Raw genomic sequence first — 55,806 nt, forward strand, 5'->3', positions numbered from 1 at the left:
CGAATCTTTGCAAATCCGATGGAATCACACCCCACTGAGATCACTCACCCCATTTTTCAGTCAGGCTCTCAGGATGAGGTCTTGTTTTGCGGCACAATAGGAGACCCTCATGGTGAGGAGCGCCGCTTGCGGCGCGTCTCGAACCACGAGGCCCAGCACTTGCTCGGTTGCCAAGGGCATATGCGATAACCCTGCGCTTGCGGGGGAGGGTTGGGGTGGGGGTATCACCACGAGTCATATCGTGGATAGAGCCCCCACCCGCCGCGCTACGCGCGTCGACCTAAGAGCGAGCTTCGCTCGTCTCGACCCCGCAAGCGGGAGAGGTGAAACAAGAAAGCGGCCTCAACCCATCTTCGCCGCCCGTCCATTCTTCGGCGCCTGGGCCAGCGCGCGGGCCAGCACTTGGGCTTCCTTCTTCAGCATGTCGGCGAGCTCGCCTTCGCGGCGGCGGATGCGGTCGGACGCGGCGCCGATCGAGAGTGCGGCCACCACCTCGCCGGCATCGTCGCGGACCGGCACGCCGACGCCGCCCATGCCGGGGAACGCGGCGTCGATCAGCACGGTGTGGCCGGCCTTGCGCGCCATCGCGATCCGCTCGCGCAGGAACTTCGGTGTGATGCGCGGCGATTTCGCCAGCCGCGGCACGATCACCTCGATCACAGCCTCGATCTCGGCATCCGGCAGCCAGACCAGCAGCGCCAGCGCGCCGGCGCCGACGCCGAGCGGACGGCGGCTGCCGATCTGCAGATAGTTCGGTTGCAGCGGATGGTTGCCGACCGAGCGCGCCAGATAAAGCGCCTCGACGCCGGAGCGCACCGACAGCAGCGCCGTATCGGCCGAGCGCTCCGACAGCCGCAGCAGGCTCGGCTGCGCCAGCTCGGCGATGTCGACCGAACGGCGCGCGCCGACCGCCATCACCCGCGCCTCCTGGCCGAGCTCATAGGTCTTGGCGCCGGCGACGCGGCTGACGAAGCCTTCCTCGATCAGCGAGTTGAGGATGCGCAGGGCAGTCGCCTTGTTCAGCGAGGTAGTGTCGGCGATGTCGGTGAGCCGCAGCGGCGAGCGCTGCGCCAGCACGCGCAGGATCGCACAGACCTTCTGGATCGCGTTGAACTTGTCGGGTTGGCCCGGCTCCGGCGGTGGCCTCTTGCGGCTGGTCCGTGCGGTCGCAGTCGTTGAGGCGTTCATGCCCTGGCCTTCCTTGCCGTCAATTCCAAATCCTGAACCGGGCACGACGAAGATGCGCGCCCGGCAGACATCATCCTAGGACGGATGACGCGCGCCGGACACCGTATACTTTCGTCAGATGAAACTTTGATTTCGACTATCTACGCTGCTGTGCAACAATAAGGATATTTGAATTTCGCATCACGAAATCTGATGCGGTTAGCATGATCTTTTCGAAAAAACCGCTTCGCACTTTTTCGGATCATGCGCTACGCCAGCCGCAGCCTGCGGATCGTGAACAGTGCGCAGAGGCTGAGGATGCAGACCGCGGTGAGATAGTAACCCGGCGCGAGCTCGCCGATCGCCGCGAAGCCGCCCAACCAGGTCATGATCGCCGGCCCCATGCCGCCGAACAAGGTGACACCGATATTGTAGCTGAGACCGAGCCCGGTCGCACGCGTCGCCGCCGGAAACAGTTCCGACATCAGCGCGGCGAGCGGCCCGTAATACAGCGACTTGAGCACGCCGAGCCAGAGCACGCCGATCAGGATGATCACGGGCGTCGGCTTGCCGGTGAGCAAGAGGAAGGCCGGGAAGATCGACACCAGCAGCAGCAGCGCGAACAGGATCATGTGGGTGGTGCGTCCGATCTTGTCGGAGACCATGCCTGCGATCGGCGCCAGCAGCGCAACCGCGGTCTGCGCGGCGAACGAGGCGACGAAGCCGACCGATGGCGCGAGGTTGAGCGTCTTCACCACATAGGTCGGCATGTAGACGATCAAATAGTTGACCGCGGTCGATACCGCGAGCGCGCCGATCGCAAGCGTCGTGGCGAACTTTTGCCGCGCGAACACTTCCCTGACCGGCGATTCCCGCTTCGCCGCCGGCGGCGGGGTCGCATCGTCGACATGGTTGCGGATGTAGATGCCGACCGGGCCGATCAAGACGCCGAACAGGAACGGCAGCCGCCAGCCCCAGGATTGCAAATCCTCCGGGCTCATCAGCGAGGTCAGGAGCGCACCGAAGCCCGCGCCGAGCAGGCCGCTGACGCCTTGGCTCGCGAACTGCCAGCTCGCCACGAAGCCGCGCCGCTCCGGCATGTGCTCGACCAGGAACGCGGTCGAGGAGCCGAACTCGCCGCCGGCTGAAAAGCCCTGCACCAGCCGCGCCAGCAGCACCGCGATCGGCGCCAGGATGCCGATGGTCTGATAGGTCGGCATCAGCGCCAGCACCAGCGTGCCGAATGTCATCAGCACGATCGACAGCATCAGCGAAGCCTTGCGGCCGTGACGGTCGGCATAGGCACCGAGCACGACGCCGCCGATCGGGCGGATCAGAAACGACAGGCCGAAGCTGCCGAAGGTCAGGAGCAGCGAGGTGGTCGGATCATTGGCCGGGAAGAACGCCTTGGAGAGATACACCGCGAAATAGGCGTAGACCGAGATGTCGTACCATTCGAGCGCATTGCCGACCGAAGTCGCGACGATCAGGCGGGTGATGTTTTTCTTGGTTGTGGCGTCGGCTTCGGAGGTAAGCGGCGTCGATGTCGATAGTGTCATCAAATTTCCTTGGCCGTGTCGGCACTATTTCAACGCGTTGCACCCGGGCTTATACGTTCGAAGAACGGCGTTGCGTCCGCTCGCCTAAGCGCGGCCATTCACATCCTCCCCGTCATCCTGAGGAGCGGCGTCAGCCGCGTCTCGAAGGATCGACGGCCACCGGCGGGGCCGTGCATCCTTCGAGGCTCGCTCCGCTCGCACCTCCAGCGACAAAGGCGAAGCCTTTGCGCGGGGATGACGGGGAAAAAGCGCGCCCGTCCTTCGACCTTAACGCTTCGCCTCGCCGAGATCCCAGAACAGGCCGGCCATGATGGTCAGCGCCTCCTCGGTCACCGGCAGCAGGATGTGCTCGTCGGGGGCGTGCTGCGAGCAGCCCGGATAGGAATGCGGCACCCAGATCGTCGGCAGGCCGAGGCCTTCGGAGAACACGTCGTTCGGCAGCGAGCCGCCGAAATTCGGCAGCACCGCCGGCGCCTTGCCGGTGGTGGCGCGGATCGAGTTCGCCGCCCAGTCGATCCACGGACTGTCCATGTCGGTGCGCGAGGCGGCAAAGCGCTGCGTGCCCGAGACCTCGACCATCGGGAAACCGTTGTTGTGCAGATAATCCCGCACCGCGTCGATCACCTCGAGATGCCGGGTGCCGACGACGAAGCGAAGCTGCAGCACGGCATTCGCCTTGCCGGGAATCGCGTTCGCGGGCTTTTCGATATTGCCCGACGACATCGCGAGCACTTCCAGCGTGTTCCAGGCATAGAGCCGCTCCGCCGCGGTCAGACCCTCCTCGCCCCAGTCTTCCGCCAGCGCCGGTTCGTCCGCGGTCGGCTTGACCTCGACGTCGGCGAGCGCGGCGCGGACGCGGTTGGAGATCGGCGGGGGTTTGAGGATCTCGAGCTTCATGCGGCCCTTGCCGTCGACCAGACTCGCGATCGCGCTCGCCAGGATCGTGGCGGGGTTGGCGAGCACGCCGCCCCAATTGCCGGAATGATTGCCGCCCTCGCGCAGATTGACGTCAAGATGGATGCGGTTGCCGCCGCGACAGCCGAGGAAGATGGTCGGCCGCTCCGCCGACAACCGCGGCCCGTCGGAGGCGATGAACAGATCGGCCTTCAGCTCTTCGCGATGCGCCTCGCAGACCTCGCGCAGATCGGGCGAGCCGATCTCCTCGCCGGTCTCGATGATGAATTTGGCGTTGAAGCCGAGCTTGCCGCCGCGCGCCTGCTTCACCGCGCGCAGCGCGGCCATGTTGATCGAATGCTGGCCCTTGTTGTCGGCGGTGCCGCGGCCATAGACGCGCTCGCCCTTGACCGTGGTCTGCCAGGGATCGAGGCCGTCGCGCCATTCGCCGACCATGCCGTCGACGACGTCGCCGTGGCCATAAGTCAGCACGGTCGGCCGCGAGGCGTCTTCCTGATAGTCGGCGATCAGATAGGGCCCGCGGCCGGTCGGCGACTCGATCAGGTGGGTCTTGAAATCGAGCTCGGCGAAGGCCGGCTGCAGATTCTCCACCAGATAGGCGCGCAGCGCATCGGCCTTGTCGGCATTCAGGCTCTCGGTCTGGTAGCCGACCCTTTGGTCCAGTTCTTTCAAAAACTGTCCCGATTGAAAATGCTCTCGCACCTTTGCGATTGCGTCGGCCCGTGTCGCCATGATTGTTCCTTCGTCCGGTCGCGTCTTGGCATGATCCCACCGGAACGCCACGCTTTGCGTCCCGATCATGCTTCTGGAGAGGCGCAACCTATCGGGATCGGCTCGCGACCGGAAGGGCGTGAAATGCGAATGGGCCTTGCCAAAACGTGGGAAGTCGCAACAAGTTGATGCGGGACGCCCGGCATCGACCGGGCAGCAATCGAAGCGGCGCGCAAGGTTTCGACCAAGGTTTTCGACAATGACAAAACAAATCCGGCTCAACGCCTTTGCCATGAACTGCGTGGCGCATCAGTCGCCGGGGCTGTGGACCCATCCGCGCGATCGCACCAAGGACTACAACAAGCTGTCCTACTGGACCGATCTGGCGAAGACGCTGGAGCGCGGCCGGTTCGACGGGCTGTTCCTCGCCGACGTGCTCGGCGTCTACGACGTCTATGCCAATAGTCCGGATGCGGCGCTGCGCAACGCGGCGCAGACCCCGGCCAACGAACCGTTGATGCTGATCCCGGCGATGGCCGCGGTGACGGAAAATCTCGGCTTCGGCGTCACCAGCAATCTCTCCTTCGAGCCGCCCTACCCGTTCGCGCGGCGGATGTCGACACTCGATCACCTCACCGGCGGCCGCGTCGGCTGGAACGTGGTGACCGGCTATCTCGATTCCGCCGCGCGCGGTGCCGGCAAGGACAAGCAGACCGCGCATGACGACCGCTACGAGCTCGCCGACGAATATATGGAGCTGGTCTACAAGCTCTGGGAAGGCAGCTGGGAGGACGACGCCGCGATCCGCGACGTCACGCGCGGCATCTTCACCGATCCGAGCAAGGTGCATCCGGTACACCATGACGGCAACAACTACCGGCTCAACGCGATCCATCTCTCCGAGCCGTCGCCGCAGCGCACGCCGGTGCTCTATCAGGCCGGCACCTCGCCGCGCGGGCGGCAATTCGCCGCCGAGCACGCCGAATGCGTGTTCATGTCGGGGCCGTCAGCCAAGGTGATCGGCCCGCGGGTGTCGGCGATCCGCGAGCTCGCCGCCGAGAAAGGCCGCAACGCCGCCGAGATCCTGATGTTCTCGATGATGTGCATTGTGGTGGCGCCGACCGAAGCCGAGGCGAAAGCGAAATACGCCGAGTATCGCAGCCACATCAGCCATGAGGGCGCGCTGGCGCTGATGTCGGGCTGGACCGGCGTCGACTTCTCGACCTACTCGCTCGACCAGGAGGTGCGGCACGTGCAGAACGATGCCGGCCGCTCCGCGATGGACAACGTCACCCGCGCCGATCCCGACCGGGTTTGGACCGTGCGCGAGGTCGCCGAGCATGTCGGCATCGGCGGCGCCGGCCCCGTGGTGGTCGGCTCGCCGGAGCAGGTCGCCGACAAGATCGAGCAATGGTTCGAGGACACCGACGTCGACGGCCTCAACGTCGCGTTTGCGATCTCGCCCGGCGATTTCGAGGACATCGCCGACATGCTGGTGCCGGAGCTCGTCAAGCGCGGCCGCTACAAGCGCGAGTATGCGAAGGGCACCTTGCGCGAGAAGCTGTTCGGCGGAGGGCGTGCGAGGCTGGACGCGACGCATCCGGCGACCCGGTATCGGGTGAAGAAGACGACGACGTAGCCACCCCCCGTCATTGCGAGCCACCCGGTCGGCGCGAAGCGCCGCCGGATGACAGGCTCCGCGAAGCAATCCATAGCTCCGCGTGTGAGGAACGATGGATTGCTTCGTCGCTCCGCTCCTCGCAATGACGGGGTACCCACATCTGCCGTCCCGTCATCCTGAGGAGCGCGAAGCGCGTCTCGAAGGATCGACGGCCACCGGCCGGGCCGTGCATCCTTCGAGGCTCGCTCCGCTCGCACCTCAGGATGACGGTGAGAGGTGAGCGCATCGTGAAAAGTCAATTCACCGCATTGCTCACCACCACCTCGATCAGCTTAGCGCCCGGGCGGCTGAACGCCGACTTCATCGCGCCCTTCAGCTCCTGCGGGTCGGTGACCTTGATCGCCTCGAGCCCGAGCGAGCGTGCGAGGGCGGTGAAGTCGACCGGCGGGTCGATGAAATCCATGCCGACATAATTGTCATCGCCGTGGAAGGCGAGCAGGCGCTGCTTGATGATGCGGTAGCCGCCATTGTTGACGATGACGAAGTTGAGCGGCAGCTTGTGATTGGCTGCGGTCCACAGCGACTGGATCGAATACATCGACGAGCCGTCGCCGGAATAGCACACCACCGGGCGCTGCGGATTGGCGAGGCTGACGCCGACCGCGGCCGGCAGGCCCCAGCCGATGCCGCCGGAGGCCAGCGCGTGATAGCCGTAGCGGTCGCGATGCGGCCGCAAGCCAATGATCTGACGCGACGAAGTCAGACCCTCGTCGACCAGGATCGCGTCGTCGGGCATCGCCTCCACGACCTGCAACGCGAGCCAGTCCGGATCGATCGGCGAGGTCTGGCTCGCCTTCGAGATCTGTTCGACCAGCGCCTTGCGCTTCGCCACCCAGTTCTTGGTCGACAGCGCCGCGAGTCCCTGCCTGGCACGCGTCTCCAGCGCGCCGCCGCCGGCCTCCTTCAACGCAGGAACCAGCGCGCGCAGCGTTTCCTTGACGTCCGCCTTCACCGCGATCTCGGCGCCGTAGTTCCTGGCGAGGTCGCTGTCGACCAGCCCGACCTGCACGATCGAGAGCCCGTCCGGCAGCGGATCGACCTCGCTGTAAACAGACATCCGCAGCGGATCGCCGCCGAGTGCGATCAACAGATCATGCGGCGCCAGCACGTCGCGCGCGACCTTCTGCAGCCGCGCGATCGCGCCCATGAAGCTCGGGCTTTCGGACAGGAAGTGCGAACCATAGGGCGTCGGCGACTGCCAGGCCGGGCAGCCCAGCGTCTCGGCAAGATCGGCCGCCTCGCGCAGCGCATCGCTTTTCACGATCTCGTCGCCGACGACGATCACCGGTCGCTCGGCTTTCAGGATGCGCGCGGCCAGCGCCTTAAGCGACTCCTCCGACGGCCTCACCCGTGTGTCGATCCGGGTGGAGCGGCCGAGCTCGATGCCGGCTTCGGAATTGAGGATGTCGCCGGGCAGCGAGATGAACACCGGCCCGGTCGGCGGCGTGGTCGCGATCTTGGCGGCGCGGCGCACGATGCGCGGCAGGTCTTCGAGGCGCGTCACCTCGACCGCCCATTTCACCAGCGGCGTCGCCATCTGCACCAGCGGGCCATAGAGCACCGGTTCAGTCAAACCATGGCCCTGTTCCTGCTGCCCGGCGGTGAGGATCAGCGGCGTGCCGGTGAAGCTGGCATTGTAGAGCGAGCCCATCGCGTTGCCGAGGCCAGGCGCGACATGGACGTTGCAGGCGACCAGCTTGCCGGAGGCGCGGCTGAAGCCGTCGGCCATCGCGACCACCAGGCTCTCCTGCATCGCCATCACATAGGTGAGATCGGGATGGTCCTTCAGCGCGTGCATGATCGGCAGTTCGGTGGTGCCAGGGTTGCCGAACAGATGGGTGACGCCCTCATCCTTCAGCAGCGCCAAAAATGCCGAGCGGCCGGTAATGCGATTTTTCATGTTCCCTCCAGGCCCGTCGGCGCGTTGGCCGACGGGGATCAAGGGAGATGACCAAACTTGCGCAGCTGGGGCAATCGAGCCGCCGGTCATGGCCGCATTCCGCAGGCGCGCGCCTGAGGTGAAACGCTCGTTAGAACATCCCCTCGCGCGCGCTGCGCTTCTTCTTTTTCGAGCGCTGCCACACCACGCCGGGATAGCCCTTCAGCGGCACCAGCGGCTCGCCGGTGTAGGCCCATTCCTGCAGTTCCTCGATCGCGATGTGATAGAGCGGCTGCCGGCCGGTGCGCCCCGAGAACAGCGCACGCGGGATGTTGACCATGTGCGGCGACCGCGCGCGCTCGTAAGAAATCGGCGTGCCGCAATTGGCGCAGAAGCTGCGCGCGGTCTTGCTTTTCACATCCTCGTAACGCGACAGCTCGCTTTCGCCTTGCGTGATGCGGAAGCGCTTCTTCCAGCTGCCGACATAGGTCGCATAAACCGCACCATGGGCGCGGCGGCTGGCGGCGGTGTGATCATGCCAGGCCCAGCGCGCCGGCACGTCGATCTCGAACCGGATCTTGCCGCACAGGCACTGGCCGGCCGCCGGCTTCGCCAGCGCCACGGGCTTTGGTTTCTTGGTCGGCTCGAACTCGTCGTCCGGAAACATCGCGGTCTCCCGGTTTTGCTGGCCGAGCTATCGTAGCCCGGATGCAGCGAAGCGTAATCCGGGGATGCTTGATCCGCTGATGCAAGGCCCCGGATTTCGCTGCGCTGCATCCGGGCTACGAAGACCTACGCCTGCGCCAATTCGTCGTGCACCGGATAATCCGTGTAGCCCTTCTCCTCGCCTGCATAGAAGGTGGCGCGGTTGTACTTCGTCAGCGGATAGCCGCGCTGCAGGCGGCGCGGCAGGTCCGGGTTGGAGATGAAGTAGCGGCCGAATGCGATCGCATCGGCATGACCCTCGGCGACCGCGCTCTGTGCGGTTTCGCCGACGAAATTGCCGGCGGTGATCAGCACGCCGCTCCACATCGGACGGTACAACACCATCGCGGACGGCACGTTCTGCCAGTCGACCTCGGCGCGGCCAGTGCCCGAGGCGCGCGGCTCGATGAAATGCAGATAGGCGAGCCCGAGCTTGTCGAGCGCCGTGATGGCGTGGCTGTAGAGCGGCATCGGGTCCGCTTCGCCGCTGCCATTGGCGATGCCGTAGGGCGAGAGCCGCACGCCGACGCGGCTCGCGCCCCAGACCTCGGTCACCGCCTGCGTCACCTCCATCAGGAAGCGGGCGCGGTTCTCGATCGAGCCGCCATACCGGTCGGTGCGCAGGTTGCTGCGCGATTGCAGGAACTGCTCGATCAGATAGCCATTGGCGCCGTGGATCTCGACGCCGTCGAAGCCGGCGGCGAGCGCGTTCTTCGCGCCCTGCCGGTAGGCCTCGACCATCAGGGCGACCTCGTCGGTCTCGAGCGCGCGCGGCGTCTCGTAGTCCACCACCTTGCCGTCCGCCGTCATGCACTTGAATTCGGACGGGATCGCGACCGCCGACGGCGCCACCGGCAGCGCGCCACCCGGCTGGAACGAGGAATGCGAGACGCGGCCGACGTGCCAGAGCTGCAGGAAGATCAAGCCGCCCCTGGCGTGCACGGCATCCACCACCTCGCGCCAGCCCGCGATCTGGGCCTCGCTGTAGATGCCGGGAACACCAGGATTGCCGAAGCCGGTCGCAACCACCGGCGAGGCCTCGGCGATCAGCAAGCCGCCGGGCGTGGCGCGCTGCGCATAATATTCCGCGTTCATCGGCCGCGGCGCGAGGCTCGGCCGCGCCGCCCGCATCCGCGTCAGCGGCGCCATCACGACGCGATGTTCGAGCTGGTAAGGACCGATCTTGAGCGGAGAGAACAGCGACGGAGGATTCATGCCTGCCCCAAATATTCTTATGTGGTTTCCGTTATAGTGTGGGCATGATCCGCCCAGAAAACCGGTTACCACTTTTCCGGATCATGCCCGTTATCTAACGGGTTCATCTTGTTCATGAAAGCGGGTAGTGGCAATCTGTTGCCACGAGAACAGGTCTCCCATGTCGAAATCGAGCGCCTCATCGCTCCCCTCCCTCAGCGTCCGCATCGACCTCGATGCCGAGGACCGGATCGGGCCGGGCAAGATCCTGCTGCTTGAGCGAATCAAGGAGTGCGGCTCGATCTCCGCCGCCGGCCGCGCCATGGACATGAGCTACAAGCGGGCCTGGGACCTGGTCGACGAGATCAACCGCATCTGCCGGCAGGCGGCGGTGGAACGGCAGACCGGCGGCAAGAATGGCGGCGGCGCGGTGCTGACCCCGTTCGGCCTCTCCTTGGTGGCGCGCTACCGCAAGATCGAGCGCGACGCGGCAAGCGCCGTGCGCAAGGACCTCGAGGCGCTGCGCAGCGACATCGGCAGGCCGAAGAAGGCCGCCGGGCGGTAAACGCAGGAACCGGCGGACGCAGCAAGGGGCGCTTACGAAAATATCGAAAACAACCCCATGCAAAGGAGCCGGCGGCGGCCGGCGCTCGACGAGGCAACTTGACGCGTCGGGCAAATCAGGGCTATTCTTCTAATATTCCGAAATCATGCGGGCGTTGGGGTGAAGGGCTTCCCTTCTGCGAGCACGCCGAAAATTGAGACCTGTACCCCCTCACCCGGATTGCATCTGACGATGCAACATAGCCGAAGCTTAGCTTCGGCGTCGATTTCATGGACGGCCGCCGAAGGCGGCCTATGCCTCTCCCCGCAGGCGGCAGGGCTATCGCATTTCGTGGCGGTGCCCTCGTGGCCATCCTTCGAGACGCCCGCCTTCGGCGGGCTCCTCAGGATGAGGTCTTGTTTTGCGGCACAATAGTAGACCCTCATGGTGAGGAGCGCCGCTTGCGGCGCGTCTCGAACCACGAGGCCAAGCACTTGCGCGGTCGCCAGGGGGCAGATGCGATACCTCTCCCCGCAAGCGGAGAGAGGTAAGAAGCAAGCGCTAGCCCGTTTTGATCCAGACCGCCTTGACGTTGAGATATTCCTCGACATGCTGCTTGCCGGACTCGCGGCCGTAGCCGCTCATCTTGTAGCCGCCGAACGGCACCGCCGGATCCATCGCCTGGTAGCAATTGACCCAGACCGAGCCGGCGCGCAGCGCCTTGGCGACCTGGTGCGCCTTGCTGACATTGGTGGTCCAGACGCCCGAGCCGAGGCCGAAGGTGGTGGCATTGGCGCGCTTGATCAGTTCTTCCGGATCCTTGAACGAGATCGCCGAGATCACCGGACCAAAAATCTCCTCCTGTGCGATGCGCATGTTGTCCTGCACATCGGCGAACACGGTCGGCTGCACGAAATAGCCCTTTGACAGCGCGCCCTCGGTGAGGCGGCCACCGCCGGCAAGCGCCTTGGCGCCCTCCTTCTGGCCGATGTCGAGATAACCGGAGACGCGGTCCATCTGCTGCTGCGACACCAAGGGACCAATCTGGGTGTTGGGATCGAGGCCGTTGCCGACCTGCAGCTTCTTGCCGAACTCGGCGACGCGGCCGACGAATTCGTCATAGACCTTCTGCTCGACGAACAGCCGCGTGCCGGCGCTGCAGATCTGGCCGGAATTGGCGAACACCGCCATAGCCGCACCCGGCACCGCGGCGTCGAGATCGGCGTCGGCGAACACGATGTCCGGCGACTTGCCGCCGAGCTCGAGCGAGACGCGCTTGAGGTTGCCGGCCGAGGCGCGGATGATCGACTGTCCCGTGACGTGCGAGCCGGTGAAGGCGACCTTGTCGACATCCGGATGCGAGGCGAGCGCGGCGCCCGCGGTCTCGCCATAGCCCGGCACGACGTTGACGACGCCGGGCGGAATGCCCGCCTCCATGCAGAGCTCGCCGATGCGCAGCGAGGTCAGCGGCGATTCCTCGGCCGGCTTCAGCACAACGGTGCAGCCGGTCGCGATCGCCGGGCCGATCTTCCAGATCGAGGCGGTCAACGGCCCGTTCCAGGGGATGATGGCGCCGACCACGCCGATCGGCTCCTTCAGCGTGTAGGAGAAGATCTCGCCGGGCAGCGAGTTCTCGATGGTCTCGCCGTGGATCGCGGTCGCTTGTCCCGCATAGTAGCGCAGCATGCCGAGCGCGCGCAGCTTGTTGCCGCGGGTGCGGCTGATCGGTGCGCCCATATCCAGCGTGTCGAGCTGGGACAGTTCCTCGAAATTGGCTTCGACGAGTTCGGCGAGCTTGAGCAGCATGTTCTGCCGCTCGAACGGCTTCACCTTGCTCCAGGGCCCTTCGAAGGCGCGGCGCGCCGCCGCGACCGCACGGTTGATGTCCTCGGCATCGCCCTCGGCGACCGACGCGAGCAATTCACCGGTGGCGGGATTATGCGTCTCGAACTTCTTGCCGGAGGCGGCGTCGACCCATTTGCCGTCGATCAGCATCTTCTTGGCGGAGCCATCGGCATAAGGATGGCGCGTGATCGGAATAGCCTGCGAAACAGCCATGTTTGCACTCCCTGTCAAATTGTCGGCTGAGGTCTTTTGGAAGCGTTATATCCCGAATTCTACAGCGCAGACGCGAAACCGTAAAGCCGAGCCGGCGTTGATCGGGACGGCACGTACGAAAACCTCCCATGCGCGCGCGTGCATGGTGCGCGCGGTATGCTCGATCACGGCCTCGTGGTTCGAGACGCGCGACGTTGCCGCGCTCCTCACCATGAGGGTCTGATATAACACCTCATCCCGGCGCAAAGGCTTTGCCTTTGTCGCTGGAGCAGCCGCGAAGCGGCGTCTCGAAGGATGAAGCCACCGAACTGCACTATACCCTCAGCCACATATGTGTCCGGAGACCACCCCATGCCCCACCCCGTGATATCAGCCAATCATGTTGCCGTGATCACCGGCGGCGCCTCCGGCATCGGACTTGCCGCCGCATTGCGGTTCGCGCAGGCCGGGATGAAGGTCTGCATCGCAGATCTCGGCGATGACCGGCTGAAGGCGGTTGCGACAAAACTGTCATCTGCGGCGCCGGGTGGCGCGGCTGATATCATGACATCAGCGGTCGACGTCAGCCGCGCCGACGAGGTGGCAAAGCTCGAAGCCGCAGTCGCGAAAAAGTTCGGCGGCACCGACATCCTGATGAACAATGCCGGCATCCAGCCCGGCAGCGCGATGTTCGGGCCCGCGGACAATTGGCAGCGCATCCTCGGCGTCAATTTGTGGGGCGTGATCAACGGCACCCAAACGTTCGCGCCCAGCATGATCAAGCGCGGCCGGCCGGGGCTGATCATCAACACCGGCTCCAAGCAGGGCATCACCACACCGCCGGGCGATCCTGCCTACAACGTTTCCAAGGCCGGGGTGAAAGCATTCACTGAAGCGCTGCAGCACGAGCTGCGCAACATCGACGGCTGCAAGATATCGGCGCATCTCTTGATCCCGGGCTTTGTCTTCACCGGGCTGACCGCCCGCGGCCGCACCGAGAAGCCGGCCGGCGCCTGGACCGCGGAGCAGACCGTCGACTTCATGATCGAACATATCGATGCCGGCGATTTCTATATCCTCTGCCCCGACAACGACGTGCCGCGCGTGCTCGACGAACGCCGCATCCTGTGGGCCGCCGGCGACATCGTCGAGAACCGCCCGCCGCTGTCGCGCTGGCATCCGGATTACGGCGATGCGTTCGCTGCGTTCGTGAAGGGGGAATGAGACCTCTCACTGTCATTGCGAGGAGCAAAGCGACGAAGCAATCCATCGTTCCGCATACGCGGAGAAATGGATTGCTTCGCTTCGCTCGCAATGACGTGGAGGACTCGTAGGGTGGGTGGAGCGCAGCGATACCCATCATGTCACCGCGCACGCGATAGGTATCGCTGCGCTCCACCCATCCTACGCGGCTATTTATCCCGTCACCCTGAGGAGCGCGAAGCGCGTCTCGAAGGGTCGACGGCCCGACTGGGGCCGATTCATCCTTCGAGACGCCGCTTCGCGGCTCCTCAGGATGACGGTGATAGATCGTAGGATGGGTAGAGCGAAGCAAAACCCATCAACTCTCACGTGGCCCGCTATTGATGCTCTCGTCATTCCGGGGCGGCCCGAAGGGCTGAGCCCGGAATGACAAAGGATCAAGTCTGCGCTGATGTCGCACCAAACCGTTAATTCGCCCGCACCCGCACCGGCGTCACCGGCCGGGCCACCAGCGCCTCGCCGAGCTCGCTCTGCTGGGCGCGCGGGATCGAGAAGCAGACGCTGAAGCCGTCTGACGTCTTGAGCGTCATCATGCCCTGGGCCGGATCGGTCGACTGTTCGATCACCCAGGAATCCAGCGGATAGGCGTAGCGCAAGGTCTGGTCGCCGAAGCGGGTCTGCAGCGCCTTGCTGATCAGCCCGGGCAAGGTCATGACCAGCGCGCCGACCTGGTTGATCGACAGGCGAATGGTTGCGGGCTCGCCCTTGCCGTCCACGAAGCCAAGCGAAATCGCGCAGCCGTCGGACGCGACTTCGCAGGTGGTGAGCTCCTGGGTTTCGATCTGCATGCCGGCACTCCGGATCATCGTTATATTCCACTCAATATATCGCGAAGACGACCAGCGTCCAGCCCTTAAAAGTATAGCCGCGGCGGCTACCGGCAGAGGCGCGCGCGGCATTAGAATCCATTGAAGCCCGCGGCGCCCCGATTGACGCCGGGCGGGCAACCGCGAATAAATCAGCGCAAAGCTCAGGCTGATTTTTCTTCACGATTTTCCAGAGAATTCATTCGGTTCGGCAGTGCCGCGCGCGTGCCCTGAATGGCCGTGGCGTCCACGCCGCAGCCGTGATATACACATGAATATAGCGAGGTCCGCGAAGGACCCGTTTGACCAGGGAGAGCAAGGCCAATGAGCGATTACAAGCTTCTCATCGACGGCAAGATGGTACCCGGCGACCAGACCATGCCGGTGCTCAATCCGGCGACCGAAGAGGTGGTGGCGCAATGCCCGCGCGCCTCGAGGGAACAGCTCGACAAGGCTGTCGCCGCCGCGAAGGCCGCCTACCCGGCCTGGGCCGCCACGCCGATCGAGGAGCGTCGCAAGCTGATCATCAAGATGGCCGAGGTGATCGAGGCCAACGCCAACGAGCTCGCGCATATCCTGACCAGCGAACAGGGCAAGCCGCTCGCCGACGCCACCGGCGAAGTGATGGGCATGGCCGGCTTCTTCCGCTATCTCGGCTCGCTGGAACTGCCGATGCGCGTGATCGAGAATTCCGGCGACCGCAAGGTCGAGGCCTATCGCCGCCCGCTCGGCGTGGTCGGCGCGATCATTCCCTGGAACTATCCGCTGCTGATCCTGGCGTTCAAGCTGCCGTCGGCGCTGCTCGCCGGCAACACACTGGTGGTGAAGCCCGCGCCCACCACGCCGCTGGCCTCGCTGCGATTTGCCGAACTGGTCAAGGACATCCTGCCGAAGGGCGTGCTCAACTTCATCGCCGACGCCAACGATCTCGGCGACCACATGACCAAGCACCCCGACATCCGCAAGATCTCCTTCACCGGCTCGTCGGCCACCGGCCAGAAGGTGATGGCGAGCGCATCGCAGACCTTGAAGCGGATCACGCTCGAGCTCGGCGGCAATGACGCCGGCATCGTGCTCGACGACGTCGATCCGAAGAAGGTCGCGCCCGGCATCTTCGAGGGCGCGTTCCAGAACTCGGGCCAGGTCTGCCTCGCCATCAAGCGGCTCTACGTGCATGAATCCGTCTATGACGAGATCTGCAACGAGCTGGTCGCGATCGCAAAGAACACCGTGGTCGATGACGGCTCCAAGCAGGGCACAAAGCTCGGGCCGCTGCAGAACAAGATGCAGTACGAGAAGGTCAAGGCGTTCCTCGACGACGCCCGCAAGAACGGCAACGTGATCGCCGGCGGTGCCGCGATGGACCGCCCCGGCTATTTCATCGAGCCGACCATCGTGCGCGACATCAAGGAAGGCTCCAAGCTGGTCGACGAGGAGCAGTTCGGTCCGGTGCTGCCTGTGATCAAATATTCCGACAAGGATGACGTGATCCGCCGCGCCAATGCGACCGCCTACGGCCTCGGCGCGTCGGTGTGGTCGTCCGACATCAAGCGGGCGCATGAGATCGCGACCCGGATCGAGGCCGGCACGGTGTGGATCAACAAGCATCTCGACATGGCCCCGAACATTCCGTTCGGCGGCGCCAAGCAGTCGGGCATCGGCACCGAGTTCGCCGAGGAAGGCCTCGCCGAATTCACCCAGCGGCAGATCATCAACGGCCCGCCGGCCGCCTGACCCGCAAAACCTGCGGCCGCGACGCCTTGGCTCCGCTTGGCGCCGCGGTTGCCTCCCTCCTCCACAACGAACAGAGCCCGTCATGTTCGACGCCCAATGCGACCTCGCCGCCCTGGTCTATGACGCCAATGACGATCCCGACGCCATCCTGCGCGACTTCGCCGGCGATCTGAGAGCACACGGCGCGCGCGTCGTCGGCATGGTGCAGTCAGGCCAATGCGCCGATTCCAGCCTGTCGGCGGTGCTGCTGCATAGCGGCGAGACGCTGCTGCTGGCGCAGCCGCCGAGCCAAAGTCCTACGAGTCCTGGCGCCACCGGCTGCAAGCTCGATCTGTCGCGGCTGCAGGCCGCCGGCATCCGCGTCGCCGACGCACTGGCTGAAGGCGCCGATCTCGTCATCATCAACCGCTTCGGCAAGCGGGAGCGCGACGGCAAGGGGCTTGGCTTCCTGATCGAGCGCGCGCTCGGCGCCGACATTCCGGTCGTGATCGCGGTGTCACGCGCGAGCTTTGCGGACTGGATCAAGTTCGCCGGCGGGATGAGCGTGAGGCTCGCCTGCGACCGCCACGCGCTCGATGCCTGGTGGCGCAGCGTCTCGCTACGCGCCGCGGCCCGGACCGCGCCGGATCACACCACGGTCTGCGAGGCGTTCAAGTAGAGCGCTTCGTAGAGTGGGTTACGCTCGGCTGCCCCACCTGCGGACTATCACCGTCTTCCTGAGGAGCGCGCTCTTGCGCGCGTCTCGAAGGATCGACGGCCCGGCTGGTGGCCGTGCATCCTTCGAGGCTCGCTCCGCTCGCACCTCCAGCGACAAAGGCGAAGCCTTCGCGCGGGGATGACGGTGTGAGAATTGTAGCGAGCGGCCTCCCCACGCTGTCGTCCTGGCGAAAGCCAGGACCCATAACCACCGAATTCGATTGAGAGTGCAATAGTGGCCCCAGCGTCACACAACGACAAGCGGTTGGGGTAATGGGTCCTGGCTTTCGCCAGGACGACGCTGAATACATTCACATTCGCTCAGGATGACGGGAGGGCGGCCCCGCTTACAGCGTCTCCTGCTTGTGGTCGCAATTCTTGCAGGTGAACTTGACGCGGGACTGGCCCTTTTCCGCCTGCACCCGGTTCGGCGCACCGCATTTGCCGCAAACGGCCTCGATCCGGGTCGTGCCCTGCTTGATGACCAAGTTCCGCTTTTCCATGGTCTCGCGGATGAGGCGTTCGGCCTCCTCGCGCAGCGATTGCTTCGACATCATCTCCACCGGTCATTGGTTAGCGGCCGGCGTCATAGCACGACCGCGTGAAGTTTTGACAGCGGGGATTGCAGCTTAATTTTCAGACAATGAGCCGGTCAACCGGCAACCGGAAATGCCGCGGTTTGATCGGTTTTGATGGCCGGCCGATGCGGAACACGTTGACGAGGCGCAGATCGGCGCCAATTTTGCCGAGCTTTCGCAGCCGGTCGTTGAAATCAGGATGATCTGATAGCGCCGAGATCGGGCACGCCGCGAAACCGGCGCGATCGATCTCCAGCCATGCGCGGTAGAAATGCCGACCGGTCGTGAGTGGATCCTCACCGACGGGACGGCAAAACAGCACGATCGCCGATGCCGACGCGGTCTTGGCGCCGTCGGCAAGCAACGACGCGGCGAGGCCGAGACGATCGAGCGGCTTGAACAGGGTGCCGAGCACGTAGCGCGCGGCGGTGGCCTCGACCGCATTCATGGCGAGCACATCACGGTTGAGCCCGTCGAGCGGATAGCGCGGATGGCCGGGCGACAGCCGCATCCATGCAAGCAGCTCAGCCCGGTAGTCGTCGCCGCGGACAAAGGAGAATTCGGCCCGGTCGGCCCAGCCGGCGATATCGGCAATCGCCCGGCGATCGCCAATGCTGATCACATCGTCGCGCGCGGCAGCCAGCTGCGCCAGCGCCGCCGCATCATCAAGCGACGCCGCGAACTTGCCGCGCCACGACGTGCGGTGTGCCACGAGGTCCGCCAGCAGATCGGGCTCGGCTCCTTGCTTGATCGCAAAAGAGCAGAGCACGGCAAATTGCGGCGACAGCGGCTGCTCGATCGTGGTCATGCCCGTGATTGCGAAGCCACGGCGGTTGAGCGCCAGGCTCATGCCCTCCAGCGCCGCGCCGTGCGACACCCGAACGTCATGCCCCGCGGGGTCGGCGACCGGCGCGCGCACGCCGGTCGCGTCGACCAGCGCCAGCCGCCCGTCGTCGATGAGGCGCCAGCGCGTCGGCTGGATGTTGTGGACGCTCGGCGCCAGCCGCGCCTCCGCGACCACCTCGCGCAGCAAATCCGGCGTCAGCGCGCTCATGCCGCGGCCAGCCGCTTGGTGAACAGATGCAGCCGGTGCAGCGGCGTTGCGCCGACCTTCTCGACCTGGCGCAGCGAGGGGCCGTTGATATCGGCGATCCAGGTGCCGCCCAGCGTGCGGTAGCCGGCCTCCTGCAACGCCAACGCGGTGCGGTAGAGCATCGCGCCGTTGAGGCCGCGATTGTGCAGATCGCGGCAGACCGACTGATAGATCAGCACCGCGCGCCTGTTCATGATGCGGTGCTGCACGAATTTGAACGGCGCCGTCAGTCCGACCCGGCCGCCGATCGCCTTGATCAGCGGATTGAGGTCGGGGATCGCGATGATCGCGCCGGCGGGGCGGCCGCGGTGATACACCACGGTCGAAATCCGCTTGTCGATGATCCACATCATGTCGCCGGCCTGGAACAGATATTCGGCGGCGGTCGGCGGCACGAACATCGGGTTGTCGGCAAAGCCGTCATTGAGGATCAGCCGCGCATCCTCCAGCCGCACCTTGAAGGCGGAACGCTTGATCGGCTGCCAGACGAAATCCGGGTCAGTGAGCACCGCGCGCTGCTTGTCGCCGAGCAGTTGCTCCGGCTTGCCGCCGTCGAGCGCGATCTCGAACGTCGTCATCGGGAAGGTCGCGGCGTAGCCGGCGCGTTCGAGATGCTTTGCGATGTGCGGCGGCGACCACATCATGTCGGTGAACGGCGCATGGTCGAACCCGTCGGTCATCACGCCGATCTGCTGCATGGCCGTCAGATTGAAATTGCCGGCGACGCGGCTCATGCCGCGCGCCGACAGCCATTGCTCGGCGGCGCTCAGCAGCGCATCGGCCACCTCGACGTCGTCGATGCAATCGAAGAAGCCGAATGCACCGTGGCGGGTGCCGTGCTTGCGGTTGGACGCGTCGTGGATCGAGGCGGCGATGCGGCCGACCGGCCGCCCATCGCGATGCGCTGAAAACAGCGCATAGCGGCCGTGGCCTTCGGTGACGAACGGGTTCTTCGCCGGATCGAACATCCGGTCGAAATCGCTCCACAGCGGCGGCACGTAGAGGCTGCCGCGCCCATAGGCATTGAGCGCGGCGTCGAATGCCGCCCTGCGGTCGCCCTCGCGGATCTCTGATGTCATTTGGCCTCCGGGGTCAACGCCAAGAGCCGGCGTACCAGCGCCAGCGCGGTTTCAGTGGCGGGATCGGCCGCGGTGACGGGCACCGCGAGCACAATCAGGTCGAGCGGATCATGCGCGAGCACGATGATATGGGAGGCGTTGTTGGCTGAGATCAGCGAGACCATGCGCTCGGCCGCGGGATCGGTCGGCGCCAGTCCCCACGGCGCGTCGGACCGCCGCAGCACGCGCCGCGTCGACAGGAAGTCGTGCAGCAGCGGCGGATCGTAGAGCGCGAGCTCGTTCTCGCGAAAGCGCCGCGCGCTTTCGAAGATCGGATGCCGCGCCAGCTCGGCGATCAACTGCTCGCGGGTCTGCGCCGGCGATGCCGCGACCGAATTGAGCACGCCCGGCTCCTGCGATTCGAACAGCGCGCGCAGCGCGTCCGTCATCAGACCGATGGTCAGGACGCCGGCGATCGCAACCGCGACGAAACGGACCATCTGCGCGGCGTCGACGTCGGGCGCCATGAAGGCAGCGGCGAGGCCCAAGAGGCCCGACGAGATCAGCCGCAGCGCCATCATCGCAAGGCCGTGCCGGCGCGTCTCGGCGCCGCCGCCGGCGATCAGCATCACGGTCACGGTGAGCAGAGCGCCCAGCGCGCCGAGCCGCACAGGGATATCAGGAAACAGCGTGCGGAAATCGGTCAGGATGAACGGGATCACGACCAGCGCGCCGACCGCCATGCGGCCGATGCTGCGGTTCTCCGAGGCCATCAGCGCGGCGCGATCCCGCGTCGCCAGCAGGAACGCGCAAGTGGCGAAGCCCAAGAGCTGGAACAGCGCCAGCGCGATCGCGTAAGGCATCGCCAGCCGTTGCAGCCCGAACAGGCCGCCAAGCCCGAGCAGGATGCCGCCCGCGAGCGCCGCGATCTTGACCGCGCGCGGCGCGTGGCGCCGCAAAATGCCTTCGGTGACGATCAGGGCGCCGAGCGGGACCAGCGAGGCCGGGATCACCGAGAGACGGTCGAGCAGGCGGCTTCCGGTCCACCAGGCAAGACCGCGGTCGAGGAACAGGATCGCGATCACGCCGAGCGCGAGCAGCAGGCGGCGCGTCAGCGGGCTCCTCGGATCGCGCCGGTAGAACGTCATCATTGCCACGGCAAGCCCGATGGCGCCGCACAGATTGACGATGGAATCGGCGATCACCCCGGAGGTCATTTGCTGCCAGTCAGTTCATCGATCGCCCGCCGCACCAGCGGACGCATCAGCGCGGCGACGAGCGCATTGCGCGGCTTCTCGATCGCCGGCCGATGCGGGTTGAGAAACCAGCCGCGGCAATCGGTGCCCGAGGTACGGCCGAGGATCAGCGCGACCGCCTCATAGGCCATCAGCATGCCGGTCGAGATCACCATCGGCGCGAACGACATCCGGCTGCGGCGGCCGGCGGCGACTTCGCCGGCGATGGCGAGGTCGACATAGTTGCGCGACGAGGAATGCAGCATCACGTGCTCGATCTCGGCGCGCATCGCGGCGCGTCGGTCGTCCTCGGTGATATCGGTCCAGTCCTTGCCAAGGGTCGGAAAGCCGAGGCGCTGCTCGGGCCGCGGATCGTGCGGGCGCACCACGATCACCGACGGCAGCGGCGACATGTAGGCGTCGATCACCGTTGCATCGGCGCGCTTCGCGGTCCGGTACAGATGAACGCCGGCCGCGATATCGTCCATGCCGTTGACGATGACCGGGCACTGCGCGGCGATCCCGGCCAGCTCGCCGGTCCAGTTCTCGCCAAGCACCTCGATCTCGATGGTCGGATTGATGCGCCTGGCGGCTTCGGCGGCAACCGCCGCCTTCTCGCGCCCGACCTCGTCGGCGAAGGCGAACACCTGGCGGTTGAGGTTGGAAACCTCGAAGCGGTCGATGTCGGCGATCACGAATTTGCCGACGCCGGCGCGCGCCAGCGCCATGAAGGCCGCGCCGCCCATGCCGCCGACGCCGCAGACGAACACCCGCGCCTGACGCAACAACTGCTGCTCGTGCTCGTCGATGAAGCCGATATTGCGGCCGGTGAAGGAGTAGTAGTCGAAATTCATCGCGCGGCCCCGCTATCCTGCTTGCGCGGACGCAGCGTGCCGAAGGCGCGGCTGTCGTCCATCCAATAGACCACCGGCAGCACCAGCCGCTGCAGCGCCAGCATCGCGGACGCTGCGAGCAGCGACGGCAGCGAGCCCGAGGGCACCTCGCTCATGAGATAGCGGCGCGCGCCGGCAAGATCGACGCGGCCGATCTGCAGCACGTCGTCGCCGCGCGCGTAGTCCAGCTCGCGGGCGCAAAACTCGTTGTAGACGGCATCGCGATGCTTCGGTGCGATCTCGAAGGTCTTCTTCAGCGCGTCCGAGCCGCCGGTATAGGCGTTGGTGATGACCGAGCGCGCCTCGTCGAAGCCGGCCTCCTCGCCGACGCCGAACACCGCGCGATGCCTTGCCATGATGCCGCGCGCCAGCTGCAGATGCGCAAAGCTCTGGCGCGCGCCCGGCAGCGGCGACGGGAATACGTCCGAGAATGTATCGCTGACCATGCCGACCACCGCCGGCACCTGGGTGACGTTGGAGATCCATTTCGGCCGCAGCCCGTCGCGGGCGAACAGCACCAGCGCGGTCAGACCGTACAGCACCCAGGACAGCCCCTGCCCGCGCACATCGGGATCGACCATGACGAGGCCGAGATGGGTGACCTCGGCCGGCTCGCCGTCGAGCGGCACGTCCATCACCGACAGCGCATTGAAGGCGATCGGCCGGCCGGTGTCTTCCTCCGAGATCAAGGTGACGATGGCGCGCGACAGCCGCTCGGGTTCACCGGAGAAGATGCCATAGGTCAGGCTCTCCTCGGGCAGAGTCTTGGTGGCGACGATGCGCAGCTGCTCGACCAGCGCGTCGAGCTCGGCCCTCGGCAGCGACAGGCCAGGCGATTCGACGATGCGGGTGCGCTGGCCGACCTGGGTGCGCAGGCTGAGATCGATGGTCGGCTGCGACAGCGCCTTCAGCCAGAAGCCGCCATGGCTGCGCAGGCCCTCAAGGGCGGCGCGCGCCTTGCCAAGGTTCTTGCTGCCGCGCGAAGCCGGCGTGGGATTGTCCGTGGACGCCATTTCTCTGTCCCTCGGGCGCGATCTCTGCACTCACCCCTGTTAAGGAGCCATGAGCGCAACCTGACGCTGTTAGCCGCAGGGTAAACAAGGCCTTCCGGAAACGGAACAAGTTGGCCGTAAGCGGCCCGCGGCCTATCCACGGTCATTGCGAGAAGTGAAGCTCGTGGCTGCAGAGCGCCAGCTCCTTCACCGTCACCCCCGCGCAACGGCTTTGCCGTTGTCGCTGGAGGAGCGCGGAACGCGCGTCTCGAAGGGTCGACGGCCACCAGCCGGGCCGTGCATCCTTCGAGACGCGCTACGCGCTCCTCAGGATGACGGGACCGCCGAGTCTAGCGCCCGATCGGCGCAAAGCGTTTTAGGCGAAAGCGGCGGGTGCGAAACACCCGCCGTTTCGTCCTCGCTCCAGCTCACCCTGCCTTGGAGACTTCCATCAGCAGGCGCTCGGCCTTGGCGTCCTCGATGCGGTTCACGAACTTGCTGCTCTCGTAATTGTCGCGCACCGTCTTGGTCAGCGTGACGCAGGTCTGGATCAGCATCACGATGCCCATCGTCAGATAGCCCTTCATCCAGAGGTCGATCGGCAGGAAGAACACGCCGATGGCGACGAGGAAGGCGGAAGCCGCGAAGGACGCGTAGGTGAAGGTAACCCAGCTGCCGCTGTGGGGTTGGATGGTCTGGTTCATGGTAATCTCCTTGATGTTGCGAAAATTGACGAAGGATCAATTTCAGGCTTGAGATTTCAGGCTGCGTTCGGGCGCTTGGCTTTCAGCCGCGCCAGCACGTCGTCGGCGGTCGATTTCATGCGCGGGCCAAAGCCCTGCTCGGCGAGCTTCTCGGCGGTGGCTGATGGTCCCGCGGCGGCGTCGATCTCGATCAACGCCTCGTCGGCGGCCTGGATCTCCATCTGCCGCTCGCGCAGCCGCTTCAGCGTCGCCTCCGCTTCCGGCAGCGTCGACTCGTAGGGGCGCGCTGCCTCGATGCCGCTCCGGCGCAGCGAACGCACCGCTTCCGAGGCACGGGCGAGGCGCCGGCCGCGGTCGAGCTCGGCGATGCGCGCCTCGGCGTTGCCGACATGGCGCTTCAGCCGCGTGATCTCGGAGGCGAACAGCGCGCGTGCGGTCATCGCGGCATCGCGCTCGGCTTCGAGATTGGCGATCGCCTGCGCGGCTTCGCGGGCGAGGTCTTCCCGGCCGCCCTCGAGTGCCGCCGACGCGCGCACCTCGAGATCGGCGATCCGGGCGTTGGTGGCGTCGAGCCGCCGGCCCTCCTGCTGGTCGCCGGCGATGGCCAGCGCCAGGGTCCGCTTCGAGCGGTCGACGGCGGCGGCGGCATCGCGCATCTGCTGGTCGAGGATGACCAGCGCGGTCCGGTCTTGCAGTTCCTCCTCCGCTGCTGCCACGCTGCCGCGGAAAAGAGTGAAAACAGTTTTGAACATTTGGTCGCTCCCTGTTATGAGCATCGCTCATGAATCTCTTGTACCACATAATGAGCATCGCTCAAGAATTATTTGAGCGTCGCTCAAGTCGATGGTTAACGAAGGATCAAAGATGTCCAAGGCATTGGAACGACGAGCAAAACTGCGGGAAGCGCTGATCGAGGCGGCGGAACGGGCGATTGCGGCAAAGGGTCTCGGTGGCCTGAAAACCCGCGAACTGGCCCAGGAAATCGGGGTCGCCAATGGCGGCGTCTACAATCTGGTCGAGGATGTCGACGAGCTGATCCTGCGCGTCGGCTCGCGCACGCTGGCGCGGCTCGATGCGTCGTTGTCGCTGGCCGAGATCGGCGGGGCTGCGGCGCCGCGCGAGATGCTGGTGCGGATCGCGGTCGCCTATTGCGACTTCGCCGCTGACAATCTCGAACTGTGGCGCGCGCTGTTCGAGCATCGCATGCAGCCCGGCAAGCCGGTGCCGGAATGGGCGATCACCGAGCAGATGGAATTGTTCCGCCACATCTACAAGCCGCTCGCCGCATTGTTTCCGCAGCGTTCGCCGGCGCAACTCGGCGTCACCGCGCGCAGCCTGTTCTCCGCCGTGCATGGCATGGTCGCGCTCGGGCTGGAGCACAAGCTGATCGCGGTGCCGATCGGCGCATTGCGCAGCGAGATCGCAACGTTGACGCGCGCGATGGTCGACGGGCTGACGGCGAAGAAGGATTAGGACGTGTGCACGTAACCGCACGATGTCCCCCCGCCATGCGGTCAGGCAGGCTTGCCGCGGCGCTCCATGAATTACAAACATTCACAGGGGGACGCAGCGGCCGAGGTCAGAAAGGGAGGAAACCGCTTGCGGAATGACCGAACCGTAGCCATATACCTCGGATGGAGTTTCGGCCGAACGACTTGGCCTCGCCGCTGATAGCGTGCCTGACTGACGACCCTCACCCCCTAAACTTCGAATTCGCCTGCTGCGCTCGTGAGTGCGGCTCCAAACACGCATCTATAGGACGATTTTCCATGAGCATGGGAACTGTGAAGTGGTTCAACAGCCAGAAGGGTTTCGGCTTCATTCAGCCGGACCAGGGAGGCCAGGACGTTTTCGTTCATATCAGCGCAGTCGAACGCGCCGGCATGAGCACCCTCAACGAGGGACAGAAGGTCTCTTTTGAGATCGTTGCAGACCGCCGCACCGGCAAATCTGCTGCGGACAATCTGCGCGCGGTGTAAGCTGCGACAATCGGCCATGCTGCTTTGACCACGGATGAACTGGCAAAGCCTCTGGTTACGCGACCCCGCGACTGGTCACCCGGCCGCGGGGTTCTCTTTGTCAACACCGCGCGCGATGCCCGCCAGGATCAGGACTTGAACCGTCCGCCTGCGAAACGGCCTGCGCATTGAAGCAGCCGAGGTCGCTAGCGTGTCCCCCAATATCGATCCAGCTCCGCAGCACGACGACATCATGTACCCGCAGGTCCTCCCGTTCCTGCTGGTGCACGCAGGATGTCTGGCGGCGGTCTGGACGGGCGTCTCATGGCAGGCGACTGCAATTTGCGTCGCCCTATACTGGCTGCGCATGTTTGCGATCACGGCCGGGTATCATCGCTACTTCTCGCACCGGGCTTACTCAACAAGCCGGACGTTTCAATTCATCCTTGCATTCCTTGCCCAAAGCAGCGCCCAGAAAAGCGTCCTTTGGTGGGCCGCGAAACATCGACATCACCATCTTCATTCGGATACCGAGCAGGATGTGCATTCACCGGGGCATAAGGGCTTCGTGTACAGTCATCTCGGCTGGATCTTTTATCGACAGCACGATGCAACGGATCTGACGAAAGTTTCGGATTTCGCCTCATATCCGGAGTTGATGTGGCTGCACAGATTGGAGGTTTTGCCGGCGATCGTGGTCGCAGGTCTGTGCTTCCTCATTGCCGGATGCCCGGGGCTCGTGGTCGGTTTCTTCTGGAGCACCGTGCTGCTGTATCACGCAACGTTTTGCATCAACTCCCTCGCACATGTTCACGGACGCAAGCGGTATGTTACGGGCGATGACTCCCGCAACAATTGGCTGCTGGCTCTGTTTACGATGGGTGAGGGTTGGCACAACAATCATCACGCCTATCAAAGTAGTGCGCGGCAAGGCTTCCGGTGGTGGGAGATTGACGTGACCTATTATGTCTTGGTGGCCTTGTCCTGGCTCGGTATTGTCTGGGATCTGAAGGCGCCGCCCATGCAGGTCCTCCGCAACGAGCAGCGCTTGGGATCGCGTGTGATCAAGCGAACGGCTGAGCAACTCGCTGGTCGCTTCAATCCCGAATACATCGCGCTGGCTATCAAATCGTCGGTCCACGAAACCGGACTGTCGGTGCGGGAAGCGCTTGCTCTGTTGCAGCATCGTGCCGACTTGCATCTGCCCAGCATACCAACGCGTGACCGGTTGTTGGCTGAAGCCCAGGCCATGTTCGCGAAGACGAGTTCGTTGGACGACATTGTCGACCGTGCACATGAACTCCTGGTGGAATCGGTTTGCCTCCTGCTCGCCGTTCCACCTCCGCTGGCTGGCGCAAACCCGAAACCTCAAGCGAGCCAGCGGTAGTATTTTGCCTCCGGCCTTTTCGCAACCTCACGGCTCCATCGTGTAGGCGCGCCCGGGTTCGAGCGCGTAGATCGTCAGGAAGCGCAGCGGCCGTTCCGGATCGCAATTGCGAAACAGCGTGTGGGGAACGTCGGGTCGATCCTGCAAGGTCTCGCCTGCCCGATACTGGCGCGGCGCCTCGTCGCCATACGCGGACTCGGCAACGCCTTCGACGATGAAGACCACGCCGCCAACGGGGTGGCGGTGCAGCGGAGCTACCCCGCCGGGCGGATAGATCACCTCGGCGACGACAAGTTCGCGATCATCGCCGGGCAAAGCGAGACGCTCAAGGGTCTTGCGGGTGACGCCGGCAAATCCGGCTGGTTGAGCTTTTGCCTGACCGTCGTTGCTTTCAGCCATTGGAACCCTTCCTTGTCACGCGCGCCTTTGCCCCGATCAGATCAAGGCTGCGGTGACTATGGGGGCGCTTCAGCGACGCAACAAGCGCCCAGGCATTTCAACACATGTCGCGCGGGCGAGGCGAAGCCCTTGCCACCCCTGCTTCCACGTTGCAGGATTCTTGCGCCGAGAACCTTCAGCAGTGGGCCTTGCATGAAAACGAGTATCGTCACGACGCGGGCGTCGGGGGTCGTCGCCCTGGCACTCATCTTTGCATCAAATGTCACGCCGGCGTCTTCGGCGCAGCCCGTGCCGGAATGCTCGATGTCGATGACATTGGCGGATTGGGGCGAGAATTCGAGCGGCGATATCGACGTCGCCTCGGGCCAAAGCTGCCAGATCCCGATCGGGATCCGCGGCACGGTGACGGACTCCGCGATCTCGCAAAAGCCGGCCTACGGCAAGCTGAAGAAGATCAACGCATCGACCTTCGAATACAGGGCGAAGGCCAAGTACAAGGGCAGCGATACGTTTGCCATCAAGGCAACGGGCCAGGGGCCGAAGGCATCCGGCACCTCGGTCATCACGGTGCGCGCGACGATCAAGTAGTCATCGATTTCGAGACGTTGCAGTTGGCTTGTCGCGAGGACCGCGACCGTTGCGTGGTCACGATCGCGCCGCCTATCGTATCGACGGAACGTTTTTTGCCTTTGGGGTCGTCCTGACGTTCTGTTAGCCTCGGCACGCTTGGGAAAGAACCTCAATGCTGACGTTGATGTTCGCCGGCGTCTCGCTGCTCTATGCTACGGTTGGTCAAGCTGGCGGGACAGCATTTCTTGCTCTCATGGCGTTCGCCTCGTTCCCTTCGAACGAGATGCGTCCAACGGCGCTGCTGCTCAACATCATCGCAGCCACCTATTCGACCTGGCGCTTTCATCGCGGGGGCTTGGTTGATTGGGCGAAGCTAAGGCTGCTCCTCATTGCGTCGCTCCCGACCGCTCTTGTTGGCGGGTTCATCGTTCTTGACGAAGGTCTGTATAACGTCGCGACCGGAGTGGTTCTTCTCGCTGCTGCGGCTATCCTTCCCTTCCGTCGTCCTAAGGCTGACGAGCCGGATCGACTGACGCCGGTATGGGGCGCGGGCGCAGTAGGCGCGGGTGTCGGCCTTGTCTCCGGGCTAACTGGCGTCGGCGGAGGGGTCTTTCTCGCGCCCATCTTGGTCGCATTACAATGGGCGTCACCCAAGCAGACAGCGGCGCTGTCAGCGCCGTTTATTCTCGCGAATTCGGCGGTCGGATTGATCGGGGCTGTTTATGCGGGCCAAATGCCTACCAGCGACACATGGCTTTACGCATTAGCAGCGCTGGCTGGCGCCATGATCGGGACGACGATAGGTCTGCGGTGGCTATCGCAAACCGCTACCAGATATGTTTTGGCCTTCATCCTGGCCGCGGCGGGTATTCAACTGCTGTTCTTCACCGGTCACGAGTCGTTCGGATAAAAATTCAAAAACTACTGGCCTTGCGGCTGCGACGATCTCGCCCCGGCATCTCAAGATGCAATGGTAAAGGCGGCACGAGTCACGCGAGGCCGTTTGGAATCGAGGCCTAGGACACTTTGCCGCACGCGACCCAACTGATGGGTGTGACACCCATCATAGATGCTGCATTGAAATTCTGCGATCCTGAATTTGATATTAACGATTTCTTTGGAATGCGCTGATCCCAGCCGAACGACACTGGACCAGGAATAGCCCGCCTCACGGTCCAAAATTGATTGCCTTGCACCTTGGAAATTAGCCGGTCTCGACCGGCGCACCCCACGAGGACGCAAACCATGGCCAATACCGCACCGGTCGTCACGATTGGCAACCACAGCCTGTTGTCCAATCACTGGCAAAAAATACAGCCATGGCTCACTTATTCCGACGCCGATGGCAATTCCGCGGTCAGCTATCAGTTCTTCGACAGCGGTACGTCCGCGACCAGCGGCTACTTCTGGACTCCAACCAATTCCCACTGGGACGCCAACACCGTCATCGACGTCGCGGCGTCTGACCTCTCCGAGGTGTGGTTGCGTTCCGGTTCGGTCAGCGGCTCGGAAACGCTGTGGGCACGTGCCTTCGACGGGACTGCCTGGAGTACCTGGACGTCGTTCACCTTCACGACGATTCCGAACAGTACGCCGGTTGCCACGATCAGCGACCAATCGCTGCATATCAACACATGGGTGCAAGCCACGGATTGGCTGAATTACACCGACGCCAACGGGGATGCCGCCACCAAATACCAATTCTGGGACAGCGGCACGTCCGCAACCAGCGGCTACTTCTGGACTCCAACCAATTCCCACTGGGACGCCAACACGACGATCGAGGTATCGGCGGCCGAGCTGGCCGATGTCTGGATCCGCGGCGGTTCGACGACCGGCTCCGAGACGCTGTGGGTCAGAGCGTTCGACGGATCGGACTGGGGCAACTGGGACAGCTTCACGTTGACGTCAACGAACTCGACCCCCGTCGCGACGATCGGCGATCATTCCACGCACATCGATCAGTGGGTCACCATCAGCAGCTGGCTGACGGCGACGGATGCCGATCATGATGCGATCACGAAGTACCAGTTCTGGGACAGCGGCACGTCTGCCACCAGCGGCTACTTCTGGACTCCAACCAATTCCCACTGGGACGCCAACACGACGATCGAAGTCTCGGCGGCCGACTTGGCCGACGTCTGGGTGCGAGGCGGCTCGACGACCGGTTCCGAGACGATGTGGGTCAGAGCATTCGACGGAACGGGCTGGGGCAACTGGGACAGCTTCACGTTGACGTCGACGCCGAACACGGCTCCGGTCGCGACCGTCAACGACCAGTCGCTGCACGTCAATCAATGGATCAAACCGCAGGGCTGGCTCACTGCCACCGATGCCGAAGGTGACACGATCACCAAATACCAGTTCTGGGACGGCGGCGCGGGGACGACCAGCGCCTATTTCTGGACGCCCGACAATTCCCACTGGGCTGCCAACACGACGATCGACGTTTCAGCATCCGATCTGGCCAATCTGTGGATTCAAGGCGGCTCGACCACCGGTTCCGAGACGATGTGGGTGAGGGCATTCGACGGTGCCGCCTGGAGCAATTGGGACAGCTTTACTCTGACGTCGACCAATACGGCTCCGACCGCGACGATCAACGATCATACCCTGAACGCCGCGCAATGGGCGCAGCTCGTCAACTGGACGACGGCATCCGACGCTGACGGCGATGCGATCACCAAATACCAGTTCTGGGACGGTGGCTCGGCCGCCAACAGCGCCTATTTCTGGACGCCGGCCAATTCACACTGGGCAGCCAACACGGTGATCGACGTTCCGGCGTCCGATCTGTCCAGCATCTGGGTGCAAGGCGGCACCGCCGGCGGCTCCGAGACCATGTGGGTCAGGGCGTTCGACGGCACCGCCTGGAGCAATTGGGACAGCTTTACCCTGACGTCGCTGCCAAACCACGCACCCGATGCCTCGGTCAGCAATCAGACCTTGCACATCAATGAGTGGAGCCAGGTCAGCAATTTGTTGTCCTATTCCGACGTCGACGGAAATCCCGCGGCCGCATACCAGTTTTGGGATGGCGGCAGCAACGCCAACAGCGGCTATTTCTGGACCTCTGCGAACTCCCATTGGGCAGCCAGCACCGTGATCGACGTCAATGCCGCCGACCTCGATGACATCTGGATGCGTGGCGGCGCCACCACCGGCACTGACAGCATGTATGTGCGAGCGTACGATGGCATTGACTGGGGTGCGTGGCACGCGTTCACGCTCTCGACCATCGTCTAGCTGGCCCGGCTTGCCGCGATTTCGGTCCACCTCTCCCCCTCGGGGAGAGGTCGGATTGTGCCTGGCGATGCGAAGCATCGTCCGGTGCAATCCGGGTGAGGGCTCTCTCGATAGACCGTAACCCCTCACTCGATTTGCTGCGCAAATCGACCTCTCCCAAGGGATCTCCCAAGGGAGAGGTGAACCTTCGACGCGGTTTACAGCTCAACCTAATCTCATCGTGCTCTAGCTTGGCGTGAAGATCACCTTGCCCTTGAATGCCGACGCCTGCGCGATCGCCTGCGAAAAATCCTCCAGGCGATAAGTCCCCACGACCGGCGCGCTGATCGCGCCCGATGCGACCATCGGCACCAGATGGTCGTACATTCCGGCCAATGCCTGATCGGTCGCGGTCTTGCCCCAATGGCCGAGCCAGAAGCCGCGCACCGACACCTCGTTGAAGATCACGCTCAAGGCCGAGCCGGAGAACGGCTGGCCGCTCATCGCGCTGTAGATCACCAGCACGCCCTTTGACGCGAGGCAGTTCATCAGGTTCAAGGCGGATGAACCGCCGACGACGTCAAGCGCCAGCTGGATCGGCGCCCGACCCGTTTCCCTGGCGACGCGCTTGGCGAGATCCGGCCCGTCGAGCAGCACGATATCGCCGCCGATCGCCTTGACCTCATCCACGACCTCCTCGCGCCGGACGATGTTGACGGTCTTGAGCCCGAGCGATCTGGCGATTGCGATCACCGCGCGGGCCGTCGCCGAGTTGGCGCCGTTCTGGATCACCCAGCCGCCGGGCGCGACTTTCACGAAATCGGTCAGCAGCAAATAGGCGGTGGCCGGGTTGACCCCGATCATGGAGAGCTGCCGGACATCCGCATTCTCGGGCAGCGGACGCTGCCATGACGCCGTGAATTTGACCCGCTCGGTCCAGGTCGGGACTGTGAACGGAATCAGCGTGCGGTCGCCTTCCTTCAGGTTCCTCACCTGTGATCCTCTGGCGACGACCCTTCCAACGCCCTCGATCCCGAGCGTGGCCGGCGGCGACGGCAGATAGCCGTATCGCCCGGCGATGATCATGAAATCCGAATTGTTGATCGGCGCGGCCTCCACCGCGACCACAACCTCGTCGGGGCCGGGGCTGCCCACGTCCGGCACCTCATTGAGCTTGACCACCTCCGCAGCACGTCCGAACGCAACGACCTGAACAGCTTTCATGGCGTGACCTCCCGATTTCATTATGTACTTCTAAGTACAGAATAGAGATTACGTCAATAGCCGGGCCTGCCTTCACGGCAAGGTGAAGGCTTCACATCCGACGCGAGAGTACATAAAAGACGGATATGGCAAGGCCGCGCAGCTTCGATCCGGACGATGTCCTGGAAATCGCCCGCCAGATGTTCTGGCGGAAGGGCTTTCAGGCGACTTCGCTCGACGAGATCACGGCGGCGAGCGGCGTCGCGAAGCCCAGCCTCTACGCGGCGTTCGGCGACAAGAACGCGTTGTTCCTGAAGGTGCTGGACCGCTATCACGACGGCATCCTCGGCTGGGCCGAGCGCGTGCTGGCGCAGCCGGGGCCCGCACGGGACATCATCAAGCAGTGGCTCACCGGCTTCATTCCCTATTGCTCGGGCGAGAAGGGACAGCGCGGCTGCCTGTCGATCAACTCCGCGACCGATGGCTCGCTCGACCAGGTCGAACTCCGCAAGAGCATCGAGCGCTACAACCGGCGGCTTGAAGAGCTGCTGCGCACACGGCTGCGCACCGATCGCGCCCAGTTCAGCAAAAGCTTCGACCCTGACGTGACCGCCCACACCATCATGGTGGTGCATGCCGGCCTGCTGGCGCTCGCGCACCAGAGGCCGGATTCGAAGCAGGTGAAGGCCGTGATCGACCAGGTGATGAGCCTGCTCGCCTGAGCTGGCCAGCCCCCGGCCTTCCGGCAGCCCCCCGCGCGCCTCTCACGAATGTGATTAAATGACGATCATCATATGATTGATGTCCTGATCCCGATGACCATGTCCGGGTTGGCTGTCATGGGCTTTCCGGATTTGAGGATCAGATGAACAAACGGTTTTGGCGTGCGACGCTCGTTGCAGTCACAGCCCTGCTGGCGAAGCCGGCGATCGGCACGGCACAGGCCCATGACCACCAGCAACCCGAGTTGAACGGCTGGTATGAGAGCCTGCGCAGCGTCAAGGGACCCTGCTGCGACGGCAGCGACGCGAAGCGTGTCGATGACGCCGATTGGGACACCAGGGACGGCCACTATCGTGTCCGCCTCGAGGGTGAGTGGGTCGACGTTCCCGATGACGCCGTCGTCGCCGGACCGAACCGCGCCGGCCGCACCATGGTCTGGCCGTATTACCTGGACGGACATCCGAGGCCACGCTGCTTCATGCCGGGCAGCATGGGCTGAGCATGATGAAGTCAGTTCGATCAATCTCACGACGCACTGACTCCACCTCTCCCGCTTGCGGGGGAGGTCGCATCGCATCAAAGATGCGATGCGGGTGGGGGCTTTCTCCGCAGCGTGACTCGCGGAGAGAGCCCCCACCCCAACCCTCCCCCGCAAGCACAGGGGAATCGCATATGCCCCTTCGGCGGCTGCGGAGGTAACTCGGCCTCGTGGTTCGAGACGCGCCGCAAGCGGCGCTCCTCACCATGAGGGTCTACTATTGTGCCGCAAAACAAGATCCTCATCCTGAGGAGCCCGCCGAAGGCGGGCGTCTCGAAGGATGGCCGCGAGGACACTGCCCGACAGATTTCTTTCCATATGCGATTGCCCTGCCCGCAAGCGGGAGAGGGGGCGCACCACCTTGCGATTGCCATTCAACCTCATCTCTTAGGCGATCAAGTTGCGCAGGCCGGCGTCCTGCGGCACGGCTGATCAGAGATCAAGCTGGATCCGATCCTCGCCGTCGGCCGCCCCCTTCGCCGGCACCGCGCAGCAGATCAGCACCTCGTCGTCGGCCACCTCTGCAGTGGGCTGCTTCACATAGGTCACGGCACCTGCCAGCAATCTGGTTCGGCAGGTTCCGCAATTGCCTTCCCGGCAGCTGAAGGCGGGGCTGAGGCCGCGCGCTTCCGCCAGTTCGAGCAGCGTCCCCGCCTCCGGCGTCCAGCGCGCCTCCTTCAGCGATGTGGTGAAGGCGACCGGGATCGGCGTCGTCGCCCGTGGCCGGCGCGGCGGCGCTGCAGTGACGAGGTCGGGCTTCCGGACCAGCGATGAAGGACCGAAGGCTTCGGCGTGAACCCTGCCGTCGGCAATGTTGTAGCCGCGCAGGGCGTCGTAGAGCGATTGGGTGAACTGCGGCGGCCCGCACAGATAGAAGTCATAGTCGTTGAACGGCAGGACGCGCGACAACAGCGCCATGTCGATCCGTCCCGCAGCGTCGTAGTCTGTGCCCTGCTCGGCGCCGTCGACATCGCCGAGGACGCGGATGATCCGCACCGCGCCGCCGGCGGCATCCACCAGCTGCTGCAATTCATCGCCGAACGCGCGGTCCCGTTTCGCATGCGCGGCCTGGATCAGGGTCGTCGGCCGGATGCCACGGGTGCGCAGCCCTTCATAGACCACGTGGCGCAGCATCGCGAGCAGCGGCGTGATGCCGACGCCGCCGGCGAGCAGCACCGCGGGACGCTTCTCGCGCGCATCGATCGTGAAGCCACCAGCCGGCGCGCGCGCTTCGATGATGTCGCCGACATGGATGGTGTCGTGGAGATGCTGCGATACGACGCCGTCGCGCTTCACGCTGATGCGGTACATGTCGTCCGACGGCGCGACCGACAGCGTGTAGGTGCGGATGACTGGCTTGTCGATACCGGGCAACGAGAGACGGATCGGCAAATGCTGTCCCGCCTGGTGCGGAAGCAGCCCCGCGCCGTCGTCCGGCTGCAAATGAAACGAACGGATCGATCGGCTCTCGTCGACGATCCCAGTGACCTTGAACGGCCGCCACTGCGCGGCGCGCTCGGCCGCGCGGATCCGCTCGGCGGCCTGCACCCAGTCGCCGGTCATCAGCGAATTCGGCGACCAGCCTTCGGCCCGGAACGCCCAGCGCAGCGGCAGCGCGCCGCGCCTGCGCACCACACGGCGGGCACGGAAACTCCAGAGCCGCTCGGCGCCCTGAAACGCCGCGATCTCCGGCGAGTCCAGCATCACCTCGGCATCGCCGCTCAGTTGCAGCAAGTCGCCGGTTTCGAAATCGACGAACACCAGCCCGGCCTTGCCGTTGACCAGGATGTTGCCGAGCGTGTTGAAGAACAGGTTGCCGGCGAAATCGGGGATCGTCAGCGTGCCGTCGTCGGCGACGCGGACGAAGCCCGCGCGGCCGCCGCGATGCGAGACGTCGACCTGGCGACGGTCCTCACGTTCGGCATAGGACGCCACGAAGAACGTGTCGGCCGCCTTGATCGTGTCGCGCGCGGCCTGATCGAGCGTCGTGCTCGCCTCGATCTCTCCCGCAAAAGGTTCATCCGGCGCGCGCACGAAGGCAAAATCGCGAAGCTGGATGTATTGCGCGCAATTGCCGAAGCTCTGATCGAGCTCGAAGCTGAGCGCCTTGCCTGATGCCGCGCGCAGCAGCCCGTTCGCACGGTTGCGGCGCCGCGTGTGCAGTTCGATTCCGAGCAGTCCGATCGCATCGCCCTCGCGCATGCCTTCGCTGACGGGATCGCTGCCGTCAGGCCGCGCATCGATCTCGAGGCTGCGCGGCGTCGGCGAGGAGATGAAGCCGGGCTTGCCGGTCAGCAGCGAGGCCCAGGCGTCGCCGCTTCGGTCCACGCTGCCGACGACGATGAAGGGAATCTGCGCGAAGAAATCGCGGTGCTGGTCGGGCATGAAGTCGCGCACCGCGCGCTGGCCGACGGCCTCCATGTTCTCGGCGACGCCGACCTGCTGCTGGATCGCCTTTTCGCCGGCATGCCAGGTCGCGAGCTTGCTCTTGGTTCGTCTGTCGCTCATCGTACCGCCCTCCCCTTCGGGGTTGGACGGGCGCGCCGACGGCACGCCCGGTCAGCAGGTCACGCGGCCGCAAGACCGACAGGGGTCTTGGCGAAGGCCACGAAGCCCGGCAGCGCCTCGATCCGGCGCAGCCACGCGTTGACGCGCGCATAGGCGGAGAGATCGACATTGCCTTCGGGCGCACTCGACAGATAGCTGTAGAGCGCGACGTCTGCGATTGTCGGCGCGGTACCGACCAGCCAGTCGCGACCGGCGAGATGGGCCTCGAGCCGCTTCAGCAGGACATGCGCCCGCGCGATCACGTCGTCCGGATTGTGCTTTGCGCCGAACACGGTGATGAGGCGTGCCGCTGCGGGCCCAAACGCGAGATCGCCGGCAGCAACCGACAGCCAGCGCTGGACCGCGGCAGCGCCCTTTGCATCCTGCGGCAGCCAGTCGGTGCGGCCGAGCTTGGTCGCGAGATAGACCAGGATCGCGTTGGAGTCGGAGATGATGACGTCGTCATCGTCCAGCACCGGCACCTGGCCGAACGGGTTGAGCACGAGAAATTCCGGCCGCTTCTGCGCGGCGGACTTGAGGTCGACGTCAACCAGTTCGTGCGGAATTCCCAGCAGGGACAAAAACAGCCGCGCGCGATGCGCGTGGCCGGAGAGAGCGAAGTGATAGAGCTTCATGTGCCGTTCCTGATGGTGGTGGACGGGTTCATTCCCGACCGCGACCCCAAGGTGGCCCATTGCAGCCGTTATTATAATTGCCGTCGACGGCACTTCATTATTGCATAAATCGCAATAACGTTATTTGCGTCATGGCCGGGATTGTCCTGCCATGACGAGGCCCGCGGCGGCGCTCACGGTCGCGCGAAATGCGCAAACGCGCCGCCTTAAATCTCGACGATCACGTAATTGTCTTCGATATGCACCGGGAACGTCTCGGCGACATACGGCCCCTTCTGCAACTCGGCGCCGCTCTCGACCGCGACCGGATAGGAGCGGATCCTGAACCGCTTGGGATCGAACCAGGACTGCCCGTTGCGCATGTCGAATTCCCAGCCGTGCCACGGACAGCGCAGCATCTCGCCGACGCGGTCGCGCTGATAGATGCCGGGCTCCGGCGAGGTCAGGCGCGCGACGCAGGCCGCCTTCTCCAGCGGCGCGCCTTCATGCGGACAGCGATTGAGCAGCGCGAAGAACTCGCCATTGACGTGGAACACGACGATGTCGCGGCCCTCGAGGCCGAACACCTTGTTGCCGCCGGCCGGAATCTCACTGGTGCGCGCGACGATGTGACGGGTCATCGGAATCCTGGAAGACAGTGAGATTAGGTCGGATAGCGACCGCGGTGCGCTCCCTCGCCCCGTTCTTACGGGGAGAGGGTTGGGGTGAGGGGCGATCTCCGCGGATACGGTGACAGATGAGATTGCGGAGGCTCCCCCTCACCCGGAATGCATCTAACGATGCATTCCGACCTCTCCCCGCACGCGGGGCGAGGTGAACCGGAGTCTGCGGCTCGGTTCGAAGCGAGGACATCTCAATCCTAAAACTTGTAAACCGCGCGGGCGTTGCTGTTGAAGATATTGCGACGCTCGGCGTCCGTCAGCGGTGTTTTGAAGGCGTAGCGCGCGTCGTCATAGTCCCAGTGCGGATAGTCCGACGAGAACAGCAGCCGGTCGATGCCGACCCATTCGATCAGCTGACGCAGGTGCCTTGCTTCATCCGGCTCGTCGATCGGCTGGGTCGTGAACCAGAAATGCTGCTTCACATATTCGCTCGGCCTGCGCTTCAGATGCGGCACCTCGCTGCGGAAGCGTTCGAAGTGCTGATCCATCCGCCACATCGTCGCGGGGATCCAGCCGAAGCCGCCCTCGATGAACACGATCTTCAATTTCGGGAAGCGCTCGGGAACACCCTCCAGCACCAGGCTGGTGAGATTCGAGGCCACCGTGTGCGCGTTCGACTGATGCTCCTCGCAATAATAGGACGGCCAGCCGCCGCCGGTCGGCGCATGCCCGCCATAGCCGCCGACATGGATTCCGAGCGGCAGATCGAGCTCCTGCGCGCGTTCATAGATCGGCCAGTAGCGGCGGCGGCCGAGCGGCTCGTTGGCACGCGGCGAGACGTTGATCTGGATGTATTCGCCTGATCTGGCGCAGCGCTCGATCTCGGCGAGGCCGAGGTCGGAGCCATCCTGCCCGACCAGGATCGAGGCCTTCAGGCGCGGATCGCGATGCGCCCAGAACGCCAGTTGCCAGTCGTTGATGGCGCGCTGGATCGCGGCGCCGAATTCCAGATTCTGCTGCGAGAAGATGAAGAGATCGAGCACCTGCAAAATCCCGAACTCGACGTCGAAGGGATCGAGATGCTGCTTGCGCATGAAATCGAGATCGGAGCCGGGCACGCCGCCCGTCGGCGGCCAGGCATCGCGCCGCGCGATCAGCGGCGAGGAGCGCGGATACGGCGTGGTGCCGATATAGGGCGTGCGCAGATGGCTGCCATATTCCTTCAGATGCTGCTGCCAGCGCTTTGGCAGGAACTCGTTGAGGTCGCTGTGCGCGTGAATGCTCGGATGGATGTCGCAATCGATGATTCTGAGCCGCGACGCGGCGGTCTTCTCCTGGTCGAGCATCGGGCGGTCGATGACGTCACTCATGCGATCCTCCTTTGAATTTGGTCAGGCGTCGAGCTTCAGACGCGGGAACGTTTCAATCGGATTGTCCTCGCACATCCGCTTGACGATGCTGTCAGGCAGATATCGCGGAACCGGATCGTCGCCGTCGAACTGCCAATGCGGATAGTCGGACGCGAACAGGAACATCTTGTCGGAGCCGATCTGGTCGATGATGTCAGCGACGCCGGTTGCATCCAGCGGCGCGTCGAACGGCTGCATGGTGACGCGGAAATGGTCGCGGATGATCGCGGCCGGCTCGCGCTCCACCCAAGGCACCTCGACACGCACGCCGCGCCAGGTCTTGTTGGCGCGCCACATGAAGGCCGGCAGCCAGCTGACGCCTGACTCCATCAGCACGACGGTCAATCCCGGATACTTCCCGAACACGCCCTCATAGATCAGGCTCAGCGTCTGCGCCTGGAACGCCTGCGCTTCGGCGAGATAATATTCGTAGCGGTAGGACGGCCAGCCGATCGAGCTCGGCGCGCCGCGGTAGGCACTGCCGGCGTGGATCGCGATCGGCAGCCTGTATTTCTCGGCGGCCTGATAGATCGGCCAGTAATGCCGCCGGCCGAGCAGCGTCTCGCCTTGCGAGGGCACCAGCACCGAGACGAAGCGATTGTCGCCGGCCCTGCGCTCGATCTCCTCGACCGCAAGGTCCGGCGCCTGGATCGGCACCACGATCGAGGCGCGCAGCCGCGTGTCCCTGGCAAGCCACTCGGCCGCGATCCAGTCGTTGATCGCCTTGCAGAAGTCCGCCGCCATGTAGGAATCGAACACCGCCTGCGCGCCATAGACGACATTGCAGATCGCGTGGCTGGCGCCGAGCTGGTCGAATGCGCCGCGCTGCACCATGGCGAGATCGCTGCCGGGCTTGCTGCCGTCGGCCGGCCGCCAGTCGGCGCGGCCGGACAGCGGCATCGACGGCGGATAGGAATTGAGGTCGAGCCCGTCGATGGCACGGCTGACGACCTGTTCCTTCCAGTGATCGCTCAGATAGGGCAGCAGCGTAGTGCGCGTTCCCCCCACCGCGGGATGGATGTCGCAGTCGATGCGCGTGGCCGCCATGGCGTTCCCCGGATTGATCTTCTTGTCGTCATTGTTGGCGGCATCGCTGCCACGGATCGGACTGTGCCGCCGATGGCGCGATCGTGCAAGCGGGTCCACGCGGGGCCGCCCTGCCCTGTGCGCATCCGCGCCTCACGCGAAGTTGCGGGATCGCGTGTGAATGGCATCACCCCTTGAGGTCACGAGACATGGTAGCGATTCCGCGCCGCGGAAAGCGCAGATACAGGAGACGGGAATGAGACTGGGCCGACTGACGATCCTCGCATGTTCATTGTCGCTGGCCGCGTCAACCGCATGGGCCGCGCCTGCGACCACCTCGGGCTCGGTCGCGCTGGCGCTCGCCGGCGTCGTGGCGCCCTATTCGCAGCTGCCGGCCAAGGAGAAGAAGGCGGTCGCCGCGTTCTTTGGCGGCGACAGCAATGTCCCCATTGCCAGCAAGATCACCGTCAACGCCGACAAGGTCGTCTGCCGCGCCAGCAATGTCGACATCACCTCGCGCTCCTGCGAACTGAGCTTCGGCGGCAACGCCCGTACCGTGAAGGGACGCGAGGCCAACGCGATCTTCGCGACCGTGGCGCTGGCCGGCGTGCCGCCCGACGGCGCCGCGGGCACGATCTACGAGGCGCTGTCGAAACTGTCCTGCACGCTCGATCCAACAGTGATCAAGGACAAGGCCGGCGGCGGCGCCGACTGCAGCTTCGAGCCGGGAAACTAGTCCACGCTCAGACTGCCTGCACGACGACGCCCAGCCTCGCAGCCACGCGGCGCGCGGTCTCCTCCCGCTGCGCCGTGATCGCGCGCACGGCTTCCCGGGCCTGTTGAAGGATGGCGGGCGGTGCCGTCTCCGGCGTGCCGCTGTCGAACGGTGGCTCCGGTGCATAGGCCATATAAAGCTGGATCGACCGCGCGGCATCGTCGCCACGCAATTCAGCGGCCAGCCGCAACGCTCCGTCGATGCCTGAGGTCACGCCGGCGGCAAAGATGTAGCTGCCATCGATCACCACGCGCTCATTGACGGGAACAGCGCCGAAGAACGGCAACAGATGCAGCGAGGCCCAATGCGTCGTCGCCCTGCGTCCCTTCAACAGGCCGGCCGCTCCGCACAGCAGGGCGCCGGTACAGACCGAGAAGATGCGGCATCCGCCCGCCGCCTGCCGGCTGATCCAGCCGAGCACCTCCGCATCTTCCATCAGGGCTTCCTGACCGAACCCGCCGGGCACATGCAGCACATCGAGCGGCGGCGCATCGGCCAGCGTCGCATCCGGTGTCAGTTGCAATCCCTTGAGGTCCCGCACCGGCGCCATGGTCCTGGCATAGATGCGGCAGGTCGAATTCGGAATCCGCGACAGCACCTCGAACGGCCCGGTCAAATCGATTTGATCGACGCCTTCGAACAGCAGCGAGCCGATCCGCAGATGAACATCGTGAGCAATCATCGAACTTCCCTTGAACTTTCCTTGCGCTATGGACAAAGCGAATCTAGCGCGGCAGGTTTCGGCGATGACGCCAACCAGCCCACGTTTTTCGCCAAACCGCCGCTCGATCGAAGTGCTGGCCTATCCGGCGGTGCAGTTGCTCGACGTCACCGGGCCATTGCAGGTGTTCGCATCCGCCAATGCGTTGGCCGCCAAGGCAGGCAACGCGGAGCCTTATGACGTCCGCGTCGTTGCCAAGGCTGGCCCGAACGTCGAGTCGTCCGCAGGCGTCGGGCTCGCGGTGCATCCACTGCCCGCCATCGACACCGCGGTCGACACGCTGGTGATTCCGGGCGGCGATGGCGTCGACGCGGCGGCGAACGATCGCATGCTGGTTGACTGGGTGTGCAAGCGCGCCGGGCAAGCACGCCGCACCGCGTCGGTCTGCACCGGCGCGTTCCTGCTCGCCGCATCCGGCGCCCTCGATGGCCGCCGCGCCGTGACCCATTGGCAATTTTGCGCAGAGCTCGCCGAGCGCTTTCCCGATGTCCGCGTCGAGCCCGATCCGATCTTCGTGCGCGACGGTTCGTTCTGGACGTCGGCCGGCGTCACCTCCGGCATCGATCTGGCGCTGGCGCTGGTGGAGGAGGATCTCGGCCGCACGGCGGCGCTTGCCGTCGCCCGCTATCTCGTGGTGTTTTTCAAGCGGCCGGGCGGACAGGCGCAATTCAGCGAAATCCTGTCGCTACAGGCAACCGACGACAGGTTCAGCGCGCTGCACGACTGGATCAGCAACCATCTGGCCGGCGACCTCTCGCTGTCGACGCTGGCGAAACAGGCCGGCATGAGCGAGCGCAGCTTCAGCCGCCATTACGCTGAAGCGACCCGCCTGACGCCGGCGCGCGCGATCGAGCGGCTCCGGGTCGAGGGCGCGCGGCATCTGCTGTCGGAAACGCGCCTGCCGATCAAGCGCATCTCGCAGCGCTGCGGCTTCGGGTCCGAGGAGACGATGCGCCGCAGCTTCCTGCGCCTGCTGTCGACCACGCCGCAGGACTACCGCGCCAGATTTGCGGTCTAGGACATGAAGCTATTTGCGGTCGGCACGCAGTGAAAGACGCTGAAGCGCGATCGCCTCAGCCGTTCCAGGCATGATCCTGCAATCCCGCCTCCAACGGCGGATTGGTGACGCTGCCGGTGTAGTTGGTGATGGTCGACGCCGCCACGATGGTGATGACTTCGAGCACGAGGTCCTTGTAGAATCCGGCCGCCAGGAATCGTTCGATCTCCTCTTCGTCGAGCCGCCCGCGCTTTTCGATCAGCGACCGCGCCAGCGTCGAGAGCGCACCGAGTGTCTTGTCGGCAGGCGAGCGGCCGGCACGCATCGCATCGACATCGGCCGGATCGAGGCCAGCCTGCAAGCCGAGCGCGGAATGCAGCGCGACCGCCCAGGTGCAGCGATTGGTCACGGCATCGGTGAGCAGCACGGTCTGGATCTGCTGCTCGGTGAAGCTGCCGCCGTGAACCTTGTCGAAGATGCCGATGAAGCTCTGGATCAGCACGGGTGAGGTCGCCATCGCCGCCGCAAGGTTCGGGATCATGCCAAACCGCGCCTCGACCTCGCGCAAAGTAGGCCTTGAGGCTTCGGGGGCAGACTCGAGCGTATGGACAGGAAAACGCGCCATCGGAATTGCCTTTCGCGGTGTTGATTGAACCCGAAGCCGCCGGACGCAACTGAGCTGTTGCGATCGACGCGCCGGCATCAGGATTCGATGGGAGCTATCTAGCCGCGCCCTGACGCGTGCGTTCGCCAAACTCCCCACGTTCCGCGCCATCCAGGCGGCGGTGCGGGGCTCGCTGAGCTTCAGCTCCGTCCACTGTCATTGCGAGCGAAGCGAAGCAATCCATGTTTCCACGCAACGGATAGATGGATTGCTTCGTCGCTTCAGCGCAAAATTGCGCGCAATTTTGTCGCGAGCTCCTCGCAATGACGATTGCAAGTCCCGCTTAGACCCCGCCGCGGTCCTTCACCCGCCGCGTCACGATCCCGAGCAGGCGGCCGAGCGTGCCGCCGGCCGGGCCCTTCTTGCGCGCCAGCGCGAGCGGCGCGACGAGGCCCGTGGCGCGGTCGAGGCGAAGATACGACACGCCGGCGGTCTCGAGCCGCGCCATCGATTCCGGCACGATCGAAATGCCGAGCCCCGCCGCGACCAGGCTGAGCGTCGACACCATCCGCGTCGCCTCCTGCGCCACCTTCGGGCTGAAGCCCGCGGCGCGGCAGGCGGCGATGATGCTGTCGTAGAGGCCGGGCCCGGTCGGACGGCGGTAGAGGATCAGCGGCTCGTCCGCGAGCGAGGCCAGCGAAATCCGCCGCCGGGTGTCCTTGCGGGCGCGCGGATGATGGTCCGGCAATGCGACCACCATCTCCTCGTCGAGCAGATGCGTGATCGTGAGGGTCTCCAGCCGCTCGCTTGGCGCGCGCACGAATGCGGCATCGAGCCGATCGGCCTCGACGGCTTCGATCAGCTCGCCGGTCGAGGCCTCCTCGAGCGACAGCGTGATCGCCGGCGCGCGCTCGCGCATTTCGCGCATCACGCCGGTGACGAAGGGATGGAAAGCGGCCGAAGAGGTGAAGCCGATGGCCAGTTGGCCTTCCTGGCCCCGGCTCGCGCGGCGCGCGGCCTCCACGGCGAGGTCGGCGTCGCGCAGGATCGCGCGCGCCTTGCCGACGAAGGCACGGCCGGCGGCGGTCAGCTCGACCCCGCGCGGCTGCCGGCGAAACAGCGGCGCGCCGATCGCGGCTTCCAGCGCGCGGATCTGCTGGCTCAGCGGCGGCTGCTGGATGCCGAGCCGCGCGGCAGCGCGGGTGATATGGCCTTCCTCGGCCACCGCGACGGCATAGCGGAGATGGCGCAGTTCGATCATCACGCAATCCATATCGAAAAGATATGCGAATTCCAGTATCCATATATTGGATATTTGGCACGCGGCCAACTAGAGTCGTCGCAAAGAACAAATCGAACCGGAGCCGCCCCGCCGATGGACGCCATCCCCGCCGCGCAAACCACCAAGCATCACGCGCCTGATGTCGGCGAGTTGTTCACGGGCTTCTTCATCCTCGGACTGACCGGCTTCGGCGGCGTGCTGCCGCTGGCACGCCACATGATGGTGGAGAAGCGCGGCTGGCTCACCGGCGCGGAGTTCACCGACCTGCTCGGGCTGTGCCAGTTCCTGCCCGGCGGCAACATCATCAACATGTCGGTCGCGGTCGGGCTGAAGTTTCGCGGCATTCCCGGCGCGTTCGCGGCGATCCTCGGCCTGATCGCGGTGCCGACCGCGGTCGTGATCGGCCTCGGCGTGATCTATGGCCGCTTCGCCGACGACCCGGTCGTCCGTCATCTGTTCGGCGGTCTTGCTGCCGCCGCCGCCGGGCTGCTGATTTCCACAGCGATCAAGATCGCCTGGCCGCTGCGGCGCGATGTGCTCGGCCTGTTCATCGGCGCGCTTTGCGTGCTGGCGATCGCCGTGCTCCGCTTGCCGCTGCTGCCGACCCTGCTGACGCTGGCGCCGCTCAGCATCTTCCTAAGGTCGAGGCAGGCGTCATGAGCGCAACTCTCGTCACGCTCGCGCTGATCTTCGCCGAGCTCTCGCTGCTCGCCTTCGGCGGCGGCAACACCATCCTGCCGGAGATGCAGCGTCAGGTGGTCGACGTCCATCACTGGATGACGGCGCAGGAATTCGGTGCGCTGTTCGCGCTGGCGCAGGCAGCACCCGGGCCGAACATGATGGTGGTGCCGCTGGTCGGCTGGCATGTCGCGGGCTTCTCCGGCGTGCTGGTGACGTCGCTCGCCAAGTTCGGGCCGTCGTCGCTGGTGACAGGCTTCGCGCTTCGGCTCTGGGAACGCTTCAAGGACCGCCCCTGGCGCCGCACCGTGCAGGCCGGGCTGGTTCCGGTCACCGTCGGGCTCGTCACCGCCAGCGCCATCGTCATCACCCACGCATCGGCTTCGAGCTGGGGCACGATCCTGATCGCGGCAATGGTCGCGATCGCCACCACCACGACGCGCATCCATCCGCTTGTCGCGCTTGCCGCCGGCGCAGTGCTCGGCCTGTCCGGCATCGGACAGCCCTGACGTTCGGCCTGTTGCGGCGATGGCGCATCGTTCCACGCGGCCCGCGTGCGCGCTTTCGCCGCAATGGATGCCGCGTCGGCAGCGGCTATGTTGATGGTGCCATGATCGACACGCTCCGCATCGACACCCGTATTGCGCGCCGCGAATTGCGCGCCGGACGTTTGCACGCAGGCAATTAGCCGGCCGGCGATCGCACGCCGTCCGGATTCCTCGACGCCATCAAATCATTTCAGTCCGTCGCGTCGCGAGATATCCGCGCGCCGGCGCTCGTGCGCCTCCGATCAACCACAAAGATCAACCGACATGACCCGAACCATTCAGAGCAGCTTTACCGCCCCGGCATTGCCGCCGATCGTGATCACCGCGAGCGAGGCGCATCGCCTCAGCGCGCTGGCCGATTCCAGCATGGCGGTGTTTCCCCGCGTCGCCCAGTTCCTCGCACGCGAGACGGACCGCGCCCGGCTCGTCGCCGACGATGCCGATTTGCATGACGTGGTCCGCATGGGCTCGCTTGTGCGCTACCGCGACGACGAGACCGGCGACGTCAGGGAGGTCGTGCTCGTCTACCCGCACGAAGCCGACATCGCGCTGCGGCGCATCTCGGTGCTGACGCCGGTCGGCGCCGCGCTGATCGGATTGTCGGTCGGCCAGACGATCGATTTTCAGACGCCGAGCCACCAGACCCGTTCGGTGACGATTTTGGCCGTGGGGCATCAAGGCTAGCGGTCGCTTCGCGTTGGTGACTAACTTCTCGTAAGGGAGCCACTGGCGGAAGGGCTCCCTCCCCCCTTGCGGGGGTCCGAGGCGAGCGAAGCTCGCTCTCGAGGTTGGGGAGAGGGGTGCGACACGGCACGCTCTCTCCATTCAGTAGAGCACACACGACACGTAGCCGAGATTGCGCGCTGACTTCATTTCGATCATCTCGCCCGGAGCCACCCCTCTCCCCACCCTCTCCCGCAAGAGGAGAGGGAGCCTGACCGGCGTGCTCACCTCACATGCGCTATCGGAGCGCTGAGCGTGTAGCTCATGCCGCCTGATGACACTGCCCCATCTCGATCCCGTGCCGGCGCCCGCGCGCGATACCCTCCGCGATCGCCTTCACGACGATCTCGGCGTCGTCGGGGGAAAGATGGTCGAGCGGCTGCCAGGCGCGCATGATATCGCGTGCGCGATCGAGGTCGCCGTAGATTGCAAGGAGAGGAAGCGATTTGCTCGGCATGTCCGTTGCTCCCAACCGCAGCTGGGCGAGTCTATCTCATCTGGACAGGTCGAGCCATGCGTCCGGCAACCGCGATTGCACACATTGCAGATCGCCGATGCATGGCGAGGGCACGCATGCCCTCGCCAGCCCCATTCCGTCACTCCGCGCCGGAGCCGCCCTGCACGATCTTCTCGTTCAGCTTCTGATCGACGGTCTCGACCGTGCGGTCGATCTCGGTGCTCGGCGTGCCGAGCTGGTGCGAGATCAGCTTCACCAAGAGGTCGACGCGTTCGATGAACGGCGCGCCGGCGGCGACCGCGCGGGCCGCCGATGACGGCTTGAGCAGGCTTTCCGCGGCCTTGGCGTATTTCGCGAACGGCACCTGATCAGCGGGATCGGCGCCGAGCTTGCGCGCGATGGCGTCGACATGATCATAGATCGCCTGCGAGCGCTTGAGGTCGCCGTGCACGGCGTCGCGGATCGACTGCGGCTCCGTCGGCGTGATGCAGCGATAATTGCCGGTCAGCAGCATCGACCACTTCGCCAGCGGCACGAACAGCGAATCGAACACCTTCAGCTTCACCGGAACGTCCTGGCCGTCGAGCGTCACCGCGTCGATGTCGGCTTCGAGCTCGCGCAGCACCTTGTTGTGCTTGTCGTCGGCGAAGGCGGAGGCCTTGAAGTTGGTCGGCAGGCCGACATGCAGCACGTTGGCCTTCTCCTCCGGCGGACGGAAGGCCTGCGGATCGGGCGAGCAGAGCGTGACGAGGCCCGGCTCGAAGCGCTCCCACACCTGCGCGTTGGTGTAGGCCTCCTCGAGGTCCATGCCGGCGAGCGCGGGAATCCGCTTCAGATACGGCAAGGGCGGCATGTTCATGATCGACAGGCAGGGCAGCTTCGCCGCCGCGATCTTGATCATCAGCACGCGAACCGTGTGGTTGGTGTATTGCGGCTCCTGCATCGCAAGGCCGACCATGTCGTAGCGCGACACGTCGACATCGGCGGGCGTGACGGCATCGAGCTTGCCCGGCAAATCGCGCGAGAAGATCGAGCGGTGCTCCTTCTCGTCGCGCAGCTTGATCCGCACCTCGGTGCCTTCGCGGTTGATCAGGTCGGCGGTGTTCTTGCGGCACACCAGGGACACGTTGTGACCCGCCATCAGCAGCTTGGTCCCCAGCAGAGAGCCGTAGGAAGCTCCCAAAATCAGAATGTTGCGCGCCATGCTCTCTCCAATAGCCCTCCTCACGAAAGGCTTGCTCTCCAAAATCCTGTCCGAAGCTGCTGCCGAACCGATGCCCGGTCGATGTTGGCCGCCCCGCACCCACGGGCCGACGGTCGCCACATCACCAGACAATCAAGACCCGCTGGTGTATGGTATGCCACCGTCTATCGCAGATCGACAAGCGGCTGCCAAGGGGATTATCTCGCGTGCGGATTTTCGTTCCGCGATCAGGAAGGGCATTCGAGCTTGCAAGTCGCCGCCGACCCGACGGATCGGGCTGAAGAAATCCTCGTCTCAGCTTCCCGGCTGTTTGCCCGTCACTCCTATGCCAACGTGACGATGGAGCAGGTCGCAGCATCGGTGCAGGCCGTACCGGGCGCGCTGTACCACTATTTCCGCGACAAGGAAGATCTCATCTTCCACTGCTATCTGCGCGGCCTTGCAATCTATCGGCACGAAATCGAGGCGGCGGCCGAGCCCGGCATCGACGGGCTCGAGATCATCAGGCGCTTCGTGCGCGGCAGGCTGCGCCCCGAAGGCCAGCGCATGATCCTGTTCAGCGATATCGATGCGCTGGCCGCGCCCTACAGCAGCGAGGTCCATGCCAAGCGTTGGCAGAACGCCGCGCTGCTGGCGGACATCCTCGATCGGGGCGTGGCGGACGGCTCGATGGCCTGCGACGAGCCGCTGCTCACGGCGGTGGCGCTGATCTCCATCCTGGATTGGGTTCCGTTCTGGCTATCCGAACGCGACTACTACACGCGGCAACAGGCGATCGATGCCATCGACGACATCATCACGCACGGAGTCTATCGGCGCGAGATCGCGCTTCCCAAAATGCCCGAGGCGCTCAGCCTCGCCCCGTTCCTCGAGGCTCGCACAGCGCTGAACAAGCGGGCCGCAAAGTTCGACCGGATGCTGTCGATTGCCTCCGACAGTTTCAATCGCAGGGGCGCGTCGGGTACGTCGCTCGAGAGCATCGCCGTGGATGCGGGCATGACCCGCGCCGGCATCTACTATCACTTCAGCGAAAAGGAGAGCCTGCTGCTGGCCTGCCTGCGACGCGGGCTCGCCGGCGAGGTCAGCATTCGCGAGCATCTGCAAGAGCACAGCCTTGGGGCATTCGATCATATCGTGCAGCGAATCCGGTTGCTGTTGATGCTGCACGACACGCCCTGCGGCCCCAAGGCGACCTACCACAACATCAACTATCTCAACGACGCGGACCGGAAGGCCTATGTCGGAGACGTGCTGGCGACGATCCGGCAAGACCAGAACAGCTATCAGCGCTGGATCGACGAGGGCCGTTTCCGCCGCATCGATACCTATTTCGCAGAGCGCATTCTCACCGGAATGGGCCACTGGTATCCGGTCTGGTTCAAGACCAGGCGTGACTGGTCTCCAGCCGAGATCGCCGATCATTTCGCGCGGCTCTTCCTCGCCGGCCTCAAGCCGCGCCGACATCCGGGCTAGATCCGCCACGGTAGCGATCCAGTTTTCTCCTTCCCCCTGAAAGGGGGAAGGTCGGGATGGGGGTCAGCGGCAGGCGACGCTCCAAGTGGAGACAGCCGATCCCCACCCGCTTCGCTCTAACGAGCGAAGCGACCTCCCCTTTTCAAGGGGAGGTTTGGAGACGGACGACGCCGGTTCGGAACCGCGAATAAGCGTGAGCCCCATCCAAAAGTTTACCTGTAATTCAAAACAGCGCCCGATTCCGGGGACATATGGCCTATAACATCATAATACCTTCTGCTAAAACTTGACGCAGTATTCAAAGCGAAAGTTGCGAAGGCTCGGCGATTGGGGTTATGAGACGGCCTCGATCGCTAAAGATCAAGAAACACGAGCAAGGGAGAACGCAGGATGCATAGGCTGATCGTTGCCGCCGCGGCAGCGCTGACGGTGTTGGGAGGCGCGGCGTCCGCGCAGGAATCCATCAAGATCGGCTATATCGATCCGCTCTCCGGCGGCGGCGCCAGCGTTGGCGAAGGCGGCCTGAAAACGTTTCAGTATCTCGCCGACGAGTTGAACGCCAAGGGCGGCATCCTCGGCCACAAGGTCGAGATCGTCCCGCTCGACAACAAGACCAATCCGCAGGAAAGCCTGGTGCAGGCGCAGAAGGCGGTCGACGCCGGCGTCCACTACATCACCCAGGGCAACGGCTCGTCGGTCGGTGCGGCGCTGGAAGACTTCGTCACCAAGCACAATTCGCGCAACCCCGGCAAGGAAGTGCTCTACTTCAACTACGCCGCGGTCGATCCGGCGATGACCAACGAGAAGTGCAGCTACTGGCATTTCCGCTGGGATGCGAACTCGGACATCAAGATGGAAGCGCTGACCAACTACATGAAGGGCCAGCCGTCCATCAAGAAGGTCTATCTGATCAACATGGACTATTCGTTCGGCCAGTCGGTGCGATCAACGGCGCGCAAGATGCTGGGCGAAAAGCGGCCGGATATCCAGGTCGTCGGCGACGAGCTGCATCCGATGCTCAAGGTCACCGACTTCTCGCCCTACATCGCCAAGATCAAGGCGTCCGGCGCCGACACCGTCGTGACCGGCAACTGGGGCCAGGACTTCGCGCTGCTGCTGAAGGCGGCGGCTGACGCCGGCCTCAAGGTCAACTGGTACACCTATTATGCCGGCGGTGCCGGTGGACCGACCGCGATCAAGCAGGCCGGTCTCGAGAGCCAGGTGTTCCAGATCAGCGAAGGCGTCCCGAACTCCGGCAACAAGGCGGCGATGGATTTCGAGAAGGACTTCCGCGCCAAGACCGGCATTTCCGTGTGGTATCCGCGCGCAGTCAACGAGATGCGGATGTTCAAGGCGGCCGCCGAGAAGGCCAATTCGATCGATCCGGTGAAGGTCGCGGCCGCGCTCGAAGGCATGAAGTTCGAAGTGTTCGACGGCGGTGAGGGCTTCATCCGCAAGGACGACCACCAGTTCTTCCAGCCGATCTACATCTCCTCGTTCGGCTCGCTGGCCGACAAGACCAAGGAGCCGTTCGACGAGGAAAACACCGGCTGGGGCTGGCGCATCGTGTCGAAGATCGACACCGCGCAGACGATGCTTCCGACCACCTGCAACATGAAGCGGCCCTGATCGGCTGACTCAGTCATTCCGGGGCGATGCGCAAGCATCGAACCCGGAATCTCGAGATTCCGGGTCTGGTGCTTGCGCACCATCCCGGAATGACAAGCAGTTCATTTCAGCGACAGGTCTTTGATCACGTGAACCGTTCCAGTCTCAAGCGAGTGCGCCGTGGCTGAGCTGATCGTCATCTCGACGCTCAACGGCGTCCTGTTCGGCATGCTGCTGTTCCTGTTGTCCAGCGGGCTCACCGTCATCTTCAGCATGATGGGCGTGCTGAACTTCGCGCATGCCAGCTTCTACATGCTCGGCGCGTTTTTCGGCTTTCAGCTCACCCGCTGGATCGGATTCTGGCCGGCCCTGGTGCTGGCGCCGCTGCTGGTCGGCGCGGTCGGCATGGCGGTCGAGCGCTACGGTCTGCGCAACACCCACAAGCACGGCCATGTCGCCGAACTGCTGCTGACCTTCGGACTTGCGTTCGCGATCGAAGAGATCGTCTCGATGATCTGGGGCAAGAGCCCGGTCGACTACCGCGTTCCGGCGGCGCTCGACTTCCCCGCCTTCACCGTGTTCTCGACCAACTACCCGGCCTACAAGATCTTCATGCTTGTCGTGTCGGTCGTGATCTTCATCGCGCTGCTGGTCACCTTGAAGAGGACGCGCGTCGGCCTGATCGTGCAGGCCGCGCTGACCCATCCGAGCATGGTCGGCCATCTCGGCCACAATGTCGGCCGCGTGTTCATGCTGGTGTTCGGCGTCGGCAGCGCGCTCGCCGGCCTTGCCGGCGTCATCGCCGGCCCTTCGCTGGTGACACAGTCCGACATGGCCGCGCTGCTCGGCCCGATCCTGTTCGTCGTCATCGTGTTCGGCGGCCTCGGCTCGCTGCCCGGCGCCTTCATCGCTTCGCTCCTGATCGGCTTGATCCAGACCTTCGCGGTCGCGCTGAACGGGTCGCTCGCCAGCGTATTCGGCCCGCTCGATCCGAGCCTCGGTCCCTCGCCGCTCACCGACATCTGGAACGTCACGATCGCGCAGATCGCGCCGATCCTGCCTTATGTGCTGCTGGTGCTGGTCCTGATCTTCCGCCCCATGGGCCTGTTGGGGACGCGCGAGTCATGACCAACGCTTCCACGCCCTCCATCGCTGCGGCCAAGCAGGAGCCCGGCAGCGCCCTGAGCTTCTATGCCGTCTGGCTGCTCGCAGCCATCGCGCTGGTCGTGCTGCCGCTGGTGTTCGGCGCCGGCGGCTCGCTGACCTCGTTCTGCCTGATCGGCATCGCGATCATCTTCGCGCTGTCCTACAACATCCTGCTCGGCCAGACCGGGCTGCTGTCGTTCGGCCACGCGGTGCAGTACGGCCTCGGCGGTTTCCTCGCCGTGCATGTCATGAACGCGGTCGCGAGCCACAACTGGCCGATCCCGCTGCCGGTGATCCCGCTGGTCGGCGGCATCGGCGGCATGACGTTCGCCCTCCTCGTCGGCTGGGTGATGACTAAGCGCGCCGGCACCGTGTTCGCGATGATCTCGCTCGGCATCGGCGAACTGGTCGCCTCGTCCTCGCTGATCCTGCGCAGCGTGTTCGGCGGCGAGTCCGGCATCACCACCGACCGCACCTCGCTGATGCCGATGTTCGGCTGGACCTTCGGGCCGCAGATCCAGGTCTATTACCTGATCGCGTTCTGGGTGATGGTGTCGGCGATCGCGATGTACGCGCTGACCCGCACGCCGCTCGGGCGGATCTGCAACGCGGTGCGCGACAATCCGGAGCGCGTCGAGTTCATCGGCTACGATCCGCATGTGGTGCGCTATCTCGCCTACATGTTCGCCGGCTTCTTCGCCGGCATCGCCGGCGGGCTGACCGCGATCAATTTCGAGATCGCCAACTCGGCCTATCTCGGCGCGACGCAATCGGGCCTCGTGCTGTTCTCCGCGTTCATCGGCGGCACCGCCTATTTCTTCGGTCCGATCCTCGGCGCCATCCTGGTCACCTATCTGCAACTCGGGCTGACCAGCGTCACCTCGGTCTGGCAGCTCTATTTCGGCATCATCTTCATCGGCATCGTGATGTTCGCGCCCGGCGGCATCGCCGGCATCCTGATGAAGCACCGTCCGCTGATCCGCGCCGGAACGCTTCGTTCCGTGATCCCATCCTACCTGGTCGCGGCGATCCCGACGCTGGCGCTGGCGCTCGGCATCATCCTGACCATCGAGACCGTCGCGCGCTTCTCGGGCGGCGACGCGATCAATCTGCTCGGCATCCCGTTCATCGCCACGGCGCCGACGACCTGGGTGGCCGCGGCGGTCCTGCTCGTCGGCGGCTTCCTGGTCGCGCGCATCACCTGGCGGCGCGTTGCGGAAGCCTGGGATCGCGCCGCGACGGTGGCCCGTGATCGGGGGTATCTGGCATGACCGCAGCCATCCAAGTCAACGCCGTCGAGAAGAGCTTCGGTAACGTGCAGATCATCCGCGACCTCAATCTGAGCGTCGCCAAGGGCGAGCGTCACGCCATCATCGGCCCGAACGGCGCCGGCAAGTCGACGACGTTCAACCTGATCAGCGGCCACATCAAGCCGACCTCGGGCGAGATCCGCCTCAACGGCGAGGTGACCTCGGGCTTGCGGCCGTTCGAGATCAACCGGCGCGGGCTGTCGCGCTCGTTCCAGGTCACCAACGTGTTCGCCCGCATGACGGTGTGGGAGAACGTCCGCTGCGCCGTGCTGTGGGCGACCGGCCACCGCTACGCGTTCTGGAAGAACGTCGACAATCTGCCCGAGGTGAAGCAGCGCACCGCGCAGATCCTCGACGACATCCATCTCAGCCACCGCCGCGACGTGCCGGCGGGACTCTTGACCTATGCAGAGCAGCGCGAGCTCGAGATCGGCATCACGATCGCGGGCGGCGCCAGCGTCATCATGCTGGACGAGCCGACCGCGGGCATGAGCCACGCCGAGACCGAGCGCGCCGTCGCGCTGATCCGCCGCCTCACCGAGGGGCGCACGCTCGTCATCGTCGAGCACGACATGAGCGTGGTGTTCGGCCTCGCCGACCGCATCTCGGTCTTGGTCTACGGCCACATCATCGCCTCCGGCACGCCCGAGGAAATCCGCGGCAATCCGAAGGTCAAGGAAGCCTATCTCGGCGAGGAGGTCGACTGATGCTCGAGGTCAGGAATCTTCACGCCTATTACGGCAAGAGCCACATCCTGCAGGGCGTCGATCTCGACATCGCAGCCGGTGAGGTCGTCAGCCTGCTCGGCCGCAACGGCGTCGGCCGCTCCACCACCGTCAAGGCGATCATGGGCGAGGTGCCGCCGCAGGGCACCATCCGCTTCAAGGGCCGGGACATTGCGGGCCTGCCGAGCCACAAGATCGCCCGCCTCGGGCTCGGCTACGTGCCGGAGCATCGCGACATCTTCCCGGGACTGACGGTGCGCCAGAACCTGATCCTCGGCATCAAGGACCCGCGCCGCCCCGGCAAGTGGCGGCTGCAGGAGATGCTCGACATGTTTCCCAATCTCGCCGCGCGCGCCGACACGCCGGCGGGCGTCCTGTCGGGCGGCGAGAAGCAGATGCTGACCACCTGCCGCACGCTGCTCGGCGACCCCGAATTGATGATGATCGACGAGCCGACCGAAGGCCTCGCGCCGCTGATCGTGCAGCAGGTCGGCGAGCTGATCGCCCGGATCGCCAAGGCCGGCGTCGCGATTCTCCTCGTCGAGCAGAAGCTGTCGATCGCGATGAAGATCTCGAACCGGGTCTACATCATGGGCCACGGCCGCGTCGTGTTCGAAGGCACACCCGACCAGCTCAAGAGCAATGCGGCCGTTCGCGAGGAATGGCTCGAGGTGTAGGCGGGCAGCGGCCGCGCCAGAGGCCTCTTTCTCGACCAGAGCGCTGCATCGGCCTACTGACCTCTCGGCTCGTCGAAATACTGCCCGAGCAGCCGGTAGGCCCAGAAGGCTTCGTCGTTTCCCGCACGCCTGCGCAATTGCTCCGGTGTGAAGCCGGTGTGGCGGCGCATTTGTCGGATCATGTGCGCCTGATCGGCAAATCCGGACGCGGCTGCTAGGCCGGCCCAGTCCACCTCGCCGTCCTGGATTGCCTCGTGCAATTTGGCATAGAGCTGCTCGGTATGGCCGAGGCCCTGCAGGTCCCTCTGACTGGCGCCGGTCCATGACCTAATCCGCCGTGCGATTTGCCGCGCACTGCGCCCAAGGTCGGTCAGCGCGGCCCTGACCACGAGGCTTCTGCTCCAGTCCTTGGTCCATCGCATCGGCCCGGCTCCGGCGGGGCGCGCGCTTGCCCACATGACCGCGATCTTGTCCTTGAGAACCGCGAGCGCTGTTTCGGCTCCATCGCACTGAACGGCACCGAGGAAGTCGCGGCAAAGCGCCAGCATCGGCGGTGGCAGCACCTGCTCCGCTGGCACCGTGCGCCCGGTGAATGTACTCAAGTCGAGCCCGGTCATCGCAGAAAACGCGTCAGGATAGAATGCGATCGTAATTGCAAAGGTCTCGCCGAGGTTCCAGGTGACGACCGGTCCGAGCTGCGTCCCGGAGAAAGCAAGTGTGGGCATCACTGCTCCGGTCCAGGGACACATCATCTGGTCTGGCTGATCGATCCGATGCCAGTCACCGGCGAGCACCCACGTCACGGAGCAGAGCGGCGCCGCCGGGAAGAAATTGAACCGTTGGGCCTGATCGAGCGCGGCGCCCCGCGTATCCCGAATGATCGTACAGAAGACGCAACCCGCAATCGACGGACCCGGCCACACGATCTGAGAGCTGGTCGTCGCGGTCACTGCAGCGCTTCCCGGGATGCCTGGCATCGTTCGAGCGTGTCCGAACCGTTCAATACAGGAACAGTCGACGTCTGGCACGTTGAAAGCAATCGGGAATTGTCGAACGACCCGCCTCCATGGAGAGCAGGCTCAGATGGAATTGGCCGGCAATGATACGTCCTTGCTTGAAATCAACAATGAGCTTGCGGACAAGGGATTTTTCATCACCTCCGTCGACGACATGATCACGTGGGCCCGCACGGGGTCGGTCTATTGGGTGACG

The 55,806-nt window shown here is 64.7% G+C and carries 53 protein-coding genes and 1 pseudogene (1 of these 54 only partly in view); 25 read left to right on the forward strand and 29 right to left on the reverse strand.

Features of this window, described 5'->3' with window-relative positions; genetic code table 11:
- Positions 1-342: 342 nt before the first annotated feature.
- The 3 genes from QJT82_RS21035 to QJT82_RS21045 all read right to left on the reverse strand — a co-directional run bounded on the left by QJT82_RS21035 (position 343) and on the right by QJT82_RS21045 (position 4,373).
- Complete coding sequence (locus tag QJT82_RS21035; RefSeq protein WP_051447909.1) at positions 343-1,188, reverse strand: IclR family transcriptional regulator; 846 nt, start codon at positions 1,186-1,188, stop codon at positions 343-345.
- A 248-nt stretch (positions 1,189-1,436) separates the two neighbouring features.
- The gene (locus QJT82_RS21040) at positions 1,437-2,726 is read right to left on the reverse strand and encodes an MFS transporter (protein ID WP_028341270.1); all 1,290 of its coding nucleotides are present in this window, start codon (positions 2,724-2,726) and stop codon (positions 1,437-1,439) included.
- A 267-nt stretch (positions 2,727-2,993) separates the two neighbouring features.
- Complete coding sequence (locus QJT82_RS21045) at positions 2,994-4,373, reverse strand: M20 family metallopeptidase (protein ID WP_035631775.1); 1,380 nt, start codon at positions 4,371-4,373, stop codon at positions 2,994-2,996.
- A 238-nt stretch (positions 4,374-4,611) separates the two neighbouring features.
- Here QJT82_RS21045 and QJT82_RS21050 point away from each other — a divergent pair, with 238 nt between their 5' ends.
- Positions 4,612-5,991, forward strand: a complete 1,380-nt coding sequence (locus QJT82_RS21050) for an LLM class flavin-dependent oxidoreductase (RefSeq protein WP_028341272.1) — start codon at positions 4,612-4,614, stop codon at positions 5,989-5,991.
- Positions 5,992-6,268: 277 nt separating this feature from the next.
- On the opposite strand, the gene QJT82_RS21055 is transcribed toward QJT82_RS21050, so the two are convergent.
- The 3 genes from QJT82_RS21055 to QJT82_RS21065 all read right to left on the reverse strand — a co-directional run bounded on the left by QJT82_RS21055 (position 6,269) and on the right by QJT82_RS21065 (position 9,832).
- Positions 6,269-7,933, reverse strand: a complete 1,665-nt coding sequence (locus QJT82_RS21055; protein WP_028341273.1) for a thiamine pyrophosphate-binding protein — start codon at positions 7,931-7,933, stop codon at positions 6,269-6,271.
- Between the two features lie 130 nt (positions 7,934-8,063).
- Positions 8,064-8,579, reverse strand: a complete 516-nt coding sequence (locus QJT82_RS21060) for a GFA family protein (protein ID WP_051447910.1) — start codon at positions 8,577-8,579, stop codon at positions 8,064-8,066.
- Between the two features lie 125 nt (positions 8,580-8,704).
- The gene (locus tag QJT82_RS21065) at positions 8,705-9,832 is read right to left on the reverse strand and encodes an alkene reductase (protein ID WP_028341275.1); all 1,128 of its coding nucleotides are present in this window, start codon (positions 9,830-9,832) and stop codon (positions 8,705-8,707) included.
- Between the two features lie 160 nt (positions 9,833-9,992).
- On the opposite strand from QJT82_RS21065, the gene QJT82_RS21070 reads away from it, so the two are divergent.
- On the forward strand, positions 9,993-10,376 hold the full coding sequence (locus QJT82_RS21070) for a winged helix-turn-helix domain-containing protein (RefSeq protein WP_028341276.1): 384 nt from the start codon (positions 9,993-9,995) through the stop codon (positions 10,374-10,376).
- A gap of 540 nt (positions 10,377-10,916) precedes the next feature.
- On the opposite strand, the gene QJT82_RS21075 is transcribed toward QJT82_RS21070, so the two are convergent.
- Positions 10,917-12,413 (reverse strand): aldehyde dehydrogenase family protein, encoded by a 1,497-nt coding sequence (locus tag QJT82_RS21075; protein WP_028341278.1) that lies wholly within the window; start codon positions 12,411-12,413, stop codon positions 10,917-10,919.
- A gap of 351 nt (positions 12,414-12,764) precedes the next feature.
- Here QJT82_RS21075 and QJT82_RS21080 point away from each other — a divergent pair, with 351 nt between their 5' ends.
- The gene (locus QJT82_RS21080; RefSeq protein WP_028341280.1) at positions 12,765-13,616 is read left to right on the forward strand and encodes an SDR family NAD(P)-dependent oxidoreductase; all 852 of its coding nucleotides are present in this window, start codon (positions 12,765-12,767) and stop codon (positions 13,614-13,616) included.
- Positions 13,617-14,062: 446 nt separating this feature from the next.
- Here QJT82_RS21080 and QJT82_RS21085 read toward each other — a convergent pair whose 3' ends face one another.
- The gene (locus QJT82_RS21085) at positions 14,063-14,443 is read right to left on the reverse strand and encodes a hypothetical protein (protein ID WP_028341281.1); all 381 of its coding nucleotides are present in this window, start codon (positions 14,441-14,443) and stop codon (positions 14,063-14,065) included.
- A gap of 342 nt (positions 14,444-14,785) precedes the next feature.
- On the opposite strand from QJT82_RS21085, the gene QJT82_RS21090 reads away from it, so the two are divergent.
- Positions 14,786-16,195 carry an aldehyde dehydrogenase family protein gene (locus QJT82_RS21090; protein WP_028341282.1) on the forward strand — a complete coding sequence of 470 codons (1,410 nt, stop codon included), beginning with the start codon at positions 14,786-14,788 and terminating at the stop codon, positions 16,193-16,195.
- A gap of 82 nt (positions 16,196-16,277) precedes the next feature.
- Positions 16,278-16,853 carry a DUF2478 domain-containing protein gene (locus tag QJT82_RS21095; RefSeq protein ID WP_028341283.1) on the forward strand — a complete coding sequence of 192 codons (576 nt, stop codon included), beginning with the start codon at positions 16,278-16,280 and terminating at the stop codon, positions 16,851-16,853.
- 385 nt (positions 16,854-17,238) lie between these two features.
- On the opposite strand, the gene QJT82_RS21100 is transcribed toward QJT82_RS21095, so the two are convergent.
- The 8 genes from QJT82_RS21100 to QJT82_RS21135 form a co-directional block, all read right to left on the reverse strand.
- On the reverse strand, positions 17,239-17,445 hold the full coding sequence (locus tag QJT82_RS21100; RefSeq protein WP_024581255.1) for a hypothetical protein: 207 nt from the start codon (positions 17,443-17,445) through the stop codon (positions 17,239-17,241).
- 82 nt (positions 17,446-17,527) lie between these two features.
- Positions 17,528-18,523: a hypothetical protein gene (locus tag QJT82_RS21105; RefSeq protein WP_028341284.1), complete on the reverse strand. Its 996-nt coding sequence runs from the start codon at positions 18,521-18,523 to the stop codon at positions 17,528-17,530.
- Positions 18,520-19,641 carry a hypothetical protein gene (locus QJT82_RS21110; RefSeq protein ID WP_028341285.1) on the reverse strand — a complete coding sequence of 374 codons (1,122 nt, stop codon included), beginning with the start codon at positions 19,639-19,641 and terminating at the stop codon, positions 18,520-18,522. Before QJT82_RS21110 ends, QJT82_RS21105 begins: the two co-directional genes overlap by 4 nt.
- Positions 19,638-20,837 (reverse strand): hypothetical protein, encoded by a 1,200-nt coding sequence (locus tag QJT82_RS21115; protein WP_028341286.1) that lies wholly within the window; start codon positions 20,835-20,837, stop codon positions 19,638-19,640. The genes QJT82_RS21110 and QJT82_RS21115 overlap by 4 nt, the downstream gene beginning before the upstream one ends.
- Positions 20,834-21,709, reverse strand: coding sequence for a ThiF family adenylyltransferase (locus tag QJT82_RS21120; RefSeq protein WP_028341287.1), 876 nt, complete (start codon positions 21,707-21,709; stop codon positions 20,834-20,836). The genes QJT82_RS21115 and QJT82_RS21120 overlap by 4 nt, the downstream gene beginning before the upstream one ends.
- Complete coding sequence (locus QJT82_RS21125; protein ID WP_210199787.1) at positions 21,706-22,761, reverse strand: hypothetical protein; 1,056 nt, start codon at positions 22,759-22,761, stop codon at positions 21,706-21,708. The genes QJT82_RS21120 and QJT82_RS21125 overlap by 4 nt, the downstream gene beginning before the upstream one ends.
- 407 nt (positions 22,762-23,168) lie before the next feature.
- On the reverse strand, positions 23,169-23,444 hold the full coding sequence (locus QJT82_RS21130; protein WP_028341289.1) for a YiaA/YiaB family inner membrane protein: 276 nt from the start codon (positions 23,442-23,444) through the stop codon (positions 23,169-23,171).
- 56 nt (positions 23,445-23,500) lie between these two features.
- Positions 23,501-24,196, reverse strand: coding sequence for a PspA/IM30 family protein (locus tag QJT82_RS21135; RefSeq protein WP_028341290.1), 696 nt, complete (start codon positions 24,194-24,196; stop codon positions 23,501-23,503).
- A gap of 112 nt (positions 24,197-24,308) precedes the next feature.
- On the opposite strand from QJT82_RS21135, the gene QJT82_RS21140 reads away from it, so the two are divergent.
- From QJT82_RS21140 to QJT82_RS21150, 3 genes are all read left to right on the forward strand, one after another.
- A complete protein-coding gene (locus QJT82_RS21140; protein ID WP_028341291.1) occupies positions 24,309-24,917 on the forward strand; it encodes a TetR-like C-terminal domain-containing protein in 609 nt (202 codons plus the stop codon).
- Between the two features lie 296 nt (positions 24,918-25,213).
- On the forward strand, positions 25,214-25,423 hold the full coding sequence (locus QJT82_RS21145; RefSeq protein ID WP_028341292.1) for a cold-shock protein: 210 nt from the start codon (positions 25,214-25,216) through the stop codon (positions 25,421-25,423).
- A gap of 232 nt (positions 25,424-25,655) precedes the next feature.
- A complete protein-coding gene (locus QJT82_RS21150; RefSeq protein ID WP_155258545.1) occupies positions 25,656-26,789 on the forward strand; it encodes an acyl-CoA desaturase in 1,134 nt (377 codons plus the stop codon).
- 27 nt (positions 26,790-26,816) lie between these two features.
- On the opposite strand, the gene QJT82_RS21155 is transcribed toward QJT82_RS21150, so the two are convergent.
- Complete coding sequence (locus QJT82_RS21155; RefSeq protein ID WP_028341293.1) at positions 26,817-27,188, reverse strand: cupin domain-containing protein; 372 nt, start codon at positions 27,186-27,188, stop codon at positions 26,817-26,819.
- Between the two features lie 192 nt (positions 27,189-27,380).
- Here QJT82_RS21155 and QJT82_RS21160 point away from each other — a divergent pair, with 192 nt between their 5' ends.
- The 3 genes from QJT82_RS21160 (at position 27,381) to QJT82_RS21170 (ending at position 31,004) form a co-directional block, all read left to right on the forward strand.
- Entirely contained in the window at positions 27,381-27,776 is a 396-nt protein-coding gene (locus QJT82_RS21160) for a hypothetical protein (RefSeq protein WP_245288738.1), read from the forward strand.
- 154 nt (positions 27,777-27,930) lie between these two features.
- Positions 27,931-28,668: a sulfite exporter TauE/SafE family protein gene (locus QJT82_RS21165; RefSeq protein WP_028341295.1), complete on the forward strand. Its 738-nt coding sequence runs from the start codon at positions 27,931-27,933 to the stop codon at positions 28,666-28,668.
- A gap of 335 nt (positions 28,669-29,003) precedes the next feature.
- On the forward strand, positions 29,004-31,004 hold the full coding sequence (locus QJT82_RS21170; RefSeq protein WP_245288739.1) for a hypothetical protein: 2,001 nt from the start codon (positions 29,004-29,006) through the stop codon (positions 31,002-31,004).
- A 225-nt stretch (positions 31,005-31,229) separates the two neighbouring features.
- On the opposite strand, the gene QJT82_RS21175 is transcribed toward QJT82_RS21170, so the two are convergent.
- Positions 31,230-32,207, reverse strand: coding sequence for a zinc-dependent alcohol dehydrogenase family protein (locus QJT82_RS21175; protein ID WP_028341297.1), 978 nt, complete (start codon positions 32,205-32,207; stop codon positions 31,230-31,232).
- Between the two features lie 125 nt (positions 32,208-32,332).
- Here QJT82_RS21175 and QJT82_RS21180 point away from each other — a divergent pair, with 125 nt between their 5' ends.
- Together QJT82_RS21180 and QJT82_RS21185 are read left to right on the forward strand one after the other, a co-directional pair.
- Positions 32,333-32,908, forward strand: a complete 576-nt coding sequence (locus QJT82_RS21180; protein ID WP_028341298.1) for a TetR/AcrR family transcriptional regulator — start codon at positions 32,333-32,335, stop codon at positions 32,906-32,908.
- 143 nt (positions 32,909-33,051) lie between these two features.
- On the forward strand, positions 33,052-33,408 hold the full coding sequence (locus QJT82_RS21185; protein WP_028341299.1) for a hypothetical protein: 357 nt from the start codon (positions 33,052-33,054) through the stop codon (positions 33,406-33,408).
- A 471-nt stretch (positions 33,409-33,879) separates the two neighbouring features.
- Here QJT82_RS21185 and QJT82_RS21190 read toward each other — a convergent pair whose 3' ends face one another.
- From QJT82_RS21190 to QJT82_RS21210, 5 genes are all read right to left on the reverse strand, one after another.
- Positions 33,880-35,955, reverse strand: coding sequence for a pyridoxamine 5'-phosphate oxidase family protein (locus QJT82_RS21190; RefSeq protein WP_028341300.1), 2,076 nt, complete (start codon positions 35,953-35,955; stop codon positions 33,880-33,882).
- Between the two features lie 59 nt (positions 35,956-36,014).
- A complete protein-coding gene (locus QJT82_RS21195) occupies positions 36,015-36,629 on the reverse strand; it encodes a glutathione S-transferase (RefSeq protein ID WP_028341301.1) in 615 nt (204 codons plus the stop codon).
- Between the two features lie 206 nt (positions 36,630-36,835).
- Complete coding sequence (locus QJT82_RS21200) at positions 36,836-37,249, reverse strand: Rieske (2Fe-2S) protein (RefSeq protein WP_028341302.1); 414 nt, start codon at positions 37,247-37,249, stop codon at positions 36,836-36,838.
- 239 nt (positions 37,250-37,488) lie between these two features.
- Complete coding sequence (locus QJT82_RS21205) at positions 37,489-38,601, reverse strand: amidohydrolase family protein (protein ID WP_028341303.1); 1,113 nt, start codon at positions 38,599-38,601, stop codon at positions 37,489-37,491.
- A gap of 21 nt (positions 38,602-38,622) precedes the next feature.
- Positions 38,623-39,687 (reverse strand): amidohydrolase family protein, encoded by a 1,065-nt coding sequence (locus tag QJT82_RS21210; RefSeq protein WP_028341304.1) that lies wholly within the window; start codon positions 39,685-39,687, stop codon positions 38,623-38,625.
- Between the two features lie 235 nt (positions 39,688-39,922).
- Between QJT82_RS21210 and QJT82_RS21215 the strand changes: the two genes are divergently transcribed.
- Positions 39,923-40,402 (forward strand): hypothetical protein, encoded by a 480-nt coding sequence (locus QJT82_RS21215; protein WP_028341305.1) that lies wholly within the window; start codon positions 39,923-39,925, stop codon positions 40,400-40,402.
- Between the two features lie 7 nt (positions 40,403-40,409).
- Here QJT82_RS21215 and QJT82_RS21220 read toward each other — a convergent pair whose 3' ends face one another.
- A complete protein-coding gene (locus QJT82_RS21220; RefSeq protein WP_028341306.1) occupies positions 40,410-41,123 on the reverse strand; it encodes a DJ-1/PfpI family protein in 714 nt (237 codons plus the stop codon).
- 64 nt (positions 41,124-41,187) lie between these two features.
- On the opposite strand from QJT82_RS21220, the gene QJT82_RS21225 reads away from it, so the two are divergent.
- Positions 41,188-42,180 carry a GlxA family transcriptional regulator gene (locus QJT82_RS21225; RefSeq protein WP_028341307.1) on the forward strand — a complete coding sequence of 331 codons (993 nt, stop codon included), beginning with the start codon at positions 41,188-41,190 and terminating at the stop codon, positions 42,178-42,180.
- Between the two features lie 55 nt (positions 42,181-42,235).
- On the opposite strand, the gene QJT82_RS21230 is transcribed toward QJT82_RS21225, so the two are convergent.
- Positions 42,236-42,784 (reverse strand): carboxymuconolactone decarboxylase family protein, encoded by a 549-nt coding sequence (locus QJT82_RS21230; protein WP_028341308.1) that lies wholly within the window; start codon positions 42,782-42,784, stop codon positions 42,236-42,238.
- A 322-nt stretch (positions 42,785-43,106) separates the two neighbouring features.
- Positions 43,107-44,024: a LysR family transcriptional regulator gene (locus tag QJT82_RS21235; protein WP_196238172.1), complete on the reverse strand. Its 918-nt coding sequence runs from the start codon at positions 44,022-44,024 to the stop codon at positions 43,107-43,109.
- A 114-nt stretch (positions 44,025-44,138) separates the two neighbouring features.
- On the opposite strand from QJT82_RS21235, the gene QJT82_RS21240 reads away from it, so the two are divergent.
- The 3 genes from QJT82_RS21240 (at position 44,139) to rnk (ending at position 45,955) form a co-directional block, all read left to right on the forward strand.
- On the forward strand, positions 44,139-44,705 hold the full coding sequence (locus QJT82_RS21240; protein ID WP_028341310.1) for a chromate transporter: 567 nt from the start codon (positions 44,139-44,141) through the stop codon (positions 44,703-44,705).
- Positions 44,702-45,232, forward strand: coding sequence for a chromate transporter (locus tag QJT82_RS21245; RefSeq protein ID WP_028341311.1), 531 nt, complete (start codon positions 44,702-44,704; stop codon positions 45,230-45,232). Before QJT82_RS21240 ends, QJT82_RS21245 begins: the two co-directional genes overlap by 4 nt.
- 303 nt (positions 45,233-45,535) lie before the next feature.
- A complete protein-coding gene (gene rnk / locus QJT82_RS21250) occupies positions 45,536-45,955 on the forward strand; it encodes a nucleoside diphosphate kinase regulator (RefSeq protein ID WP_035631760.1) in 420 nt (139 codons plus the stop codon).
- A 301-nt stretch (positions 45,956-46,256) separates the two neighbouring features.
- Here the strand turns inward: rnk and QJT82_RS21255 are convergent, their stop codons facing one another.
- Both QJT82_RS21255 and QJT82_RS21260 read right to left on the reverse strand, forming a co-directional pair.
- Entirely contained in the window at positions 46,257-46,451 is a 195-nt protein-coding gene (locus QJT82_RS21255) for a hypothetical protein (RefSeq protein ID WP_028332921.1), read from the reverse strand.
- A gap of 139 nt (positions 46,452-46,590) precedes the next feature.
- On the reverse strand, positions 46,591-47,655 hold the full coding sequence (locus tag QJT82_RS21260; protein ID WP_016847022.1) for an acetyl-CoA carboxylase: 1,065 nt from the start codon (positions 47,653-47,655) through the stop codon (positions 46,591-46,593).
- A gap of 246 nt (positions 47,656-47,901) precedes the next feature.
- On the opposite strand from QJT82_RS21260, the gene QJT82_RS21265 reads away from it, so the two are divergent.
- From QJT82_RS21265 to QJT82_RS21290, 6 genes are all read left to right on the forward strand, one after another.
- On the forward strand, positions 47,902-49,128 hold the full coding sequence (locus tag QJT82_RS21265) for a TetR family transcriptional regulator (protein WP_245288740.1): 1,227 nt from the start codon (positions 47,902-47,904) through the stop codon (positions 49,126-49,128).
- A gap of 390 nt (positions 49,129-49,518) precedes the next feature.
- A complete protein-coding gene (locus QJT82_RS21270) occupies positions 49,519-50,757 on the forward strand; it encodes a branched-chain amino acid ABC transporter substrate-binding protein (protein ID WP_028341314.1) in 1,239 nt (412 codons plus the stop codon).
- A 159-nt stretch (positions 50,758-50,916) separates the two neighbouring features.
- A complete protein-coding gene (locus QJT82_RS21275) occupies positions 50,917-51,864 on the forward strand; it encodes a branched-chain amino acid ABC transporter permease (RefSeq protein WP_028341315.1) in 948 nt (315 codons plus the stop codon).
- The gene (locus QJT82_RS21280; RefSeq protein WP_028341316.1) at positions 51,861-53,153 is read left to right on the forward strand and encodes a branched-chain amino acid ABC transporter permease; all 1,293 of its coding nucleotides are present in this window, start codon (positions 51,861-51,863) and stop codon (positions 53,151-53,153) included. Before QJT82_RS21275 ends, QJT82_RS21280 begins: the two co-directional genes overlap by 4 nt.
- Complete coding sequence (locus tag QJT82_RS21285) at positions 53,150-53,899, forward strand: ABC transporter ATP-binding protein (RefSeq protein ID WP_028341317.1); 750 nt, start codon at positions 53,150-53,152, stop codon at positions 53,897-53,899. The genes QJT82_RS21280 and QJT82_RS21285 overlap by 4 nt, the downstream gene beginning before the upstream one ends.
- Positions 53,899-54,594: an ABC transporter ATP-binding protein gene (locus tag QJT82_RS21290; protein WP_028341318.1), complete on the forward strand. Its 696-nt coding sequence runs from the start codon at positions 53,899-53,901 to the stop codon at positions 54,592-54,594. Before QJT82_RS21285 ends, QJT82_RS21290 begins: the two co-directional genes overlap by 1 nt.
- Positions 54,595-54,647: 53 nt before the next feature.
- Here the strand turns inward: QJT82_RS21290 and QJT82_RS21295 are convergent, their stop codons facing one another.
- Complete coding sequence (locus QJT82_RS21295) at positions 54,648-55,544, reverse strand: AraC family transcriptional regulator (RefSeq protein ID WP_196238173.1); 897 nt, start codon at positions 55,542-55,544, stop codon at positions 54,648-54,650.
- 166 nt (positions 55,545-55,710) lie between these two features.
- On the opposite strand from QJT82_RS21295, the pseudogene QJT82_RS21300 reads away from it, so the two are divergent.
- Positions 55,711-55,806, forward strand: a pseudogene (locus QJT82_RS21300) (NADH-quinone oxidoreductase subunit B family protein); its annotated part runs 381 nt beyond the window's last position; the annotation flags it as partial.

Origin of the sequence: Bradyrhizobium sp. Mp19 (assembly GCF_029952935.1) — a bacterium.
Classification (GTDB): Bacteria; Pseudomonadota; Alphaproteobacteria; order Rhizobiales; family Xanthobacteraceae; genus Bradyrhizobium; species Bradyrhizobium elkanii.

Excerpts from the sequence above, each read along its gene's own strand:
- QJT82_RS21095 (WP_028341283.1), top strand. The coding sequence starts at position 16,278 with ATGTTCGACGCCCAATGCGACCTCGCCGCCCTGGTCTATGACGCCAAT.
- QJT82_RS21210 (WP_028341304.1), bottom strand. The coding sequence starts at position 39,687 with ATGGCGGCCACGCGCATCGACTGCGACATCCATCCCGCGGTGGGGGGA.
- QJT82_RS21150 (WP_155258545.1), top strand. The coding sequence starts at position 25,656 with ATGTACCCGCAGGTCCTCCCGTTCCTGCTGGTGCACGCAGGATGTCTG.
- QJT82_RS21170 (WP_245288739.1), top strand. The coding sequence starts at position 29,004 with ATGGCCAATACCGCACCGGTCGTCACGATTGGCAACCACAGCCTGTTG.
- QJT82_RS21185 (WP_028341299.1), top strand. The coding sequence starts at position 33,052 with ATGAACAAACGGTTTTGGCGTGCGACGCTCGTTGCAGTCACAGCCCTG.
- QJT82_RS21220 (WP_028341306.1), bottom strand. The coding sequence starts at position 41,123 with ATGATTGCTCACGATGTTCATCTGCGGATCGGCTCGCTGCTGTTCGAA.
- QJT82_RS21120 (WP_028341287.1), bottom strand. The coding sequence starts at position 21,709 with ATGAATTTCGACTACTACTCCTTCACCGGCCGCAATATCGGCTTCATC.
- QJT82_RS21180 (WP_028341298.1), top strand. The coding sequence starts at position 32,333 with ATGGCAAGGCCGCGCAGCTTCGATCCGGACGATGTCCTGGAAATCGCC.
- QJT82_RS21165 (WP_028341295.1), top strand. The coding sequence starts at position 27,931 with ATGCTGACGTTGATGTTCGCCGGCGTCTCGCTGCTCTATGCTACGGTT.
- QJT82_RS21100 (WP_024581255.1), bottom strand. The coding sequence starts at position 17,445 with ATGTCGAAGCAATCGCTGCGCGAGGAGGCCGAACGCCTCATCCGCGAG.
- rnk (WP_035631760.1), top strand. The coding sequence starts at position 45,536 with ATGACCCGAACCATTCAGAGCAGCTTTACCGCCCCGGCATTGCCGCCG.
- QJT82_RS21085 (WP_028341281.1), bottom strand. The coding sequence starts at position 14,443 with ATGCAGATCGAAACCCAGGAGCTCACCACCTGCGAAGTCGCGTCCGAC.
- QJT82_RS21115 (WP_028341286.1), bottom strand. The coding sequence starts at position 20,837 with ATGACCTCCGGGGTGATCGCCGATTCCATCGTCAATCTGTGCGGCGCC.
- QJT82_RS21225 (WP_028341307.1), top strand. The coding sequence starts at position 41,188 with ATGACGCCAACCAGCCCACGTTTTTCGCCAAACCGCCGCTCGATCGAA.
- QJT82_RS21090 (WP_028341282.1), top strand. The coding sequence starts at position 14,786 with ATGAGCGATTACAAGCTTCTCATCGACGGCAAGATGGTACCCGGCGAC.
- QJT82_RS21035 (WP_051447909.1), bottom strand. The coding sequence starts at position 1,188 with ATGAACGCCTCAACGACTGCGACCGCACGGACCAGCCGCAAGAGGCCA.
- QJT82_RS21215 (WP_028341305.1), top strand. The coding sequence starts at position 39,923 with ATGAGACTGGGCCGACTGACGATCCTCGCATGTTCATTGTCGCTGGCC.
- QJT82_RS21075 (WP_028341278.1), bottom strand. The coding sequence starts at position 12,413 with ATGGCTGTTTCGCAGGCTATTCCGATCACGCGCCATCCTTATGCCGAT.
- QJT82_RS21130 (WP_028341289.1), bottom strand. The coding sequence starts at position 23,444 with ATGAACCAGACCATCCAACCCCACAGCGGCAGCTGGGTTACCTTCACC.
- QJT82_RS21065 (WP_028341275.1), bottom strand. The coding sequence starts at position 9,832 with ATGAATCCTCCGTCGCTGTTCTCTCCGCTCAAGATCGGTCCTTACCAG.
- QJT82_RS21140 (WP_028341291.1), top strand. The coding sequence starts at position 24,309 with ATGTCCAAGGCATTGGAACGACGAGCAAAACTGCGGGAAGCGCTGATC.
- QJT82_RS21235 (WP_196238172.1), bottom strand. The coding sequence starts at position 44,024 with ATGATCGAACTGCGCCATCTCCGCTATGCCGTCGCGGTGGCCGAGGAA.
- QJT82_RS21040 (WP_028341270.1), bottom strand. The coding sequence starts at position 2,726 with ATGACACTATCGACATCGACGCCGCTTACCTCCGAAGCCGACGCCACA.
- QJT82_RS21135 (WP_028341290.1), bottom strand. The coding sequence starts at position 24,196 with ATGTTCAAAACTGTTTTCACTCTTTTCCGCGGCAGCGTGGCAGCAGCG.
- QJT82_RS21230 (WP_028341308.1), bottom strand. The coding sequence starts at position 42,784 with ATGGCGCGTTTTCCTGTCCATACGCTCGAGTCTGCCCCCGAAGCCTCA.
- QJT82_RS21125 (WP_210199787.1), bottom strand. The coding sequence starts at position 22,761 with ATGGCGTCCACGGACAATCCCACGCCGGCTTCGCGCGGCAGCAAGAAC.
- QJT82_RS21260 (WP_016847022.1), bottom strand. The coding sequence starts at position 47,655 with ATGGCGCGCAACATTCTGATTTTGGGAGCTTCCTACGGCTCTCTGCTG.
- QJT82_RS21080 (WP_028341280.1), top strand. The coding sequence starts at position 12,765 with ATGCCCCACCCCGTGATATCAGCCAATCATGTTGCCGTGATCACCGGC.
- QJT82_RS21050 (WP_028341272.1), top strand. The coding sequence starts at position 4,612 with ATGACAAAACAAATCCGGCTCAACGCCTTTGCCATGAACTGCGTGGCG.
- QJT82_RS21060 (WP_051447910.1), bottom strand. The coding sequence starts at position 8,579 with ATGTTTCCGGACGACGAGTTCGAGCCGACCAAGAAACCAAAGCCCGTG.
- QJT82_RS21280 (WP_028341316.1), top strand. The coding sequence starts at position 51,861 with ATGACCAACGCTTCCACGCCCTCCATCGCTGCGGCCAAGCAGGAGCCC.
- QJT82_RS21285 (WP_028341317.1), top strand. The coding sequence starts at position 53,150 with ATGACCGCAGCCATCCAAGTCAACGCCGTCGAGAAGAGCTTCGGTAAC.
- QJT82_RS21255 (WP_028332921.1), bottom strand. The coding sequence starts at position 46,451 with ATGCCGAGCAAATCGCTTCCTCTCCTTGCAATCTACGGCGACCTCGAT.
- QJT82_RS21145 (WP_028341292.1), top strand. The coding sequence starts at position 25,214 with ATGAGCATGGGAACTGTGAAGTGGTTCAACAGCCAGAAGGGTTTCGGC.
- QJT82_RS21055 (WP_028341273.1), bottom strand. The coding sequence starts at position 7,933 with ATGAAAAATCGCATTACCGGCCGCTCGGCATTTTTGGCGCTGCTGAAG.
- QJT82_RS21105 (WP_028341284.1), bottom strand. The coding sequence starts at position 18,523 with ATGAGCGCGCTGACGCCGGATTTGCTGCGCGAGGTGGTCGCGGAGGCG.
- QJT82_RS21205 (WP_028341303.1), bottom strand. The coding sequence starts at position 38,601 with ATGAGTGACGTCATCGACCGCCCGATGCTCGACCAGGAGAAGACCGCC.
- QJT82_RS21290 (WP_028341318.1), top strand. The coding sequence starts at position 53,899 with ATGCTCGAGGTCAGGAATCTTCACGCCTATTACGGCAAGAGCCACATC.
- QJT82_RS21160 (WP_245288738.1), top strand. The coding sequence starts at position 27,381 with ATGAAAACGAGTATCGTCACGACGCGGGCGTCGGGGGTCGTCGCCCTG.
- QJT82_RS21045 (WP_035631775.1), bottom strand. The coding sequence starts at position 4,373 with ATGGCGACACGGGCCGACGCAATCGCAAAGGTGCGAGAGCATTTTCAA.
- QJT82_RS21155 (WP_028341293.1), bottom strand. The coding sequence starts at position 27,188 with ATGGCTGAAAGCAACGACGGTCAGGCAAAAGCTCAACCAGCCGGATTT.
- QJT82_RS21245 (WP_028341311.1), top strand. The coding sequence starts at position 44,702 with ATGAGCGCAACTCTCGTCACGCTCGCGCTGATCTTCGCCGAGCTCTCG.
- QJT82_RS21110 (WP_028341285.1), bottom strand. The coding sequence starts at position 19,641 with ATGACATCAGAGATCCGCGAGGGCGACCGCAGGGCGGCATTCGACGCC.
- QJT82_RS21195 (WP_028341301.1), bottom strand. The coding sequence starts at position 36,629 with ATGAAGCTCTATCACTTCGCTCTCTCCGGCCACGCGCATCGCGCGCGG.
- QJT82_RS21270 (WP_028341314.1), top strand. The coding sequence starts at position 49,519 with ATGCATAGGCTGATCGTTGCCGCCGCGGCAGCGCTGACGGTGTTGGGA.
- QJT82_RS21190 (WP_028341300.1), bottom strand. The coding sequence starts at position 35,955 with ATGAGCGACAGACGAACCAAGAGCAAGCTCGCGACCTGGCATGCCGGC.
- QJT82_RS21200 (WP_028341302.1), bottom strand. The coding sequence starts at position 37,249 with ATGACCCGTCACATCGTCGCGCGCACCAGTGAGATTCCGGCCGGCGGC.
- QJT82_RS21240 (WP_028341310.1), top strand. The coding sequence starts at position 44,139 with ATGGACGCCATCCCCGCCGCGCAAACCACCAAGCATCACGCGCCTGAT.
- QJT82_RS21175 (WP_028341297.1), bottom strand. The coding sequence starts at position 32,207 with ATGAAAGCTGTTCAGGTCGTTGCGTTCGGACGTGCTGCGGAGGTGGTC.
- QJT82_RS21070 (WP_028341276.1), top strand. The coding sequence starts at position 9,993 with ATGTCGAAATCGAGCGCCTCATCGCTCCCCTCCCTCAGCGTCCGCATC.